This window comes from Achromobacter aegrifaciens (genome assembly GCF_902859735.1).
In the GTDB taxonomy this organism is placed as follows: Bacteria; Pseudomonadota; Gammaproteobacteria; order Burkholderiales; family Burkholderiaceae_B; genus Achromobacter; species Achromobacter aegrifaciens.
This window is the reverse complement of sequence record NZ_CADIJY010000006.1, coordinates 57,672-112,729: the sequence shown is the minus strand read 5'-3', so window position 1 is coordinate 112,729 and position 55,058 is coordinate 57,672. Positions and strand designations below refer to the sequence as shown.

57 protein-coding genes and 4 tRNA genes (2 of these 61 cut by a window edge) are annotated in these 55,058 nt (G+C 65.3%); 41 read left to right on the top strand and 20 right to left on the bottom strand.

The window, feature by feature from the left end:
• Both HV766_RS19040 and HV766_RS19035 read left to right on the top strand, forming a co-directional pair.
• Positions 1–31, top strand: partial view of a c-type cytochrome gene (locus tag HV766_RS19040; RefSeq protein WP_175163219.1) — the 3' portion only. The gene continues 428 nt to the left of window position 1, outside the view; only the last 31 of its 459 coding nucleotides appear in the window; the start codon falls outside the window, past its left edge; its stop codon occupies positions 29–31.
• A 126-nt stretch (positions 32–157) separates the two neighbouring features.
• Entirely contained in the window at positions 158–907 is a 750-nt protein-coding gene (locus HV766_RS19035) for a class I SAM-dependent methyltransferase (RefSeq protein ID WP_175181691.1), read from the top strand.
• A gap of 37 nt (positions 908–944) precedes the next feature.
• Here the strand turns inward: HV766_RS19035 and HV766_RS19030 are convergent, their stop codons facing one another.
• The 3 genes from HV766_RS19030 to HV766_RS19020 all read right to left on the bottom strand — a co-directional run bounded on the left by HV766_RS19030 (position 945) and on the right by HV766_RS19020 (position 3,029).
• On the bottom strand, positions 945–1,637 hold the full coding sequence (locus HV766_RS19030) for a cytochrome b/b6 domain-containing protein (RefSeq protein WP_175181690.1): 693 nt from the start codon (positions 1,635–1,637) through the stop codon (positions 945–947).
• A gap of 84 nt (positions 1,638–1,721) precedes the next feature.
• Positions 1,722–2,003: a hypothetical protein gene (locus HV766_RS19025; protein ID WP_054451105.1), complete on the bottom strand. Its 282-nt coding sequence runs from the start codon at positions 2,001–2,003 to the stop codon at positions 1,722–1,724.
• A gap of 666 nt (positions 2,004–2,669) precedes the next feature.
• Positions 2,670–3,029: a hypothetical protein gene (locus HV766_RS19020; RefSeq protein WP_119450525.1), complete on the bottom strand. Its 360-nt coding sequence runs from the start codon at positions 3,027–3,029 to the stop codon at positions 2,670–2,672.
• A 90-nt stretch (positions 3,030–3,119) separates the two neighbouring features.
• Between HV766_RS19020 and HV766_RS19015 the strand changes: the two genes are divergently transcribed.
• From HV766_RS19015 to HV766_RS18995, 5 genes are all read left to right on the top strand, one after another.
• Complete coding sequence (locus tag HV766_RS19015; protein WP_225590494.1) at positions 3,120–3,635, top strand: GNAT family N-acetyltransferase; 516 nt, start codon at positions 3,120–3,122, stop codon at positions 3,633–3,635.
• A 155-nt stretch (positions 3,636–3,790) separates the two neighbouring features.
• Positions 3,791–4,504, top strand: coding sequence for a DUF3053 family protein (locus HV766_RS19010; RefSeq protein ID WP_054451333.1), 714 nt, complete (start codon positions 3,791–3,793; stop codon positions 4,502–4,504).
• A gap of 54 nt (positions 4,505–4,558) precedes the next feature.
• Positions 4,559–5,650, top strand: a complete 1,092-nt coding sequence (locus HV766_RS19005; protein WP_054451108.1) for an AI-2E family transporter — start codon at positions 4,559–4,561, stop codon at positions 5,648–5,650.
• Between the two features lie 117 nt (positions 5,651–5,767).
• Positions 5,768–5,989 carry a hypothetical protein gene (locus HV766_RS19000; RefSeq protein ID WP_054451109.1) on the top strand — a complete coding sequence of 74 codons (222 nt, stop codon included), beginning with the start codon at positions 5,768–5,770 and terminating at the stop codon, positions 5,987–5,989.
• 243 nt (positions 5,990–6,232) lie between these two features.
• Positions 6,233–7,807: a GGDEF domain-containing protein gene (locus tag HV766_RS18995; RefSeq protein WP_054451110.1), complete on the top strand. Its 1,575-nt coding sequence runs from the start codon at positions 6,233–6,235 to the stop codon at positions 7,805–7,807.
• An 11-nt stretch (positions 7,808–7,818) separates the two neighbouring features.
• Here HV766_RS18995 and HV766_RS18990 read toward each other — a convergent pair whose 3' ends face one another.
• A complete protein-coding gene (locus HV766_RS18990) occupies positions 7,819–8,076 on the bottom strand; it encodes a 6-phosphofructokinase (RefSeq protein ID WP_175163213.1) in 258 nt (85 codons plus the stop codon).
• Positions 8,077–8,230: 154 nt separating this feature from the next.
• On the opposite strand from HV766_RS18990, the gene yddG reads away from it, so the two are divergent.
• Positions 8,231–9,139, top strand: a complete 909-nt coding sequence (gene yddG, locus HV766_RS18985; protein ID WP_054451112.1) for an aromatic amino acid DMT transporter YddG — start codon at positions 8,231–8,233, stop codon at positions 9,137–9,139.
• Positions 9,140–9,168: 29 nt separating this feature from the next.
• Here yddG and HV766_RS18980 read toward each other — a convergent pair whose 3' ends face one another.
• Complete coding sequence (locus tag HV766_RS18980) at positions 9,169–9,360, bottom strand: hypothetical protein (protein ID WP_054451113.1); 192 nt, start codon at positions 9,358–9,360, stop codon at positions 9,169–9,171.
• A 262-nt stretch (positions 9,361–9,622) separates the two neighbouring features.
• On the opposite strand from HV766_RS18980, the gene HV766_RS18975 reads away from it, so the two are divergent.
• The 3 genes from HV766_RS18975 to HV766_RS18965 all read left to right on the top strand — a co-directional run bounded on the left by HV766_RS18975 (position 9,623) and on the right by HV766_RS18965 (position 11,288).
• Positions 9,623–9,871 carry a hypothetical protein gene (locus HV766_RS18975; protein WP_119450523.1) on the top strand — a complete coding sequence of 83 codons (249 nt, stop codon included), beginning with the start codon at positions 9,623–9,625 and terminating at the stop codon, positions 9,869–9,871.
• A gap of 129 nt (positions 9,872–10,000) precedes the next feature.
• Complete coding sequence (locus HV766_RS18970; RefSeq protein WP_054451115.1) at positions 10,001–10,192, top strand: hypothetical protein; 192 nt, start codon at positions 10,001–10,003, stop codon at positions 10,190–10,192.
• 187 nt (positions 10,193–10,379) lie between these two features.
• Positions 10,380–11,288 (top strand): hypothetical protein, encoded by a 909-nt coding sequence (locus HV766_RS18965; protein ID WP_175181689.1) that lies wholly within the window; start codon positions 10,380–10,382, stop codon positions 11,286–11,288.
• Between the two features lie 84 nt (positions 11,289–11,372).
• Here HV766_RS18965 and HV766_RS18960 read toward each other — a convergent pair.
• The 3 genes from HV766_RS18960 to egtD all read right to left on the bottom strand — a co-directional run bounded on the left by HV766_RS18960 (position 11,373) and on the right by egtD (position 13,904).
• A tRNA-Met gene (locus tag HV766_RS18960) sits at positions 11,373–11,449 on the bottom strand.
• Between the two features lie 125 nt (positions 11,450–11,574).
• A complete protein-coding gene (gene egtB, locus HV766_RS18955) occupies positions 11,575–12,891 on the bottom strand; it encodes an ergothioneine biosynthesis protein EgtB (RefSeq protein WP_054451117.1) in 1,317 nt (438 codons plus the stop codon).
• 35 nt (positions 12,892–12,926) lie between these two features.
• On the bottom strand, positions 12,927–13,904 hold the full coding sequence (gene egtD / locus HV766_RS18950; RefSeq protein WP_054451118.1) for an L-histidine N(alpha)-methyltransferase: 978 nt from the start codon (positions 13,902–13,904) through the stop codon (positions 12,927–12,929).
• Positions 13,905–14,324: 420 nt separating this feature from the next.
• Here egtD and HV766_RS18945 point away from each other — a divergent pair, with 420 nt between their 5' ends.
• On the top strand, positions 14,325–14,660 hold the full coding sequence (locus HV766_RS18945) for an ElaB/YgaM/YqjD family protein (RefSeq protein ID WP_054451119.1): 336 nt from the start codon (positions 14,325–14,327) through the stop codon (positions 14,658–14,660).
• A gap of 68 nt (positions 14,661–14,728) precedes the next feature.
• Positions 14,729–16,156: a phospholipase D-like domain-containing protein gene (locus HV766_RS18940; RefSeq protein WP_125473629.1), complete on the top strand. Its 1,428-nt coding sequence runs from the start codon at positions 14,729–14,731 to the stop codon at positions 16,154–16,156.
• 18 nt (positions 16,157–16,174) lie between these two features.
• On the opposite strand, the gene HV766_RS18935 is transcribed toward HV766_RS18940, so the two are convergent.
• The 5 genes from HV766_RS18935 to HV766_RS18915 form a co-directional block, all read right to left on the bottom strand.
• Entirely contained in the window at positions 16,175–17,845 is a 1,671-nt protein-coding gene (locus tag HV766_RS18935; protein WP_175181688.1) for an FMN-binding glutamate synthase family protein, read from the bottom strand.
• An 84-nt stretch (positions 17,846–17,929) separates the two neighbouring features.
• Positions 17,930–19,156: a YeeE/YedE family protein gene (locus HV766_RS18930; RefSeq protein WP_119450519.1), complete on the bottom strand. Its 1,227-nt coding sequence runs from the start codon at positions 19,154–19,156 to the stop codon at positions 17,930–17,932.
• Between the two features lie 144 nt (positions 19,157–19,300).
• The gene (locus HV766_RS18925) at positions 19,301–20,581 is read right to left on the bottom strand and encodes an arsenic transporter (RefSeq protein WP_054451123.1); all 1,281 of its coding nucleotides are present in this window, start codon (positions 20,579–20,581) and stop codon (positions 19,301–19,303) included.
• 12 nt (positions 20,582–20,593) lie between these two features.
• Positions 20,594–21,538 (bottom strand): AEC family transporter, encoded by a 945-nt coding sequence (locus HV766_RS18920; protein ID WP_175181687.1) that lies wholly within the window; start codon positions 21,536–21,538, stop codon positions 20,594–20,596.
• 27 nt (positions 21,539–21,565) lie between these two features.
• Positions 21,566–22,459 (bottom strand): DMT family transporter, encoded by an 894-nt coding sequence (locus HV766_RS18915; protein WP_175163411.1) that lies wholly within the window; start codon positions 22,457–22,459, stop codon positions 21,566–21,568.
• A 113-nt stretch (positions 22,460–22,572) separates the two neighbouring features.
• Here HV766_RS18915 and HV766_RS18910 point away from each other — a divergent pair, with 113 nt between their 5' ends.
• Positions 22,573–23,022, top strand: a complete 450-nt coding sequence (locus HV766_RS18910; protein ID WP_370126826.1) for a GNAT family N-acetyltransferase — start codon at positions 22,573–22,575, stop codon at positions 23,020–23,022.
• 165 nt (positions 23,023–23,187) lie between these two features.
• Here HV766_RS18910 and HV766_RS18905 read toward each other — a convergent pair.
• Positions 23,188–23,272, bottom strand: a tRNA-Leu gene (locus HV766_RS18905).
• 161 nt (positions 23,273–23,433) lie between these two features.
• Here HV766_RS18905 and HV766_RS18900 point away from each other — a divergent pair.
• On the top strand, positions 23,434–24,045 hold the full coding sequence (locus HV766_RS18900; RefSeq protein WP_054451125.1) for a tRNA-uridine aminocarboxypropyltransferase: 612 nt from the start codon (positions 23,434–23,436) through the stop codon (positions 24,043–24,045).
• A 109-nt stretch (positions 24,046–24,154) separates the two neighbouring features.
• Here the strand turns inward: HV766_RS18900 and HV766_RS18895 are convergent.
• Positions 24,155–24,239, bottom strand: a tRNA-Leu gene (locus tag HV766_RS18895).
• A gap of 243 nt (positions 24,240–24,482) precedes the next feature.
• Here HV766_RS18895 and rnr point away from each other — a divergent pair.
• The 12 genes from rnr (at position 24,483) to HV766_RS18835 (ending at position 37,093) form a co-directional block, all read left to right on the top strand.
• Positions 24,483–26,957, top strand: coding sequence for a ribonuclease R (gene rnr, locus HV766_RS18890; protein WP_119450517.1), 2,475 nt, complete (start codon positions 24,483–24,485; stop codon positions 26,955–26,957).
• Positions 26,958–27,087: 130 nt separating this feature from the next.
• A complete protein-coding gene (rlmB, locus tag HV766_RS18885) occupies positions 27,088–27,825 on the top strand; it encodes a 23S rRNA (guanosine(2251)-2'-O)-methyltransferase RlmB (protein ID WP_013392619.1) in 738 nt (245 codons plus the stop codon).
• Between the two features lie 52 nt (positions 27,826–27,877).
• Positions 27,878–29,122, top strand: coding sequence for a cystathionine gamma-synthase family protein (locus HV766_RS18880; RefSeq protein ID WP_054451127.1), 1,245 nt, complete (start codon positions 27,878–27,880; stop codon positions 29,120–29,122).
• Positions 29,123–29,180: 58 nt separating this feature from the next.
• Positions 29,181–29,861, top strand: a complete 681-nt coding sequence (locus tag HV766_RS18875; RefSeq protein ID WP_119450515.1) for a Fe2+-dependent dioxygenase — start codon at positions 29,181–29,183, stop codon at positions 29,859–29,861.
• A gap of 350 nt (positions 29,862–30,211) precedes the next feature.
• The gene (locus HV766_RS18870; RefSeq protein ID WP_003812968.1) at positions 30,212–30,484 is read left to right on the top strand and encodes an HU family DNA-binding protein; all 273 of its coding nucleotides are present in this window, start codon (positions 30,212–30,214) and stop codon (positions 30,482–30,484) included.
• Between the two features lie 155 nt (positions 30,485–30,639).
• Positions 30,640–30,715: transfer RNA gene (locus HV766_RS18865), tRNA-Val, on the top strand.
• 248 nt (positions 30,716–30,963) lie between these two features.
• Positions 30,964–31,770: an energy transducer TonB gene (locus HV766_RS18860; protein WP_054451129.1), complete on the top strand. Its 807-nt coding sequence runs from the start codon at positions 30,964–30,966 to the stop codon at positions 31,768–31,770.
• A 1-nt stretch (position 31,771) separates the two neighbouring features.
• Positions 31,772–32,767 (top strand): MotA/TolQ/ExbB proton channel family protein, encoded by a 996-nt coding sequence (locus HV766_RS18855; protein ID WP_054451130.1) that lies wholly within the window; start codon positions 31,772–31,774, stop codon positions 32,765–32,767.
• The gene (locus HV766_RS18850; protein WP_054451131.1) at positions 32,767–33,249 is read left to right on the top strand and encodes an ExbD/TolR family protein; all 483 of its coding nucleotides are present in this window, start codon (positions 32,767–32,769) and stop codon (positions 33,247–33,249) included. Before HV766_RS18855 ends, HV766_RS18850 begins: the two co-directional genes overlap by 1 nt.
• Positions 33,250–33,314: 65 nt before the next feature.
• Entirely contained in the window at positions 33,315–33,986 is a 672-nt protein-coding gene (locus HV766_RS18845; RefSeq protein WP_006218435.1) for a response regulator transcription factor, read from the top strand.
• A 66-nt stretch (positions 33,987–34,052) separates the two neighbouring features.
• Positions 34,053–35,168 (top strand): sensor histidine kinase, encoded by a 1,116-nt coding sequence (locus tag HV766_RS18840; protein WP_225589140.1) that lies wholly within the window; start codon positions 34,053–34,055, stop codon positions 35,166–35,168.
• Positions 35,165–37,093, top strand: a complete 1,929-nt coding sequence (locus HV766_RS18835) for a potassium transporter Kup (protein ID WP_054451132.1) — start codon at positions 35,165–35,167, stop codon at positions 37,091–37,093. The genes HV766_RS18840 and HV766_RS18835 overlap by 4 nt, the downstream gene beginning before the upstream one ends.
• Before the next feature lie 353 nt (positions 37,094–37,446).
• Here the strand turns inward: HV766_RS18835 and argG are convergent, their stop codons facing one another.
• On the bottom strand, positions 37,447–38,787 hold the full coding sequence (gene argG / locus HV766_RS18830; protein WP_013392627.1) for an argininosuccinate synthase: 1,341 nt from the start codon (positions 38,785–38,787) through the stop codon (positions 37,447–37,449).
• A gap of 82 nt (positions 38,788–38,869) precedes the next feature.
• Positions 38,870–39,796: a LysR family transcriptional regulator gene (locus tag HV766_RS18825; RefSeq protein WP_175181686.1), complete on the bottom strand. Its 927-nt coding sequence runs from the start codon at positions 39,794–39,796 to the stop codon at positions 38,870–38,872.
• Positions 39,797–39,893: 97 nt separating this feature from the next.
• Between HV766_RS18825 and HV766_RS18820 the strand changes: the two genes are divergently transcribed.
• From HV766_RS18820 to HV766_RS18790, 7 genes are all read left to right on the top strand, one after another.
• Positions 39,894–40,760, top strand: coding sequence for an amidohydrolase family protein (locus HV766_RS18820; protein WP_175181685.1), 867 nt, complete (start codon positions 39,894–39,896; stop codon positions 40,758–40,760).
• A 70-nt stretch (positions 40,761–40,830) separates the two neighbouring features.
• Positions 40,831–41,784, top strand: coding sequence for a Bug family tripartite tricarboxylate transporter substrate binding protein (locus HV766_RS18815; protein WP_119450511.1), 954 nt, complete (start codon positions 40,831–40,833; stop codon positions 41,782–41,784).
• A 2-nt stretch (positions 41,785–41,786) separates the two neighbouring features.
• Positions 41,787–42,317 (top strand): carboxymuconolactone decarboxylase family protein, encoded by a 531-nt coding sequence (locus HV766_RS18810; protein WP_054451135.1) that lies wholly within the window; start codon positions 41,787–41,789, stop codon positions 42,315–42,317.
• An 11-nt stretch (positions 42,318–42,328) separates the two neighbouring features.
• Positions 42,329–42,892, top strand: a complete 564-nt coding sequence (locus HV766_RS18805; RefSeq protein ID WP_175162639.1) for a DUF4286 family protein — start codon at positions 42,329–42,331, stop codon at positions 42,890–42,892.
• 317 nt (positions 42,893–43,209) lie between these two features.
• Positions 43,210–43,986: a basic amino acid ABC transporter substrate-binding protein gene (locus HV766_RS18800; protein ID WP_125473604.1), complete on the top strand. Its 777-nt coding sequence runs from the start codon at positions 43,210–43,212 to the stop codon at positions 43,984–43,986.
• 72 nt (positions 43,987–44,058) lie between these two features.
• Positions 44,059–44,811, top strand: a complete 753-nt coding sequence (locus HV766_RS18795) for an amino acid ABC transporter permease (protein WP_125473605.1) — start codon at positions 44,059–44,061, stop codon at positions 44,809–44,811.
• Positions 44,808–45,530, top strand: a complete 723-nt coding sequence (locus HV766_RS18790) for an amino acid ABC transporter ATP-binding protein (protein WP_175181684.1) — start codon at positions 44,808–44,810, stop codon at positions 45,528–45,530. The genes HV766_RS18795 and HV766_RS18790 overlap by 4 nt, the downstream gene beginning before the upstream one ends.
• A gap of 134 nt (positions 45,531–45,664) precedes the next feature.
• On the opposite strand, the gene argF is transcribed toward HV766_RS18790, so the two are convergent.
• Complete coding sequence (argF, locus tag HV766_RS18785) at positions 45,665–46,606, bottom strand: ornithine carbamoyltransferase (RefSeq protein ID WP_054451338.1); 942 nt, start codon at positions 46,604–46,606, stop codon at positions 45,665–45,667.
• 58 nt (positions 46,607–46,664) lie between these two features.
• Positions 46,665–47,846 (bottom strand): aspartate aminotransferase family protein, encoded by a 1,182-nt coding sequence (locus tag HV766_RS18780; protein ID WP_175181683.1) that lies wholly within the window; start codon positions 47,844–47,846, stop codon positions 46,665–46,667.
• A gap of 219 nt (positions 47,847–48,065) precedes the next feature.
• On the opposite strand from HV766_RS18780, the gene HV766_RS18775 reads away from it, so the two are divergent.
• Complete coding sequence (locus HV766_RS18775; RefSeq protein ID WP_013392635.1) at positions 48,066–48,356, top strand: DUF3579 domain-containing protein; 291 nt, start codon at positions 48,066–48,068, stop codon at positions 48,354–48,356.
• 61 nt (positions 48,357–48,417) lie between these two features.
• On the opposite strand, the gene HV766_RS18770 is transcribed toward HV766_RS18775, so the two are convergent.
• Positions 48,418–49,137, bottom strand: coding sequence for a GntR family transcriptional regulator (locus tag HV766_RS18770; RefSeq protein ID WP_054451138.1), 720 nt, complete (start codon positions 49,135–49,137; stop codon positions 48,418–48,420).
• Positions 49,138–49,386: 249 nt separating this feature from the next.
• Between HV766_RS18770 and HV766_RS18765 the strand changes: the two genes are divergently transcribed.
• The 6 genes from HV766_RS18765 to HV766_RS18740 form a co-directional block, all read left to right on the top strand.
• Positions 49,387–50,142 (top strand): aspartate/glutamate racemase family protein, encoded by a 756-nt coding sequence (locus HV766_RS18765; RefSeq protein WP_054451139.1) that lies wholly within the window; start codon positions 49,387–49,389, stop codon positions 50,140–50,142.
• 74 nt (positions 50,143–50,216) lie between these two features.
• Complete coding sequence (locus HV766_RS18760) at positions 50,217–51,794, top strand: ABC transporter substrate-binding protein (RefSeq protein ID WP_119450508.1); 1,578 nt, start codon at positions 50,217–50,219, stop codon at positions 51,792–51,794.
• A gap of 62 nt (positions 51,795–51,856) precedes the next feature.
• Positions 51,857–52,849: an ABC transporter permease gene (locus HV766_RS18755; protein ID WP_054451141.1), complete on the top strand. Its 993-nt coding sequence runs from the start codon at positions 51,857–51,859 to the stop codon at positions 52,847–52,849.
• On the top strand, positions 52,839–53,780 hold the full coding sequence (locus HV766_RS18750; protein WP_175181682.1) for an ABC transporter permease: 942 nt from the start codon (positions 52,839–52,841) through the stop codon (positions 53,778–53,780). The genes HV766_RS18755 and HV766_RS18750 overlap by 11 nt, the downstream gene beginning before the upstream one ends.
• A 24-nt stretch (positions 53,781–53,804) precedes the next feature.
• Entirely contained in the window at positions 53,805–54,998 is a 1,194-nt protein-coding gene (locus HV766_RS18745; RefSeq protein ID WP_054451143.1) for an amidohydrolase family protein, read from the top strand.
• Positions 54,998–55,058: the 5' end (the start) of an amidohydrolase family protein gene (locus HV766_RS18740; RefSeq protein WP_175181681.1), read on the top strand. The gene runs 1,427 nt beyond the window's last position; 61 of the gene's 1,488 nt are visible here — the first part of the coding sequence; it begins with the start codon at positions 54,998–55,000; its stop codon lies beyond the right edge, outside the window. Before HV766_RS18745 ends, HV766_RS18740 begins: the two co-directional genes overlap by 1 nt.

Genomic DNA, 55,058 nt, shown 5'->3' with positions numbered 1-55,058 from the left:
CTGTCACGACTCGTACCGCAAGAAGAAATAAAGCGCCTGCCGTCCGCGGGCGGCATGTGGACAAAGAGGCGCCAGCGTAAACGTTGGCGCTTTTTTTATGGCATTGCCGAGCGTGAGTCCGTGGGGCCGCGCATCGGTCCTGCACAGGGGGGAGGGGATGAGATCTTTTGATGAGCTGGTGGCAGAGGCCGAAACCGCCGATGTCAGCGGGTGGGGCTTCGGCTGGCTGGCGGGGCGCGCTTCCGAGGAGCGTCCGGCGTGGGGCTATGCCAGGCTGCTTGCGCAGCGCCTGGCCAGCGTGCAGTCGGCGCTGGACCTGGATACGGGCGGCGGCGAAGTGCTGTGCGAGGCTCCCCGCTTTCCGCCGGTGATGTGCGCGACCGAGGCCTGGCCGCCCAATGCCAGGAAAGCGCATGAGCGCCTGGCCGCTCGTGGCGTGCGGCTAGTGCAGACGGCGCCGGGCGCGGGCTTGCCGTTTGCCGATGCGTCGTTTGAACTCGTGACGTCCAGGCATCCCGTGAGCCCGGATTGGGCAGAAGTCCGCCGGGTCCTCAGGCCGGGCGGGCATTACTTCGCCCAGCATGTGGGGCCGGCTTCGGCCTTCGAACTGATCGAGCATTTCCTGGGGCCTTTGCCAGCGGCGCGGCGCCAGCGCGATCCGCAGGATGAAGCGGCCGCCGCGGAGGCTGCGGGATTGACCGTGACGGACTTGCGCACGGCCCGCTGCCAGATGGTGTTCCATGACGTGGGCGCCGTGATCTGGATCCTGCGCAAGTGCGTGTGGTGGGTGCCCGATTTTTCGGTGGCGAAGTATCGCGATGCCCTGTTGGCGCTGCATGAGCGGATGCGCGGCGGAGAGCCGTTCGTGGCCCATTCGACGCGGCACTTGATCGAGGCGCGGCGTTGAGCGGGCCGCAGCGCTGCTTTCGCGCCGTGTGAGCCGGTCAGGAAAAAGACATGTCGGCCGCCACTTCCAGCGACCGGATCCACAGCACCAGGCCCGTGACACAGGCGCCCAGCACCAGCGCGCGCAGCCAGACGGCGAAACCGTCCTGCGTCGGGGGCGTGCCGGCGGGCACGTCCTTGGCATCGACCTTGCCGGTGATGATGGCGCGCACCAGGCGCTTGCGGCGCACCAGCGCGTACCAGAGCACAGCTGCAATATGAAGGGCGACCAGGGCCAGGATGACCCACTCGTTCAGCTTGTGCCAGGACGTCATGGCGGCGGAAATGGATTCGCTGACGTGGCCGAACAAGGGGCCCTGCGTCATGATGTCGTCGGTGGTGAACAGGCCGCTGAGCGCCTGGAAGCCGATGACCAGCAGCAGCGCCAGCACCGATAGCGCGCCCAGCGGGTTGTGGCCTGCGGGCGCCGCGGCGCCCTTCAGGTAGCGGGCCACGGCCGCCGGGCCGCGCACGAAGTGCGAGAAGCGGGCGTAGCGCGGGCCGACGAATCCCCACAGCAGGCGAAACAGGATCAGGCCCAGCGCCGTACAGCCGAAGCGCACGTGCCAGTCCATGTACAGGCCGCCCAGCTTCACGCTGACGAACGCGCCGACGATGCAGGCGACGAGCGCCCAATGGAAGAGGCGGGTGGGAAGGTCCCAGATGTGGACCGCGAGACGGTTGTTCTGCATGGTGGGATCGCCAGGGCTGTATTGCCGGGGACTTTATCACGCACAAATTGCCCCGTTGCTGGCGCAACGGGGCGGGGTACCGCTTCAGTGAGTGGCGCTGCGCACCGGTTCGATGCGATGTACGTGCTCATGGCGGAAGCGGATGCGCTGGCCGGGGGCCTTTTGCGCGGGTGCGCCGCAGGGCACGACTTCCGTCGTGTAGGTGGTCGTGCCGTCGATGGGCGCGTTGTAGATGACCGTGGCGCGGATTTCCGGGCCATTTGCGGGCTTCAGGTAAACGATGTCGCCGATATGGATCGGCATGTTGTCCAGCGTGGTATGGGCCGGGCGTCGGATCAGGTCCGAAGTCGTGAAACGAGTATTCATGGTGTTTGTTCTCTTGGTTTCTAGTTATGGGAAAAGCCGCGTCTGGTCGCGTGGCGTGCAGCATTCCTGCCGCGTGCCGCTGCCAGCCGTATCGAATCGGACAGGCGTGTCGTGACACTAACGCATATTTGCCGCCGTCCTTTTGCGCATTCTCATGTTTTGCGCGCACGGCCAGGCGGCGCAATGCTGTCCATCAGTCCGGGACAGCATCGTTTCGGGCTGCGCGATGCGCGAACATGCACAAAGCATGCGTGCGGACGTACGCGGCCCGAGGGTTCGTGCAGGACAGGCAGGCCCTGCTGATTGCGGCGCGGTTATCGGTAATCGTCGCTTGCGCGTGTTGTAAGCGCCGCTGATTGTCTTGTTGCTTCTTGCCAAGCCGGACTGGCGGTTTGGTGAAGGCGTCTTGTTCCAGGCCGCAATCCGGATTTGCGGTTTTCGCAAATGGGACGGGATGCTTGGGCTTGGATGTTTTCGAGGGTCTGCTTCGGCGTCTGGGGAGGGGCTGATGTACAGGCCTCAGTGCCAGCGCCGTCGTTTGTCACCGCGTTTTTTCGTATGGAATTTGGCGAAAACGGCAGAACTCAACCGGTAATATTACAGGCAGTTGATGCTTTTGGCAAGTGTTTTGTGGTAGGGAGGAGACTCCTCCCCCGTCCTTGGCCTTTAATGGGTTGCCGGGCGAGCCTGGCGCTGGGCTTCGATGATGAGGCCTTCCAGGCGCGGCGACATGCGCAGCGCCACTTGCGCGCTGGTCTGGCCGTCCGGCTGGTTTTCGGTTTCCAGGGCGAGTTCGATGCGCTCGTTGTCGAAGGCTTCGGGGGCGGCCTGGATCTCCACATAGCGGGCCAGCAAGGCGTCGACCGCCTTTTGCGCGTCGGCCAGCGCCTCGTCGGACAATTGCCCAGGGCTCAGGTACTGGTTGACCACCCGCGCCAGATCGGTCATGAAGAACAGCAGGGCGGCCGCGCCGCGGCAATCGGGATGGGCAAAGCCCCAGGTATCGGAGGTGGCGTTTTGAGTCATGTCTTGGGGCTGAGCTGTGTTGCAGGGCCGTAATGGCGGAAAACGCCATTTTATGGGATCGGACTACAGGCCCGCATCAGGCATACTGCCATGCCTATGATCAGACTCGCACGACCTTCAGACCTGGCCAGCCTGGCCGATATCGAACGCTCCGCCGCGCGGCGCTTCCTGGGCACGCACATGGCGTGGGCCGCCGGCGACGATACGGCGCCGCACGCCGAGCTGGCGCAGGCGCAGGCGGCCGGATTGCTTTGGATCGTAGAAGGCGAGGGCCAAGCCGCAGGCTTTGCGCTGACCCGGCCCATGGATGGCGATCTCTACCTGGCCGAAATGGCGGTAGCGCTGCCGTGGCAGGGGCGCGGCCTGGGCCGGGCGCTTCTGGCCGCCGTGTGTGCGCATGCCCGCAATGCCGGCTGCTACCGGTTCGTGGTGCTGACCACCGACCGCGAACTATCCTGGAACAGGCCGTTTTATCTGCGGCAAGGTTTCGTCGACGTCGCGACAGGGGAACTCTCGCCCGGGTTGCGGACGCGCCTGAGCCATGAGGCGGCCATGGGTTTTGATCCTGCCCGCCGCTGCGCCATGGCGTATCCCCTGGAGCCATGATGCGGGCGGCGCCCCCTGTGTCAACACGCTTCGATAGCAACAAAATCCGCCCGCTGGCAGCGTCGGAAAGCGCCTTCGGGATAATCTGCCGGAGGGCGGCCGCCCGGTTCGCGGGCGGCGCCGGTTTCGCGAACCCGCATGCAAGGAGGATGGGCATGGCATTGCTGCGAGCTTGCCTGCTGGGCCTGGCGATGGCATCGATGCTGTTTCTGTCGGCCTGCGTCAACAAGGAACCCCAGGAGCGGGCCGCCTTCATCCAGCTGCTGCAAAGCCGGATGAACAGCGCGTCGCTGCTGCCCATCGGCAGCCTGAGCGAACCTGAAAAGGAGGCCATCGGCGGCTATGCCGATGCCTATGAGGTCATCGCCGATTTTCAGGAAATCCTGACGCAGGCAGCGGCGTCCATGCGTGACGCGTCGGAAGCCGAGACCCTGCGTTCCGTGGCCGATATCGTGGAACGGCGGGACCGCCTGGAGGCCGCGCGCAAGACGCTGGCCGAGCAGGCAGCCGAGGTGCAGCGGGCCCAGGCCAAGGCGGATAAGGCGCGTGCGGCGCTGGCGCTCCCGGCCGATCTGGCGCCCGTCTACGACGGTGTTTATGACGAAGCCGTGACGGCGCCCGCGGCCGAGGTGTTGGATGCCGCGGCCGCCATGGACGCGGTGGCGCGCGATGCGCTGGGCGTGGCGGATTTCGTCGCCGCCCATGCGCAGGACATCCTGCTGACGGACGGGCAGGCGCGTGTCGCCACGCCCACGCTGCAGCAGGAGCTGAACCTACGCCTGCAGGGATTGAACGCGCAGTCGGATGCTCTGGAGCACGCGCGCGCCGCCTTGCGCCAGGCTGCCGGGCAGCCGCAGGACGCCCGCTGAACGGCGCTTTGTACAATGCGGGTCTCGCGGCGTCAGCCGAGCCTGGGACGTAATATGAGCGAATCTTCCAGCATGCACTACAGAACCTTTCTGCTCCTGCTGGTGGTGGTCACCATCGCATTCGGCTGGTTGTTGTGGCCTTTCTACGGCGCTGTTTTCTGGGGTGCTGTCCTTGCCATCATCTTTGCGCCGCTGCAGCGCCGGCTGGTGGCGCGCATCGGCGGACGGCGCAACCTGGCCGCGCTGATCACCTTGCTGCTGGTGCTGCTGCTGGTGATCCTGCCGCTCATCGTCATCAGCGGATCGCTGGTGCGCGAAGGGGCGAACCTCTATCAGAGCGTCAAGTCCGGGCAGATCAACTTCGGCGACTATTTCCAGCAGGCCATGGCGGCTTTGCCGCCGTCGGTGCATGATCTGCTGTCGCGCTTCGACCTGGCCGACATACCGAGCCTGCAGGAAAAACTCAGCGCGGGCGCCATGCAGGCCAGCCAGTTCCTGGCGACCCAGGCCTTGAACATAGGGCAGGACACGTTCCAGTTCGTGATCAGCTTCGGCATCATGCTGTACCTGCTGTTCTTCCTGTTGCGCGACGGCCCGCAGCTATCGGCGCGGCTCAAGCGCGCCATGCCGCTGAGCGACACGCACAAGCAGCATCTGCTGCGCAAGTTCACCACCGTGGTGCGCGCCACCGTCAAGGGCAACGTCGCGGTGGCCGCGGCGCAGGGCGCGCTGGGCGGCATCATCTTCTCGATCCTGTCGATCCAGGGTGCGCTGCTGTGGGGCGTGATCATGGGCTTTCTGTCCTTGCTGCCGGCGATCGGCGCGGGGTTGATCTGGGCTCCGGTCGCGATCTACTTCCTGTTGACCGGGGCCACGATCAAAGGCGTCGTGCTGATCCTCTTCGGCGTGCTGGTCATCGGCATGGTGGACAACGTGCTGCGCCCCATTCTGGTCGGCAAGGACACCAAGATGCCGGACTATGTGGTGCTGATATCCACGCTGGGCGGCATGGCTTTGTTCGGCCTGAACGGTTTCGTGATCGGCCCCTTGATTGCCGCGCTGTTCATGGCAAGCTGGGATTTGTTTGCCCCGCCGGTGGAAGGATTCGCGGACGACGCCGCAGACAAGTCGCGCGCCCGAAAGTAGGCGCGGCGGATCGCCCGCCAGTCCGTCCGTTGCAAGACGGGTGTATGGTGTAGCAGGCCGGCTTCCATCGGGGCCGGCCTGTCGTATCAACCTCGACTTTTCGGGAGCGCGTCGGACATGGAATGGAAACTGCATCGATCGGGCTGGATCGAAGAACGCAACTTCGACATCGAATTCGCCGAGACGCCCGACGGCTACCACGCCCGGGTGCGGGTCTTCGGATTCCCGGTGCTGGAAGACACCAAGCATGTGTTTCCCAATGAGGCGCTGGCTGAAAAAGGGGCGCTGACGCTGCTCAAGACCCAGTTCACCGGCACCCCGGATCTGGAAGACCGGTAGACGTACCCGGCGGCGCGCCTCTGTAGTAAATTGGGGACGCGCCAGTTACGCCACATCCGTCTTGACGCGGCGAGGGGATTCCCATGGCGCGGATTGTGCGATTGCGAACTTCTGCAATAATTTCTGACGTTCGTTCGTCCTCTGGCCGTGGGCCGAGCGGAGCGTATCGGGAGGCGCATGGGTCCAGAGGTGTGGTTTCGATCGGCAGGCCGACGTTTGCGGACGTCGCAAGGCGAGGCCCCCGTGGCTGACGCCGAGAGCCTGGCCGTCGCGCGGACGCGTCGGCCGCGCCGCTATTCCATGCGCACGGGCCTGCTCACACTCGTGTTCGCGTGTATCACGCCCGCGCTGGTCATGGCGTCCGTGGCGGTCTACGAAAGCTACGTCATCCAGAAAGAGCGGATCTTCCGCGACACGATATTCCTGGCGCGCAATCTCACCGCGATTCTCGACCGCGAACTCACCGGCGTGGAGGCCGGCCTGCAAATGCTGGCGTCGTCGCCAGATCTCGTCGCCGGCGATCTGGCCGGTTTTCATCGGCGGGCGCGTGAATCCGTGCGTTTCCAGATCATCGACAGCTATGTCCTGACCGACAAGGATGGCCGCCAGTTGATCAATACGTCCGTGCCGTTCGGCAACGCCTTGCCGCCGACCGGCGCGTCCGCCGAGCTGGCCCACGTTTTCCAGACGCGCACGGCGGTGCTGACGGGGCTGTTCACCAGCAGGGTCAATCAAGGCCCCCTGATTGCGCTGGGCGTGCCGGTGCTGCGCAACGGCGAGGTCGCATACAGCTTGAACGTTGGCATCCTGCCTGAACGCATCGGCAATCTGCTGGGCAGGCGCGCCCTGCCGGACGGCTGGGTGGCAGCCGTGCTGGACGACAGCGGCACGATCCTCGCGCGCACACGAGACACCTCGAAATTCGTGGGCCAGAAGGCCGTTCCCGAACTGGCGCGGGCGGTGCAGCAGGAAAGCGAGGGCTCGCTGGAAACCATTACCAAGGAAGGCACGCCCGTCTACACCGCCTTCAGCCGCTCGTCGTTATCCGGCTGGACGGTTGCCGCCGGCGCGCCGATGAGTCTGCTGACCACGGATCTTTACCGCTCCATCGCCTGGATTGCCCTGGGCACCTTGTTGGCCTTCGGCCTGGGCTTGCTGCTGGCCTTGCGGTTGGCCAGCCGCCTGACCTCGTCCGTGCAGAGCCTGGTCGCGCCGGCGCTGGCGCTGGGCAAGGGGCATGCGGTGACGGTGCCGGGCACGCGCGTCAAAGAGGTTGCGGAAGTGGGCGGCGCCCTGGTACAGGCCTCGCGCATGCTGACGCATGCCCAGCACCTGGCGCACTACGATCCGCTGACCGGCCTGTGCAACCGCGTGCTGTTCAACGAATTGGTGCTGCGCGAGCTGGCGGTGGCGCAGCGCAGCGGTGAATCCTTCGCCATCCTGGCGATCGATCTGGACGGCTTCAAGGCGGTCAACGACCTGCATGGCCACGCCGCCGGCGATGCCGTGCTGCAGGAAGCGGCGGAGCGCATGGCTGACGCGATCCGCGTGTCCGACGTGGCGGCGCGGCTTGGGGGCGATGAATTCGCGGTCCTGCTGCTGGGCGCGGACAAGGAAAACGCCGGGCATGTCGCGCAGGCGCTGGTCGAAAACCTGTCCCTGCCGTATCCCGACGTCACTGTCGCCGTGTCAGCCAGCGTGGGCATTGCCGTGTATCCGCAATCCGGCGTCACCGTGCGCGAATTGCTGGAGCGCGCGGACCGGGCGCTGTACAAGGCCAAGGGACAGGGCAAGCGCAGGGTGGAGGCGGACCAGTAGCTCCGCGCGCCTCAGGACTCGGAGAGCGGCGGCGCCAGGGCGGTCAGGACTTCGCCCGATTTCAGCCTGTACCGGTTCCGGTCCAGCGGCAACACCAGCTCCCCCTCGGTGGTGCGGTGTATGTAGCGGGCCGCGTCAGGCCGGGCCGCGTCAGGCCGGGCCGCGGCTGTTCCCGGCATTTCCGCCCGCAAGAACACCTCAATCCGGTAGAGCCGGCCCGATTCCGTGCTGGCCAGCACGTCGCTCAATCTGCGTGTGGATATGGTCATGCGGCGCTTGCTCCTTTTTCTGCATTGTTCCGGCGGGCATTCTGAATACGGGGGGGTGCTGGCTTCATTGCAAGGCGGAGCGCCGCCGCGGGACGTGCGGCTTTTCGCTAAACTGCCCGGCTTGACGCCCCAAGGCGGGCAATCGGAATCGGTAATGCAACTCTCCCTGAGCCGGAACACGGCGACTTCACTGGGCTTGCTGGCGGTGCTGCTATGGGGCACCGTGGTCGGCCTGATCCGCAGCGTCAGCGAAAGCTTTGGGCCGGTCGGCGGCGCCGCGCTCATTTACACGGCGGGTTCGGCGTTCCTGGTGCTGCTGCTGGGCTTTCCGAAGCTGCGGACCTTTCCGCGTTCCTATCTCATCGTCGGCAGCCTGCTGTTCGTTGCCTACGAGATCTGCCTCTCGCTCTCCCTGGGATTCGCCGCCAATCGGGGGCAGGCGATCGAGCTGGGTATCGTCAACTATCTCTGGCCCTGCTTTACCGTGATTCTGGCCATGCTCATCAATGGCCAGCGCGCCAATGCGTGGGTAGTGCCCGGCATACTGCTGTCGCTTGCCGGCATCGTCTGGGTCCTGGGCGGATCCGGCGGGCTATCCTGGGAGCGCACCCTCGCCAACGTGTCCAGCAATCCCCTCAGTTATGGGCTGGCCTTCAGCGGCGCCGTGATCTGGGCCGTCTATTGCAACGTCACGACGCGATTCGCCGATGGCAAGAACGGCGTTGCCTTGTTCTTCATGCTGACCGCGCTTGCCCTGTGGATCAAGTACCTGTCGGGCGCCGAGCCTGCGTTGGCCTTCACGTGGCCCGCCACGCTGGAGCTGCTGGTGACCGGCGGCGCCATGGCAGCGGGCTATGCGCTGTGGAACGTAGGGATACTCAAAGGCAACCTGACCTTGCTGGCCACGGCGTCCTACTTCACCCCGGTGTTTTCAACATTCTTTGCCGCCGTGTGGCTGTCGACCCGCCTGACCGCGTCGTTCTGGCAGGGCGTGGCCATGGTGACCGCCGGGTCGCTGCTGTGCTGGGCCGCAACGCGCGGCAAAGCCGCCCGGGGCGCGTAGCCCCAGGCGCATGCGTTGCAGTGATGGAATTATTCGATCAGCACGGTCTGCGCGACCGCGTATCCGAGCGGAATCAACAAGAGTGAAGCAAACAAGGAACTGGTAATCGCCGCCGAGATTCTCAGCCAGGGTTCGGACCCTGCGCTTTGAACCGTTTGAATCACCAACGCGACGATACCCACAACCATCAAACAGCTGATAACCACTGCTACATAAGTCATGTTGTCTCCGTCCTCGCCTGATTAAAGGGATGCGGCTGCCGCTGAGCGGTCTAGATGTTTGTATTGATTGTGCGCCTGTATTGGCGCAACCGGCCCTAGGGTTTTCCTGACGCAATGCGCGGTTTGTGGTGTTTTTGCTGCGGGGTGTGCAGCATGAATTCATGTGCGGTCGCAGCATTCATGGCCGTGTCGCCAGCGCCGGGTTTGCGCCGGCGCGTCTTGCGCTACGATGGCGGCGTCGAGTCACGTTAAAGGCCGCCCCATGCCGCAACTGCGCCCAGGCACGCGCGCCACGTTGCAAGTCAGGCAATTGATGCCGGGAGAATTCGCCTGGATCATCACCTTGTTTGATCCCGAATCCGGCAATGTGCGCAGCACCAATTATTCGCCCAGGCGTTATGCCAGCCAGGACGAAGCCTCCGCCGCGGGCAAGGCCGCCGTCGTTGAGTTCCTGGGCAGCGGCGGGCAGAAAGCCGCCGAACCGGCCAGGGAAGGCAAGAGCAAATCCTGACCCCGCCGGCTGCGCACGCCTGAAAGCCCTCGCACAGAGGGCTTTTTTGCATTCACGCGCAACGGGCCGGGAATGCGGTTTGCTGATGGGACTGGGCGGCGCGCCTGGCGCCGCTTTCAGGAGCAAGCCATGTCCCAGTCCATGCATCGCGAACCCGGCGGGGGCGACCCGCCCGAACCCGACGATCCCGCCTTTCCCAACAATCCGCCGCCGGACGACCCGCCGCTGGATCCGACGCGGCCGCGCAGAGATCCCGACGTCATCGATCCCGTGCAGCCGCCGCCGAATCCGCGCGCGCCCGGCACGATCGACCTGGCCTGAGCGCTGCGCGCAACGCGCAGGACATCATCCAAGGAGGCTTTATGCGTTCCATCTTGCTGTGGCTGTTGGGCGTGCCCATTCCCATCATCATTCTGCTGGCGCTTTTTTGGCATTGAACCGAGAGGTTTTCCGCCGCGGCGGCACGTATTCGAGCAGCCGCGATGAACCGTGAACAAGGAACAGATCCATGGAAAACGCAACTTCATTGAGCCAGCCCTATCCCGGCGGCGTGCCGCCGAGGGAGTCCGCCATCTCCGCCGTATCCTGGGCCGCGGTGATCGCCGGGGCGGTCATCGCCGCAGCCCTTTCCCTGGCATTGTTCGCAGGCGGCACCGGGCTGGGCTTTCTTTCTGTTTCACCCTGGAGCGGCGAGGGCGCGACTGCGCCTGCAATAGGCATCGGCCTCATCGTGTGGATGCTGGCCACGCAGATCGTTGCCTATGGCATCGGCGGCTACGTCGCGGGGCGGCTGCGCACCAAATGGGTCGACGTGCACTCTGACGAGGTTTACTTCCGCGACACAGCGCACGGCTTTCTGGTGTGGGCGTTGAGCGCGGTCGTCAGCGCCGTGCTGCTGGGCGCTTCCATCGCGGCCTTGGCTTCGGGCGTCGCCAAGGCGGGCGCAGCCGTTGCGGCCGGCGCCGGCACCGCTGCGACGGCCGCCGCTGCCGCGGGCGGGAGCGAGGGAGTGTCGCAGATGCAGGGCTATTTTTCAGACGCCTTGCTGCGCTCCGAACGGCCCGACGCCAGCGCCGACCGCAACGGCGCGAGAGTAGAGGTGGGCCGCATCATGGCGATGAGCGCGGCGCGCGGCTCGATGACGGGCGAGGACCGCGACTATGTCGTGAAGGTCGTGGCTGCGCAGACCGGCATGGAGCCGGCGGCGGCGCAGCGCCGCGTCGAGCAGGCCGTGCAGAACATGAAACAGGCTGCCGACGACGCCCGGCAAAAGGCCAAGGAGGCCGCAGACCAGGCCCGCAAGGCCGCGGCAGCATTCGCGCTGTGGGGCTTCGCCTCGATGCTGATCGGCGCCTTCGTGGCCAGTCTGGCGGCGACCTGGGGCGGGAGGCGGCGCGACGCGGTGCGGTTGCCCTGAAGATAGGGGGCTTCGAATGCGCCGAGATCGGGCGCCACAACGAAAAAGCCCGGAGCCACCAAAGTGGTTCCGGGCTTTGAATCTTGGTGGCGCATCCCTGATTCGAACAGGGGACCTGCGGATTATGATTCCGTCGCTCTAACCGGCTGAGCTAATGCGCCATTTCGATTAATCCCTGGATTTGCGTCACATCTGTGTTGCAATCAGTGATCAACGAAGAACGAAATTCTAGCACGAAATTTTTGATGCGTGCAAGCGATCAGCGATCAAATTTCAAAGAAACGCTTCAGGCGTCTCGCGCCAGCCGGATGCCCGAGAACTGCCAGCGGGCCTCGGGCGGGAAAAAATTGCGGTAGCTGGGGCGGATGTGGTCCCTGGGCGTGGCGCAGGAGCCGCCTCGCAGGACGTACTGGTTGCACATGAACTTGCCGTTGTATTCGCCTACCGCGCCGTTGTCGGGTTTGAAGCCGGGGTAGGCGTCGTAGGCGCTGGAGGTCCATTCCCAGGCGTCGCCGAATAGTTGCACGGGGCCGCCCGTGCCGTTGCGCGCAGGGGCCGGGCGCGTGTCCAGGTGGCCGTTCTCCAGCATGTTGGCGCGCCCGGCCAGCGCGCCTTCGGGCAGTTGGCGGGCGGCATGTTCCCATTCGGCTTCGCGCGGCAGCCGCACGCGCGCCCAGCGGGCGTAGGCATCGGCCTCGAAATAGCTGACGTGCGTGACCGGCGCCTGCAGTTCGAGTTCCTGCATGCCGCGCAGCGTGAAGATGCGCCAATCGTCGCGCTGTCCTTCCCAGTAGAGCGGCGCGCGCCAGCCTTCAGCGCAGACCATGTCCCAGCCCAGCGACAGCCAGAGTTCGGGCCGCTTGTAGCCGCCGTCCCGGATGAAGGCCAGGTACTCATGCTGGGTCACCAACCGGTCGGCCAGGTAGAACGGGGCCAGCAGCACGTCATGGGCCGGACCTTCGTTGTCGAAACCAAAGCCATTGCCGTCATGGCCGATGCGGGTGATGCCGCCGGCATAGCGCGTCCAGCCGGCGGGTGTGGAGGGCGGCAGTGCAGGCGGGCCGGGTGCGACGTAGGCCGGCTTGAGCGGATTGGCCGACAGCATGTGCTTCAGGTCGGTCAGGATCAGCTCCTGGTGCTGCTGCTCATGATTCAGGCCCAGTTCCAACAAGGCGTCGAAGGCAGGATCGTTGCCGCCCAGCCGCGAGATCAGTTCATGCATCGCGCCGTCCACATGCCGGCGGTAGTGCTGCACTTCCGTCAGCGCGGGACGCGACAGCAGGCCGCGGCGCGGACGCGGATGCTTGGCGCCGACGGCGTTGTAGTAGGAGTTGAACAGCATGCGGTACTGCGGATGGAAGACCGCATAGGACGGGTGAAAGCGTGTCAGCAGAAAGGTCTCGAAGAACCAGGTGGTGTGGGCCAGATGCCATTTGACCGGGCTGCAGTCCGGCATGGATTGCACCTGGCAATCCTCGGGACTCAGCGGGGCGGCCAGGGCCGTGCTGGTCGAGCGCACCGCGTCGTAGCGGTCGTGCTGGCCCGCCTGGCCGGCAGCGTAAGGTCCGGTGGCAGGGTGAGTCAGCAGGCACGCAGGTTCCATGGCGATCCTCCAGTGGCGTTGAGGGCAGGCCCGCGTTATGCGCGGGCGCTGAAAATCGAGAACCAGCCGCGGGAATCCGACCAGTGCGCGACGTCGCGGTAGCCGGCGCTTTGCAGCAGGTCGGCGAAGGCTTGGGGAGTGAACTTGTAGGAGTTTTCAGTGTGGATGCGTTCGCCGGCGCCGAACGCGCGCGCGCCGCCTGGCCAGGCTACGCGCACTGCGCGCAACGCTTCCAGATGCATTTCGATGCGCGAGTCGGCGCTGTTGAACAGCGCCACATGGCGCCAGTCGTCCACGTCGAAATCGGCGTCCAGCACGCTGTTCACGTGCCGCAGCAGGTTCAGGTTGAAGGCCGCGGTCAGGTGCAGCGCATCGTCGTAGGCGGGCTCCAGCACTTGTTTGGGCTTGACGCGGTCCACGCCGACCAGCAAGCCGCCACCCGCGCACTGTCCGCGGATTCGCCGAAGCATGGCGTGCGCGTCCGCGGGGCTGAGGTTGCCGATGCTGGAGCCGGGATAGAAGAACAGCCGCTGTTCGGCGGGAATGCTGGCCGGCAGAGCCAACGCGTGCGTGAAGTCCTGGCCGATGGCGGTGATTTGCAGGTCGGGGTAGGACAGCTGCAGGCGGCGCACTGCCGCTTGCAGGTAGTCGGCCGAGATGTCGATGGGCACGTAATGACGCGGACGCAGGCTGGGGAACAGGCGTTCAGCCTTGACGCAATCGCCCGCGCCCAGGTCGATCATCGAGAGCACCGGTCCGACGTGGCGCGCAATATCGGCGCCGTGGCGCTGGAAGATCTCGGACTCGCAGCGCGTCGGGTAGTACTCAGGGAGCTGCGTGATGGCGGTGAAGAGCGCCGAACCCAGCGCGTCATAGAGGAACTTGGGATCGATGTGCGCGTGGCGCGCCACCAAGCCTTCGTGCAGTTCAAGCTGCTCGGCGCTGGGAGGCTGCGACTCTTGCGCGATGAATTTCGGCGCGGCGGGGGCAAACAGTGCGGAAGGCGAAACCATGCGTCCTGTTCCTTTTCTGTCGTCGGGACGGCCCGTCGCCGGGGCGCCTCGGATGGGGCGGCTGGCGGTCGGGAGGCGCGGCGTTGGGAGGCTCAGACCAGGCGGTTCTGGCGCATTGCAAAAGTCTATTGTGGCCGTCAGGGCGGGGCCGGTGTCAAGCGCCAAGCCGCTGAATGCAATGGACTTTTACGAATTTGGAAGAGGCTTGCGAGGAGACCGGCCACCGGGCGTCGCAGCGGATACACGCGATACTTTTGCTTGCGTTGAAATATCGGTTTACGGCTGGTTGCCAAAGCTCGGGCGGGGTCGGGCGATGGCGGTCACAATGGCATCTTGCGTTGCACAGGCACGTGAATGCGGCGTGTTGCATCGCATCAGGCGGCCCGACTCCGCGAGGCCCGACAATTACAAGGAGCGACCATGAACCGAAAGCATCAACGCGCCGAAATGGCCCTGCACCGTGAACGGGTGAGCGACAGCTTCCACGAATTGCTGGCGGGTACGGAAGACCTGCTGCGGTCGACGGCGTCGTATACGGGCTCCGAGATCGAGTCGGCGCGAGCTCGCCTGAAGCGCCAATTGGCCGACGCGCGCGAGTCCGCCGGCGATTGGGAGGGCGCGGCGCGGGAACGCGCGCGCCGCGCAACCGCCTATGCTGACGAGTACGTGCATGAACATGCCTGGAAGTCGGTGGGCGTAGCGGCGCTGGTGGGCGCCTTGCTAGGCTGCCTCCTGGCCTCGGGCGGCCGCCGCTAAGCCCTGACGCCATGAAGCCGCCCGGGGCTGCGCGCCGGTCGGGATTGCGGCGGGATTGGTGGCCGTGGATGGCCCGCGCACGCCGGCTCCTGTTGCCGCTGGTGTGCGCGGTCTTGCTTGCGGCCTGCGCCAGCGTTCCTGACTCGCAGGAGCGCCGCGCGCGCGCATCGCAGGCCAGTCTGTCGGCCGACGCGGCGTCAGACAGCTATCGCCGCGGGCAGGGCATCGCCGCCGATCCGCGGACTCCCAAGAGCGATTTTCTCGCGCGTCACCTTGCTGTCGAGCAGGCAGTCAGCGGCGCGCCGTTGGTGGCCGGCAACCGTGTCCGGCTGCTGGCGGACGGCCCCAGCACCTACCGCGCCATGCTGCAGTCCATCGCGCAGGCCCGCCGGTACGTGCACATGGAAACCTATATCTTCGATGACGATGCCGAGGGTTCGCGCTTTGCCGAAGCCCTGATTGCGGCGCGCAACCGCGGCGCCGAAGTGTCCTTGATGGTCGACGCGGTCGGCACGATCAAGACGCCCGATGCCTTGTTCCAGCGCCTGCGCGATGCGGGCGTACAAGTCGCGATCTTCAATCCGGTCAACCCGGCGAGCGGCCGTGCGGGCTGGTCGCCGAACCAACGCAACCATCGCAAGGTGCTGGTCGTGGACGGCAAGGTCGGCTATCTGGGCGGCATCAACGTGAGCAGCGTCTACGAGTCCTCGCCAGGATCTGGATCAGGTTCGGGTTCGGGCTCGGGGTCGGGGTCGGGAAAGGGCGCCGGCAAAGCCGATTCACCGGCAGCCACAGACGCCAAGGCGGCGCCCTGGCGCGACACGCATCTGCGCATCGAAGGGCCCGCAGTGGCCCAGCTGGAGCAGGTCATCCGCGCGGGTTGGGAATCCCAGTCCAAGGAGCCGATCAAGGGGGGCGATTCACAGGTGGCGCCGCCCGTGGGTGCAACGACGGTGCGGATACTGGCCAATCAGCCGGACCGCAGCGATGGCTACACCGTCTACCTGACGCTGATGTCGGCGTTTGAAAGCGCGCAGGAATACATCCATATCACCATGGCGTACTTCGTGCCGGATCCCGCCTTCATCGAAGTCCTGACGGACGCGGCCCGGCGCGGCGTCGACGTGGCGCTGGTGTTGCCTGGCTTCAGCGACTCGTCGCTGGTGTTCCATGCGGGACGCTCGCACTATACGGACCTGCTGCGGGCCGGCGTGAAAATCTACGAGCGGCGCGATGCGCTCTTGCATGCCAAGACCGCGGTGGTGGACGGCGTGTGGTCCACGGTGGGGTCCAGCAATCTGGATTGGCGCAGCTTTGCGCTGAACTACGAAATCAATGCCGTAGTGCTGGGGCCTGAATTCGCGGCCGAAATGGAGGCGCTGTTCCAGCGCGATCTCGCCGAGTCGGTGCGGATCACGCCCGAGGCCTGGCAGGCCAGGGGCGTGGGTGACCGTTCGATGGAGTTCTTCTCGCGCATGTTCGAGCGCTGGCTGTAGCGCCCGGCGCCAGCCGGATCAGACCTGTGCGGCGGCCGGCGTGGCATGGGCGGCATGTTCTTGCGCCAATGCGGTTGTGATGTCGTGGGTAGGCTGGAACGAACTGGCCTGGGCCATGGCCCAGCCCGCGCGGAACACCTGGTGGCGGAATTCTCCGCGCAGCAGTTCGCCGGGCGCGAGTTCCGGGAACAGGGCCGACAGCAGCCGGATTTCGCTGGAGGAGATGCGGCGCGCGATATGGTGCGGGCGCAGCTGGCCGGGGTGGGTCAGGCCGGCCGCGGCAAGCAGTTCCGCCAGTGCATGCAGCGTGTTGCGGTGGAAGTTCGCCACGCGCTGCGCCTTGTCCGGCACCACCAGCGCGCGCTGGCGCAGCGGGTCTTGGGTCGTGACGCCGGTGGGGCATTTGCCGGTGTGGCAGGCCTGGGCCTGGATGCAGCCGATGGCGAACATGAAGCCGCGCGCGGCGTTGCACCAGTCCGCGCCCATGGCCATGACGCGGGCCATGTCGAAAGCGGTGATGATCTTGCCGGACGCGCCCAGCTTGATGCGGTCGCGCAGGTTCACGCCGATCAGCGTGTTGTGGACCAGGCGCAGAGCCTCGCGCAGCGGCGTGCCGACGTGGTCGACGAACTCCACGGGCGCGGCGCCGGTGCCGCCCTCGGCCCCGTCCACCACGATGAAATCCGGCGTGATGCCGGTTTCCAGCATGGCCTTGACGATGGCGAACCACTCCCAAGGGTGGCCCACGCAGAACTTGAAGCCCACCGGCTTGCCGCCGGACAGTTCGCGCAGGCGCGCCACGAACTTCATCAGGCCGATGGGCGAATCGAAGGCGGAATGGGTGGCCGGCGAATTACAGTCCTGCCAGGCCACGACGCCGCGCGCTTCGGCGATCTCCGGCGTCACCTTGCCCGCGGGCAGGATGCCGCCATGGCCCGGTTTGGCGCCTTGCGACAGCTTGATCTCGATCATCTTGACCTGCGGCGTACAGGCATTCTTGACGAAGGCCTCTTCGGAGAAAGCGCCGTGTTCGTCGCGGCAGCCGAAGTAGCCAGAGCCGATGTTCCAGACCAGGCCGCCGCCCGGCTGGCGGTGATAGCGGCTGATGCCGCCTTCGCCGGTGTCGTGCGCGAAGTTGCCCTGGCGCGCACCTTCGTTCAGGGCCAGGACGGCGTTGGCCGACAAGGCGCCGAAGCTCATGGCCGACACGTTGAACGCGGACATGGAGTAGGGCTGCTTGCATTCGGGGCCGCCCACCGTGACGCGGAAGTCGATGTCGGGGATTTGCGACGGCGACATGGAATGGTTGATCCATTCGTAGCGATCGCCGTAGACGTCTTCCTGGGTGCCGAAGGGACGCTTGTCGATCTCGCGCTTGGCGCGCTGGTAGACGATGGAGCGCTGCGCGCGCGAGAACGGCGCGGCCTGAGTGTCGTCTTCCAGGAAGTACTGGCGGATCTCGGGCCGGATGAATTCGAACAGGAACCGCAGATTGCCCAGGACCGGATAGTTGCGGCGGATGGCGTGGCGTGTCTGTGCCAGGTCATAGACGCCCAGCGCGGCCAGCAGCGTCAGCGGCACAGCCAGCCAAAGCCACCAGGGCGAGCTGGCCGCGGCCAGGGCGGCGGTGATTGCGGCGCCGATCAGGGTCAGTAAAAAAGCCGTGTAGCGGCCGAAAATCCAGCTCATGTCCATCTCCGTATTTCGGGATGGAGCAACCATACACCAGGAGCTGTCCCCCTGTGCCGGCGGACAGTCCTGGAATACTGTTTCTCAGCAGCTGGACGCCGCCGGGGTCTTTTCGACGGCGAGGCCGAAGGCCGGGCGCAGGCGCACGCCCAGGGCGCTGCCGGCGAAGGCGGCCGGCAGCCACAGCCAGGCGTGCAGGCTGCCCGACAGGATGCCGCTGAAATAGGCGCCGATATTGCAGCCGAAGGCCAGGCGCGAACCATAGCCCAGCAGCAGGCCGCCGATGACGGCGCCGGCCAGCGAGCGGGCCGGCACCTTCCAGATGGGGGCGAACTTGCCGGCGGCGCTGGCGGCGGCAAGCGCGCCCAGCATCAGGCCGATGTCCATGACGGTGGTGACGTCCTGGCGCAGCGGCGCGGCCAGCGAGGGCTGCTTGGCCCAGTAGGCCCAGGTGGCCACGTCGCCGCCGAAGGCGTCCAGGGTCTTGGCGCCCCACAGCGCAAAGGCGGAGGTGATGCCCCAGGGGCGGCCAGCCAGCGCCAGCGTGGCGAAGTTCAGCACTACCAGCGCCACGCCGCCCCAGATCAGCGGCCAGGGGCCTTGCAGCAGGGACGCCGGGCGCGCGGTACGCGAGGCGAACGAAATCACATGGCCGTGGCGGCGCTTCTCCAACGCCGTGGCTGCCCACGCGATCAGCGCGAACACGGCCAGGTTGATGGCCAGCGCGGGCGCCAGTCCCCAGGTCTTGATCAGCGAGGTCGGCGCCAGCGCCGGCAGGTTCGACCACCAGCCGAAGTTGGCGGTCGCAATGACCGAGCCGATGATGAAGAACAGCAGCGTGACCACCATGCGCGTGTTGCCGCCGCCGACTGCGAACAGCGTGCCCGAGGCGCAACCGCCGCCCAGCTGCATGCCGATGCCGAACAGGAAGGCGCCCAGCAGGACAGAGACTCCCGGGGGCGACACGAAGCCGCTGACGGGTTGGCCGAACAACGTGCCGGCTGCCAGGAAGGGGAAGAACAGCAGCACGCCCGCGGCCAGCATCAGCATCTGCGCGCGCAGCCCCGCGCCGCGGCGATCGGACACGAATACGCGCCAGGCCTGCGTGAAGCCGAAGGAGGCGTGGTACAGGGTCACGCCCAGCAGCGCGCCGACGACCCACAGCGCGCCCTGGCGCCAACTGACGGTCTCATGCAGGTACAGGGCGCCTGCCAGCACCAGCAGCACGGCGATCCACAGCGGCTTGCGGTTGATCTGGATGGGCGGCAGGGCCGAGGTAGGCAGGGGGAGAGTCGAGGCGTTGGTGCTCATGGGCGAGTCCCGGGATCTTGATACGTAAGAAAGCAAAACGGGCGCGCGCAGGCACCCGTGTGATGCTTGAAAGTCTAAAGCGGTGGACGCTTGGATCAAACCACCAATTAATGCCTTTTATATAACTAAAAGCTATATAGACGCTTATTGCAGGCGCCAAGCCAGGGCGGCCAGCGTCAGCAGCAGCACCGGCAGGGTCAGGACGATGCCTACCTTGAAGTAGTAGCCCCAGGTGATGCGCAGGCCCTTGCGCGCCAGCACGTGCAGCCACAGCAGCGTGGCCAGGCTGCCGATTGGCGTGATCTTGGGGCCCAGGTCGCTGCCGATGATATTGGCGTAGATCATCGCGTCCTTCACCGCGCCGGTGGCGCTGGTGTCCGCAATCGACAACGCGCCCACCAGCACGGTGGGCAGGTTGTTCATGATGGACGACAGGAAGGCGGTGATCAGGCCCGTACCCATCGCCGCGCCCCAGACGCCATACTCGGCGCAGCGGTCCAGCACTTGCGCCAGGTGCGCGGTCAGCCCGGCGTTGCGCAGGCCATACACCACCAGGTACATGCCCAGCGAGAACACCACGATGTGCCAGGGCGCCTCGCGCATGATGCGGCGCGTGCCGACGATGTGCTGTCGTCCCGCGATCAGCAGCAGGCCCAGCGCGCCGACGGCGGCGATGGCGCTGACCGGGATGCCCATGGGTTCCAGGATGAAAAAGCCCGCCAGCAGCAGGGTCAGCACGACCCAGCCGGCGCGGAACGTGGTCAGGTCGCGGATCGCGGAAGCGGGCGCGGGCAGTTGGCTCACGTCGTAGCGCGGCGGAATGCTGCGATGGAAGAACAGCAGCAGTACCGCCAGCGTGGACGCCACGGCCATCAGGTTTACCGGCAGCATCACCGATGCGTACTCGCCGAAGCCGATATTGAAGAAGTCGGCCGACACGATGTTGACCAGATTGGATACGATCAATGCGATGCTGCCCGTGTCCGCGATGAAGCCCGCGGCCATCACGAAGGCCAGCGAAGCGCCGGGGCCGAAGCCCAGCGCCACCAGCATTTCCATGACGATGGGCGTAAGGATCAGCGCCGCGCCGTCGTTGGCGAACAGCGCCGAAACCGCGGCGCCCAGCAGCACGATCAACACGAAAAGCAGCCGGCCGCGGCCGCCGCCCCAGCGCGCCACGTGCAGCGCCGACCATTCGAAAAAGCCGGCCTCATCCAGGATCAGGCTGGTGACGATGATGGCGATGAAGGTGGCGGTGGCGTTCCAGACGATGCGCCAGACGTCCGCGATGTCGGCCAGGTGAACCACGCCCGTGGCCAGGGCAAGCGCCGCGCCCAGCACGGCGCTCCAGCCTATCGACAGGCCCCTGGGCTGCCAGATGACCAGCGTGATGGTGAGTACGAAGATGGCGACGGCGAGCAGCATGATGAAGAACGATCAGGAAATCGGGTGTGCGCTGATCCAGGCGACCAGCAGGCTGACGGTCAGCACCGATGCGACGGTGGAAACCAGGATGGCGCGCGAGGTTACGCGGGCGTCGCGCCCGTACATCTGCGCCAGCATGAAGGGGCCGGTGCCGATGGGCAGCGCGCTCATCAGCACGGCGGTCCAGGCCCATACCGGCGGCATGGCGAAGACGTAGAACGCCAGCACCGCCGTGACGGCGGGCTGCAGCAGCAGCTTGCCGGCGACCAGGCGCATGACGCCGGGTCCCGAACTGGACGTTTCCGTCTGCGCCAGGAACAGGCCGATCGTGACCAGCGCGCAGGGACTGGCGGACGCGCCCAGCAAGGCCACGTAGCGGTCCACGCCTTCCGGCAGCGCCAGGCCGGTGAAGGCCCAGGCCAGGCCCAGCAGCGGAGCCGCCAGCAGGGGGTTGCGCAGCAGCGCGCGGCCGACCTTGAGCAGGGTCAAGGACAGATTGGGCGTCTGTTGGCGGTCGAACTCGATCAAGGCGATGGCAAAGCCGAACAGCACGCTTGCGGTGAGCAGGGTGGTGAAGGTGGCCGGCGCCATGCTGTCAGGGCCGAGCAACGCCAGGCACAGCGGAATGCCCATGTAGCCGGCGTTGGCGTAGGACGCGGCCAGCCCCTGGATGCCACGGTCGGTCAGCGCGCGCTGCGAGCCGCGCGCGCCGATAAACGAGGCGAGGAACGTGACGGCGATGCCGCCCGCGAAGGCGCCCACGAAACCCCAGTGCGCCATATGCGTCAGATCGACCTGCGTCATGGCGCGGAACAGCAGCGCGGGCAGCGACAGATACACGACGTAGCGGTTCAGCGCGTCGGTGGCGCCGGGACCCAGGATGCGCCAGCGGGCGGCGAGCCAGCCAGTCAGGATCAGCGCGAAGACCGGCAGGGCGGAGGTAACGACAGCGTTCATGGACAGGGACCTGGAGGGGCGCTCATTCTACTTGGCAGCGGTATGCGCCGTGCGCGTCACCAGCAGGATGCCGAGCGCTGCCAGGGCCATGCCCGGCCAGGCCAGCGCGGGAATGGCTTCGCCCAGGATGATCAGCGCAATGACGGCGGTGCAGGGCGGCACCAGGAAGAACAGCGCCGACACGCGGGAGGCCTCGCCATAGCGGATCATGGTCAGCAGCAAGGTGATCGCCACCAGCGAATTGCCCACGACCAGATAAGCCAGCGAAGCCAGCAGGGGCCCGGTCCATTCGATATGCATCGGCTCCAGCCAGTACGCCAGCGGCGCGGTGGCGATCAGGCCGACCGCGTACTGCACCATGTTGGACGTGACGGGATGCGTTTGCACGCCATAGCGTTTTTCATACAGCGTGCCGCCGGTGATGCAGAGCAGGGCGCTGATGGCGAACGCCAGGCCCAGCGGCGAGAGCACATCGATCGAAGCCTTGGCGATGATCACCAGCGCGGCGCCTGACACCCCCAGGCCCAGGCCTGCCCAGCGGCGGGCGTCGACTTTCTCGTGCGCGATCGCCGGCGCCAGCAGGCCGATCAGGATAGGTTGCAACGAGGTGATCAGCGCCACGCCGCCCGCCGACATGCCTTGCTTGAGAGACAAGTAGGTGAAACAGAAGTAGCCTGCCTGCAACAGCAGTCCGACCATCGCCAGATGGCCCCAGGCGCTGGCGCCGCGCGGCAGCGGCGGGCGCAGGAACAGCATGAAGGGCGCAAGTATCAGCACCACGCAGGCGTAGCGCAGCGCCAGGAACGTCATGGGGTCGGCATATGCCAGGCCCACTTTGAGCACGACGAAACCGCTGGACCAGAGAAGCAGGAAGAGCGCGGGCGCGGCTTTCAACCAGGCGGGGGGAGCGGCAGGCGGCATGTGGCGGAACATGGACGACATGGGCAAGCCGCGATCGTACCCCCTTTTGGCCATTGTTCATCCCTGCCAAAATGAGGTTTAGGATTCTTTTATTCATTTGCTGCACGCGAGGGATGGACATGTCGACCAACAAACAATCTACGGTGCGTATCGCCCTGGGCACCTGGGACCGCTTGCGCGACGACGCGTATTCGGTGCGCCATGAAGTGTTCGTCGTCGAACAGAAAGTGCCGCCCGAGGTCGAGCTGGACGACGATGACGCGGTGTCGGTGCACGCCGTGGCCTACGGCCCGGACGGCACGCCCATGGGCACGGGCCGGCTTCTGCCCGACGGCCACATTGGCCGCATGGCGGTCCACAAGAAGGCCCGCGGCATGGGCGTCGGCAGCCAGTTGCTGGACGCGCTGATCGAACAGGGCCATGGCGACGGCCATCGCATGCTGGTGCTGCACGCGCAGACGCATGCGGCAGGTTTCTACCAGGCCCATGGCTTCAATGTGGAAGGCGAGGAATTCGTCGAGGCCGGTATTCCGCACGTGGTCATGACCCGCGTGCTGAAGTAGGGCGGGCCGCCCGGCTCAAAGCGTCTGCCTGCGGGCCGGGCAAATCAAATAGGCGGGATAAAGAAAAGGGCCGCAAGAAAAGGGCCACACAAAGAAAAAACCCCGGACGCTTACGCGTTCGGGGTTTTTTTGGCGCATCACGCAGGTACCTCGTGATGTAATAATTGGTGCCCAGGAGAGGACTCGAACCTCCACACCTTGCGGCACATGGACCTGAACCATGCGCGTCTACCAATTCCGCCACCTGGGCGCTGATGCTTTACTTGTCGCTTCGCTTTCGCGTTGTTTCTTGTTCAGCAGCAGAGGAATGAGATTATGCACACTTTTTTTGAAGTGTGCAAGTCGTGTGGCTTTTTTTTCATATTTTTTTTGCTGCCGGGCGCTTTCGAACTTTCGATATAGTGTCGCCCCATGTCCCGTACCCTCTGCACGCGTTGTCTGCGTCCTCTGTCGCACTGTCTGTGCGCGCTGATTCCCTCGCTTTCCTGCCGCACTCGCGTCGTGGTGTTGCAGCATCCGAGCGAGGCGCGCCATGCCTTGAACACCGCAAGGCTGGCGGTGCTGGGGCTGGCGGGCGCGCAACGCGTGGTGGGCGAATATTTTTCGGAAGAGGATTGGGCGCTGCCAGGCCATCTGCCTCGCCTGCTGTTTCCGGGCGAGGGCGCCGAGGTGTTGGCGCCGGGCTACGGGCAGGATCTGGGCGCGCCCATCAGATTGATCGTGCCTGACGGCACCTGGGGCCATGCGCGCAAGCTGCTGCATATCAACCCGGCGCTGGCCGCCTTGCCGCGCGTGATGTTGCCCGCGGGGCTTTCCACGCGCTACCGGGTTCGTCACGCCGACGTGCCGGGCGCGCTGTCCACGATAGAGGCCGTGGCGCATGCCTTGAATGCGATTGAAGCGCCGACGAATTTCGATGCGCTGCTGCGGCCTTTCGAAGCGTTGATCGATGGCCAGATCGAAGGCATGGGCGCGGATCTGTACGCGCGGCATCATTTGAATCGCAAGGTGCCGTGGCGTTGAAACAGGCAGTGGCGGGGCGCAAAGCAAAAGCCCCGGGAATCTTGCGATTTCCGGGGCTTTTTAGCCGTTGCCATCAAGACCGCCTTGCATGGTCTTGATTGAAATTCCGTGGTGCCCAGGAGAGGACTCGAACCTCCACACCTTGCGGCACATGGACCTGAACCATGCGCGTCTACCAATTCCGCCACCTGGGCACTGAGAGATACTGTCAGAAGTATGTGATACGCTGCCGCTCTAGTCGCATCGCTTCAGTTAAAACACATTAACTAAAACATGCGTCCAAAGTGCAGTTGGTTCTACAATAAGGTTTTTAAGCAACTTGCTTTTCAAACCCCGGCTGGGTTTTAAACTTCCCGGCCCTTCTGACCATTTTCTGCTTCAGTGTTCAGCCTTGGGCGAACCACAGAAGCTGCGCATTATATACGGAAATTTTAGCTTTGGCAAAACGATCGAATAACGAATCGAATAACAACAGATCAACACCCTTGCCCGAAGCGCCGCCGGACTTCGATCCTGATGTCCCGTCCCGTGAAGCCATCCTGAAAGCGCTGCGCGCCGCAGGCTCGCCGCTGTCTCCGGTGGAACTGGCCGAACGCATGGGCGTCGAGCGCGCCGCGACGATGGTGGGATTTGAGCGCCGCCTGGGCGCCATGGAGCGCGACGGCCAATTGATGCCCAACCGCAAGGGCGTGTTGCTGCTGGCCACCAAACTGGACTTCGTCGCCGGCAAGGTGCTGGGGCATCGCGACGGCTTCGGCTTCCTGTTGCGTGACGACGGCGGCCCGGACCTGTTCCTGTCGCCGCGCGAAATGCTCAAGGTGCTGCATGGCGACCGTGTGCTGGTCAAACCCACTGGCGAATACCGCGGCAAGCCGGAAGGCACCATCGTCGAAGTCATCGAGCGCCGCACCAACAAGCTGGTGGGGCGCTTCCTGCACGAGCATGGCCTGTCCATCGTCGTGCCCGAGGACCAGCGCATCAAGCATGACATCCTGATTCCGCCCAGCGACACCAACGGCGCCCAGCATGGGCAGGTGGTCGCGGTTGAAATCATGGAGCAGCCCACTCGCCACACGCAGCCGCTGGGCCGTGTGGCCGAGGTGCTGGGCGAGATCGACGATCCCGGCATGGAAATCGAGATCGCGGTGCGCAAGTTCGACGTGCCGGTCGATTTCTCGGAAGCCGCGCTCAAGCAGGCTGCACGCCTGCCGGACGTGGTCAGGAAGACCGATCTCAAGGACCGCGTCGACCTGCGCGACGTGCCGCTCATCACCATCGACGGCGAGGACGCGCGCGACTTCGACGACGCGGTGTACTGTGAGCCCGTGGAGCTGGGCGCGGGCCAGCGCAAGCGCCCGGGCTGGCGCCTGCTGGTGGCCATCGCCGACGTCAGCCACTATGTGCGTCCGGGTGACGCCCTGGACGACGACGCGATCGAACGCGGCACCAGCGTGTACTTTCCGCGCCGGGTCATCCCGATGCTGCCGGAGTCGTTGTCCAACGGCTTGTGTTCGCTGAACCCGGACGTCGACCGCCTGGTGCTGGTTTGCGACATGGTCATTCCGGCCAGCGGCGCCAAGGCTGGTACGGTTACGGCCTACCAGTTCTATAACGCGGTCATGCACTCGCATGCGCGCACCACCTATACGAACATCTGGGCCGCCCTGCAACAGCCCGGCGGTCCTGCCGCGCACGCCATGCGCAGCGTCATGCCCCAGGTCCAGCACCTGTATGAACTCTTTCAGCTGCTGGCGCAAGGGCGCAAGAAGCGCGGCGCCATCGACTTCGACACGGTCGAGACCAAGATCGTCTGCAATGAGCTCGGCCGTATCGAGCAAATCGTGCCGTCGGTGCGCAACGATGCCCACAAGCTGATTGAAGAGTGCATGCTGGCCGCCAATACCTGCGCGGCCGACTTCATGACCCGCAGCAAGCATCCCGGCCTGTACCGCATCCACGAAGGCCCCACGCCCGAACGCCTGCAGTCGCTGCGCGAATTCCTGCGCACCATGGGCCTGTCGCTGGGCGGCGGCGAGACGCCCACGGCCAAGGATTACGGCGACTTCCTGGATTCGGTGCGCGGACGCCCCGACTACCAGCTGTTGCAGACGATGTGCCTGCGCTCCATGCAGCAGGCGGTCTACAGCCCCGACAATATGGGCCACTTTGGCTTGTCCTATCCCGGCTACAGCCACTTCACCTCGCCCATCCGCCGCTATCCCGACCTGCTGACGCATCGTGTCATCAAGGCGTTGCTGGCCGGTCAGCGCTATGTGCCCAGCCTGGAAGACCAGCCTGTGGTGATCGGCCGCACGCAGCGCGAGCACGAACATGCCATCTGGGAAAAGATGGGCCTGGTGCTGTCCGCCAGCGAGCGCCGCGCCGACGAGGCGTCGCGCGACGTCGAAGCCTGGCTCAAGTGCTGGTTCGTCAAGGAGCGCGTGGGCGAGGACTTCAGCGGCACCGTTACCGGCGTCGCCAGCTTCGGCATCTTCGTCACGCTGGACACCCTGCACGTCGAAGGGCTGGTGCATGTTTCCGAACTGGGCGGCGAGTATTTCCAGTTCAACGACGCCCTGCACGAGTTGCGCGGCGAACGCACGGGCATGCGCTACCGCCTGACCGACAAGGTGCAGGTGCAGGTGTCGCGCGTGGACCTCGAAGCCCGCCGCATCGAGTTCCGCCTGGTGCAGGGCACGAGCTTCGACGCCTTGCGCAAGGCGTCGGCCCGCAGCCCGGACGAGCCCTCGCGCCGTGTCAAGAAGGCCGCGTCGCCCAAGCCCGCCGCCCTGAAGGGCCAGACCGCCAAGGAGCGCCGCGCCGAGGCCAAGAAGGCCAGCAAGCCGCCGCGGGCGCCCAAGGCATCCAAGCGCGCAGCGCCGGCCAAGAAGGCCGCGCACAAGCGCCACTGACACTTCCTTATGGCGAGGCCGTCGTATGGCGGCTGCGCCATAAGGGGTAACATTGCATCTATGGCCGGCTTGGTCCGGTGGCCCGCCCCGCTCTGGGGCGGGTATTCGTTTATCTAAAGGTATTGCATTTATGGCGTCGACCCAAGTCCTGGCCGGGTTTCACGCGGTTGTTGCGCGGCTGCGCCACGCGCCCGACTCGATCAAGGAAATCTATGTAGAGGCGTCGCGCCGCGACAAGCGGATGCAGACGTTCATCGAGCAGGCCGAAAAAGCGGGCTGCCGCCTGCATCCGGTCCCCATGGAGCGCCTGGACGGCCTGTCCCGCGGCACCCGCCATCAGGGCGTGGTGGCGCTGGCCGAAGAGCGCCAACTGGCGGTGGACGTGGATGAGGTGCTCGATGTCATCGAAGGCCCGCCGCTGCTGTTGATCCTGGATGGCGTGACCGATCCCCACAACCTGGGCGCCTGCCTGCGTACCGCGGATGCCGCCGGCGTGCACGCCGTCATCGCACCGCGCGACCGGGCCGTCGGCTTGAACGCAACCGTGCAGCGAGTGGCTTGCGGCGCGGCCGATACCGTGCCCTATCTGATGGTGACCAACTTGGCGCGCACCATGCGCAGCCTGAAGGACCGTGGCGTGTGGCTGGTGGGCACCGACGACCAGGCCACCGACAGCATGCATCAGATCGATGCGCGCCAGCCCATGGCCTGGGTCATGGGGGCGGAAGGCGAGGGCATGCGCCGCCTGACGCGGGAAACCTGCGATCAACTGGTGAACATCCCCATGCTGGGTTCGGTGGAAAGCCTGAACGTCAGCGTGGCCAGCGCCGTCTGCCTCTATGAAACCGTGCGCCAGCGCCGTTCCTGATTCATCCGTCTTGCCTATCTTGTAGACCATATCCTCTTCGCGTCAGCCCATCATGCACCAGAACGGCTTTACCACCACGATCCTCCATTCCGACCGCAAGCAATCCGTCGAGCACGGAGCGGTGCACAAGCCCATGCATCCGTCCTCGGAGTTCGCCTACGAAGACGCCCGTGAGCTGGCCGCGGTCTTTCAGGGCAAGGCCGGCTTTACCTACGCCCGCCAAGGCACGCCCACCACCACCGCGCTGGAGGCCAAGGTCAACCAGATGGAAGGCGGCAAGGGCACGGTCAGCTTCGCGACCGGCATGGCGGCGCTGGCCGCCATCTTCACCACGCTGCTGCGCCGAGGCGACCATCTGGTGTCCAGCCAGTTCGTGTTTGGCAACACCAACAGCCTGCTAGGCACGCTGCTGGAACTGGGGGTGGAAATCACCTTCGTGGACGCGACGGATTCGGCGCAGGTGCGTGCGGCGATCCAGCCCAACACCCGCATGGTTTTCACCGAGACCATCGCCAATCCGGGCACGCAGGTTGCTGACCTGGCCGTGATTGGAGAAATCTGCCGCGAGAAGGGCCTGGTCTACGTGGTCGACAATACGCTGACCTCGCCCTGGATGTTCCGGCCTGTCTCGGTCGGGGCGTCCCTGGTGATGAACTCGCTGTCCAAGTACATCGGCGGCCATGGCAATGCGTTGGGCGGCGCCGTCACGGACACGGGGCTGTATGACTGGTCGAATTACGCGAACATCTACGAGGCCTATCGCAAGGGACCGTCCACCAGTTGGGGGCTCACGCAGGTCAAGAAGAAGGGCCTGCGCGACATGGGCGGCACCCTGGCTGCCGAGCCTGCGCACCGCATCGCGGTAGGCGCCGAGACCCTGGCCCTGCGCATGGCCAAGCACTGCGCCAACGCGTTGGCGCTGGCGCGCTTCCTTGAGGATCATCCGGGCGTGGCCAAGGTGCATTACCCCGGGCTGGCCAGCCACCCGCAGCATGCGCGCGCGGCGGCGTTGTTCGGCTCGCGCTTCGGCGGCCTGTTGGGCGTCGAACTGGCGGACGGGGTGGACTGCTTTGATTTCCTGAACCGCCTGCGCATCGTGCTGATGGCGACTCACCTGGGCGATACGCGCAGCCTGGCGCTGCCTGCCGCCCACACCATCTATTACGAGATGGGCGCCGAGCGCCGCAAGCAGATGGGCATCGCGGACAGTCTCATCCGCGTGTCCGTGGGCATCGAAGACGAGGCCGATCTGCTGTTTGATTTCGATCAGGCGCTCAACGGCTGCCTGCAGGGATAATGCGGCACGCGCGCGACCGGTGGCCGGGCGCGCCTGCAACGCAATCGGGATAGCGCCCATGCTCATACAGATCGCAGAAGTTTTCACGCCAGAAGAGGCGGCCGAGATCCGGCGCCGCCTGGACGCCGCCGATTGGGTCGACGGCAAGGTCACCGCCGGCTATCAGTCGGCCGAGGTCAAGCGCAATCGCCAACTGCCGGAGCAGCATCCCCTGGCGCAGGAGCTGGGCAACCTGATCCTGCAGCGCCTGGCGGCCAACAACCTGTTCATGTCGGCCGCGCTGCCGCGCAAGATCTTTCCGCCCTTGTTCAATCGCTATGAGGGCGGGGAGGCATTCGGCTATCACGTGGACAATGCGGTGCGCGGCATCGCCGGCACGGCTGAGCGCGTGCGCACGGACCTCTCGGCCACGCTGTTCTTTTCCGAGCCCGATTCCTACGATGGCGGTGAGCTGGTCATCGACGACACCTATGGTCCGCGCGCAGTGAAGCTGCCCGCAGGGCATATGGTGCTGTACCCGGGCACCAGCCTGCATAAGGTCAATCCGGTGACGCGGGGCGCGCGCGTATCGTCGTTTTTCTGGATGCAGAGCCTGGTGCGCGAAGACAGCCAGCGCGCACTGCTGCTGGACATGGATGTGGCCATACAACGCTTGAATCAGGATGCCGCGGGTCATCCCTCCATCGTGCAACTCACCGGCATTTATCACAATTTGCTGCGTCGATGGGCCGATGTCTGACGCAAGTTAACGATCGCGTTCGAGGGTGTCGCGCAAACCCCGAAATGCGTGTTTCTGTTTATTGCGAAACGGTCTAAAAGCTAGTATTGACGCGGGTTGTGGTGAGGTTTTCGCTTGACAGCCGCGCCACGCCAAGGCCTAATACACGTCTGCGTCGCTGGTGATTTGAAGGCAATTTGCCATTGAATCCAGGCGGCGCAGCAGTTTAAAAGTTGTGCTTCGCAGCGCAAGAAAAAAGTTTATCCACTGTCTGTTCGTCGTTTGTCGGTTTTGCGTCTTCTGCGGCGTCCATCATGACGGCCATGAACTGCACTCCGGCAGACTCCATACCTTGTGAGGGGTACACCTGAATGAACAAAACCGAACTCATCGATCACATCGCCAGCAAGGCCGACATCTCCAAGGCCGCCGCTGGTCGCTCGCTCGACGCCCTGATCGGTGCCGTCAAGACCACCCTGAAGAAGGGCGGTACGGTTACGTTGGTTGGCTTTGGCACGTTCGCTGTGTCGGCTCGCGCCGCGCGCACCGGCCGTAATCCGCGCACTGGCGAAACCATCAAGATCAAGAAGGCCAAGGTGCCGAAGTTCCGTCCGGGCAAGGCCCTGAAGGACGCCGTCAACTAATGGACGGCGGGCGGGTCGCAGGCATTCAGGCCTGGCGATTTGCCCACAACTGCGCGGTCCGGTATACTCCGGCCCGCGTATTGCTTTTGAGTGCCCCGGTTGGCAGTTGCTTGTACGGATTTTTCGCGAATTTCGTCTTGAGGCTGCATCAAAATGGGTGCTTAGCTCAGTTGGTAGAGCGGCGCCCTTACAAGGCGTAGGTCACAGGTTCGACCCCTGTAGCACCCACCAAAAGCTACGATATGCGCTCCACACAAAACCCGCACACGTCATGGTGGCGGGTTTTTTGTTTTGCGCGCGCCGCATCGCTCGTGCCGGTTGATCTCGCTCAGAAATGTAGGACGGAATCAGATGAAATAGGACGTGCGAATCATTCGCATTTAAGATATTATTGTGGGCTTGTACCGGTCAGCCGGCGTCGCCATCGCGTGTGCGTCTTTCCTGGCTGGCCGGATAAGTCAATGCACCCTGGCTGATTCATGCCTAGTTTTCAACGCGGTTGGAATTCTTCTTCGCGCTCTTCATTCGGTATACGCGCAGGCGCTGGCCTGACGGTCCTGGCGCTGCATGCGGCAGTGGTAGGCGCCATCTTCATGGCACCCGAGAATCGTCCTGAACTCGAAGAACCCGAAGCCATCATGGTGAGCGTGGTGGATGCGCCCATTCCCCAGATCGCCAAGGCCGAGCCCACTCCCGAGGAGCCGCAGCCGGTGACGGAAACTCCGCCCGAGCCGCCGCAGCCCGAGGTCGAGCCCGAACCGGAGCCTGAACTCAAGCCCGAGCCGGAACCTGAACCCGAACCGGAGCCGGTGGTTGAAAAGCCGCCGATGCCGGCGCCCAAACCCAAGCCCAAGCCGCCACCCAAGCCTAAACCCAAACCCGAGCCCAAGCAGGACGTCAAGGTCGAGCCCAAGCCGGAAGCGCCAAAGGCGCCGCCCAGTGGCGCGCCCGAAGGCACGCAGGCGCCGCAAGGGCCGCAGCAAGGGCCGCCGCCGGATCAGCCGGTGCTGGTATCCAGCATCGAATTCCAGGGGGCGCGCCCCATGCCCAATTACCCGATGGCATCGCGCCGCATGCGGGAAGAGGGGCGCGTGGTGGTGCTGGTCGAGATCAACACCCAGGGGCTGGTCGAGCGGGCAACCATCGATGCGTCCTCGGGCTTTCCGCGCCTGGACGAATCGGCGCTGGCAGCCGCCCGCAAGGGTCGTTTCAAACCGTATACCCGTAACGGCGTGGCCTATCCCGCCAAAGCCAAAATTCCGTTCGATTTCGTAATGAGGAACTGAGATGTCCAACGCACTGCATAGCGCCACCCTGGTGGCGCAGGCGACCACCAGCCCGGCAGCGCCGGCTGCCGCCGCCGCTGCGCCTGCCGCGGCTGCGGCCGCGCCCGCAGCTCAACAAGCCGCCTCGGCGGTCGGTGCCACGGCTCAGCAAGCCGCCGGCGCTGTCCAGCAATCGGCCGACGCGCTGCACGGCGCCGCCGCCGCGCTGCCCTCGGCGCTGCCTGCCGCGCCGGCCCCCGCCGCGGTCCCCGACATGGGCTTCATGCACTTCATCGCGCAAAGCGACTTCGTCGGCAAGGGCCTGTTCATCATCCTGATCCTGATGTCGCTTGTGACCTGGTACCTGATCCTGGTCAAGGTCGCGAGCAACGTCAGCATGCGCAAGCGCTCCGCGGACTTCCTGAACAAGTTCTGGAACGCCAGCTCGCTCGAACAGGTCGAAAACGAAATCGTCACGCATGGCGCGCGCGATCCGTTCTCGCACCTGGCCAGTCACGCCATGCATGCGCAGGCGCATCACAACAAGTTCGGCGCGACCAAGCTTGAAGAGTCGGGCAGCAACTCCGATTTCGTCACGCGCACCATGCGCAAGGTCATCGACGAAGAAACCGCGAAGCTGGAAAACGGCCTGACCGTGCTGGCTTCGGTGGGTTCGACGGCGCCGTTCGTGGGCCTGTTCGGCACGGTGTGGGGCGTGTACCATGCTCTGGTCGGCATCGGCCTGTCCGACGGCGTGACCATCAACCGCATCGCCGGTCCGGTGGGCGAAGCGCTGATCATGACGGGCCTGGGCCTGGCGGTCGCCATTCCCGCGGTGCTGGCCTACAACACCTTTGTGCGCAACAACCGCGTGTTCCTGTCGCGCCTGGATGCCTTTGCGCATGACTTGTTCGCGTTCCTGACCACCGGCCAGCAGGTCGCTCTGTCCGACGGCAAGGTGCGCGCCCTGCGCCGCCAGAACGGCAACGGCGCTGCGGCTCAACGCGGGAGCGAATAATGGCCTTTGGCAGCTTCGAGGGCAAGGGATCCGGAAGCCATACGGTTTCCGAGATCAATATGGTGCCCCTGATCGACGTGATGCTGGTGCTGCTGGTGATCTTCATCATCACCGCGCCGCTGCTGGCGCATTCGATCAAGATCAACATGCCCCAGGTGGCCGCCGAGCAGATCGAGGAAGAACCCAAGACCGTCGACCTGGCGATCGATGCCAGCGGGGCGCTGTTCTGGGACGAGAAGCCGGTCAATATCGATGACCTGCCCAACCGCTTCAAGTCGATCGCCGGCACCAAGCCGCAACCCGAGATCCGCATCCGCGCGGACCAGAACACGCGTTACGAGACCCTGGCCAAGGTCATGGCTTCGGCCCGCCGTTCGGGCATGACGCGCATCGGGTTCGTGACCACGCCTCCGTCCGGCGGCGTCGCCGGCTCCGCAGCGCCCGCTGCGGCCGGGGCCGCCCCGGCTCCGTCCGCACCTTGAACGCTTCCCGGCCCCGGGGCGCATTTCGCGCCCCGTTCCGGCCGGGATCGCGCTAGAATCGCCGCATGCGAGTTCTGGTAATCGAAGACGACACCACCCTGGGCCACGCGCTCCAGGAATTTCTGGCCGACCAAGGCTATGCGGTCGACTGGCTGACCGAGGGCGACCGGGTTCTGGGCGCCTTGGCGGGTCAGCCTTACGACCTCATGCTGCTCGACCTCAACCTTCCGGGCATGAGCGGGCTGGACGTGCTGCGGCAATTGCGCCAGGACGGCAACCAGGTTCCCGTGTTGATCCTCACCGCCCGCGATGGCATCGAGGACCGCGTCGCCGGCCTGGACGCCGGGGCGGACGACTACGTCACCAAACCTTTCGAACTGCCCGAACTGGCGGCGCGCGTGCGCGCCTTCGGCCGGCGCCGCGCCGGCCAGGCGCAGCCCCTGATTGAAGTCGGCCCGCTGGTGTTCGACACCGTTGGCCGCGAAGTCCGCGCCAATGGCCAGCGCCTGTCGCTGTCGGTGCGCGAGCTTTCCGTGCTGGAAATGCTGATGGCCCGTGTCGGTCGCGTCGTGACCAAGCGCCAGATCGTGAACTCGCTGTCGGCCTGGGATGCCGATTTCAGCGAAAACGCCGTCGAAGTCTACGTGTACCGCCTGCGCAAGCGCCTGGAAGGCACTGGTGCCAGCATTCAAACGGTGCGCGGCTTTGGCTACATGCTGGATGTGGAAACGGCCTGACGGGCCGGCTGCGGCCGCGTCGCACCGGCCGCGCGCATCCATACGCCTAGGCGAGGGCATTGCGTCATGATGCAGGAACGCACTCCTACCGCTACTCCGGTTTCCCGCCCCTTGCTTCCCTCCCGTTCGCTGGCGCGGCATCTGGTCATCCGCCTGATGCCGCCGATCCTCCTGCTGGTCCTGTTGGACTTGGCGGCCACCTGGGTCATCACGCACAAGATCGACATGTCGCTCTGGATGCTGGAAGATTTCTTCTGGCTGATGGTGGTGGGGCAGGTCGCGTTGATCGCGCTGTTCACCTGGGTGGTGATGCAGGGCGTGCGTTCGGGGCTGCGGTCGGTCAACCACCTGTCCGAAGAAATCCGGCAACGCTCCATCGACGACATGCAGCCGCTGGAAGTGGCCGGCGTGCCGGTCGAAATCGAGCCACTGGTCACGCACACCAATGATCTGCTGCTGCGCCTGGATGCCTCGCTGGCGGCGCAGCGCCGCTTCATCGGCCATGCGGCGCACCAGCTGCGCACGCCTTTGTCGGGGTTGCGCCTGGAGTCGGAATTGATGCTGGCGCGCCCCTTGCCCGACGACGTGCGCGCGCGGGCCGAACGCATCAAGGCGGTGAGCGACCGCATGATCCGCCTGGGGCAGCAGTTGCTGGTTCTGGCGCGCGCCGATCCTAACGCCCGTCCGCAGGACAGCTTCGTGCGCATCGACCTTTGCGAATGGGTGCGGGCGAACGGCGCGGAATGGTTTCCGCGGGTGCGCGAGGCGCACTACGAGCTGGATCTGGTCGCGCCGGACGCGCCCATCTGGATCGACGCCGATCCCTTGCTGCTGGCCGAACTGCTGGGCAATCTCATCGACAACGCGCTGCGCTATGGCAACAAGACCGGCCGCATCACGCTGATCGTCGGCGCCAATCCGCCTTCGCTGACCGTGGAGGACGATGGGCCGGGCATTTCTCCCGATGAGCGCGAACGGGTGTTCGAGGCCTTCTACCGTTCTCCCACCGCGACCGCGGGCGGGTCGGGCCTGGGACTTGCCATCGTGCGGGAAATCGCGCACGCGCATGGCGCCTGGTGGAAACTCACCAGCCGTCCGGACTTTTCAGGAACACGGCTGTCCGTCGTGTTTCCCGGCCCCCGCAAGGGCGCCCAACTTACTCGTCAAGAACCTACATCATGAGCCAAGGTTCGGCCAGCGTTCCTTCGTCGTCCAACGGGCAAACACTCGGCGGGCACGCGCCATCGTCGCGGGCCGCCCTCATCATGGGGGCGCTGGGCGTGGTGTACGGCGATATCGGCACTAGTCCCTTGTATACGCTGCGTGCCTGTCTGACGGGACTGAGCGTGCACACCGACCTGGAGCCTGCCCACCTGCTGGGCGTGCTGTCCATCCTGTTCTGGATGCTGATGGTGGTGGTGTCGTTCAAGTACGTGACGCTGGTGCTGCGCGCCGACAACCGCGGCGAGGGCGGCACGCTGGCCTTGCTGGAACTGGCGGTGCGCGGGCGTGAAGGCAAGCTGCGCTGGGTGCTGATCGTGCTGGGAATTTTCGGCGCGGCGCTGTTCTACGGCGACAGCATGATCACGCCAGCCATTTCAGTGCTGTCGGCGCTCGAAGGGATAGGCATCGTGTCGCATCAGCTGGATGCCTGGGTCGTGCCGCTGTCGCTGGTGGTGCTGATTGCGCTGTTCGCGATCCAGTCGCACGGCACGGGCGCCATGGGCAAGCTGTTCGGTCCGGTGATGCTGTTGTGGTTCGGCACGCTGGCGGCGCTGGGCGGCTGGCAGATCTGGCAGACGCCGGAAGTGCTGCGGGCCTTGAATCCGATGTGGGGTTTGCGTTTCATCGTCGAGTTTCCGTGGATCAGTTTCGTGCTGCTGGGGGCGGTGGTGCTGGCCTTGACCGGCGCCGAGGCGCTGTATGCCGACATGGGCCACTTCGGCCGTCCGGCGATCCGCCGCGCCTGGTTCAGCATGGTGCTGCCGGCCCTGACGCTGTGCTATTTCGGCCAGGGCGCGCTGTTGTTGCGCGATCCGACCGCGATCCGCAATCCGTTCTTCATGATGGCGCCGGAGTGGGGGCTGGCCCCGCTGGTGGCGTTGGCCACCATTGCGACCATCGTGGCGTCGCAGGCGGTGATTTCGGGCGCTTATTCGGTCACGCGCCAGGCGGTGCAGCTGGGCTTCTGGCCGCGCATGCAGATCCTGCATACGTCGGCCATCGAGAAGGGCCAGATCTATCTGCCGCAGGTCAATGCGCTGCTGCTGTGCGCGGTGCTGATCCTGGTCCTGCTGTTCCGCAATTCGGACAACCTGGCTGCCGCTTATGGCTTCGCGGTCACGGGGACGATGTTCACGACGTCGGTGCTGGCTTTCGCGGTGTTGCCGCGCGGTTCGACCGGCATCAAGCGTGTGCTGTGGATGGTGGCGCTGGGCCTGTTGCTGTTGTTCGATGTGCTGCTGTTCTCGGCCAACGTGTTCAAGATCCACGAGGGCGGCTGGCTGCCGCTGCTGGTGGCGATAGTGGTGTTCACGCTGATGATGACGTGGCGCCGCGGCCGCCGGCTGCTGTCGGAGATGCAGCAGCGGGACCGCCAGCCGCTCAAGGAATTCATGGCGCAGCTCGAAGAGTACCCGCCGTCGCGCGTGCCGGGCACGGCCATCTTCATGACGATGAACTCGGGCAATGTGCCGCCGGCGCTGCTGCACAACCTGAAGCACAACAAGGTGCTGCATGACCATGTGCTGTTCCTGACCATTCTGGTGGCGGACGTGCCCTATGTTTCGCCCGAGGAGCGCTTCTCCGTGACCAAGCTGTCGGCGTCCAGTTGGCAGGCGACGATCAACTACGGCTTCAAGGAAGATCCGGATGTGCCGGAGGCGCTGCGGCTGGTGGCCGAGGCGTATCCGGAGATCGATCTGGAGCCGATGCGGACTTCCTACTTCCTGTCGCGGCAGACGGTGGTGGCGGCGAAGAAGCCGGCGCTGTGGCGCTGGCGGCGGGCGGTGTTTTCGTTCATGGCGCGGAACTCTACTCGGAGTACCAAGTTCTTCAAGATTCCGGCTAATCGGGTGGTGGAGATGGGGATGCAGGTGGAGCTTTAGGCTCTTGCTTGCTCCTTGGTGGTGATTTGCATTCTGTTGGCGCCTGGGGCGGCGTCGGCTGAATGTGTCCCGTTGCTGGGGAGGGCGGTGTGCTTGGCGTTCTCGCCTAGGGTGGGGTGTGGTGGACGATCTTGCGGGGCTCGCCCCCGGCCGGCCGCGCAGGCGGCCTTTGGGGGCTTACGCGGTGTCTTGCGGTAGGTGATGACGCTGCGCGCTGGTCGTGACTGTCTTTAGTGGGCTCGCTCTCATCGAGGTTGGCGCCCGATTCATCGAGGTTGGCGCCCGATCGCTCTTCGCCAAACAAAAAGCCCTTCGGCGTGCCGAAGGGCTTTCTGGTTTTTGGCGTTGAAGAATTACTTCTTCTTGCCTTCGTCGCTCAGCTGCGGCAGCGAGCTGCCGGAGGAGGCGAGCAGGCCGGTCTTCACGTAGGTGAAGAGCTTGCCGCGGGTGTCGACGATGTCGAGGTTGCGCATGGTGAGCTGGCCAATGCGGTCCGCGGGCGTGAACGGGGCGTTTTCGACCTTTTCCATGGACAGGCGCTCGGGGGCGTAGGTCAGGTTGGGCGATTCCGTGTTCAGCAGCGAGTAGTCGTTGCCGCGGCGCAGTTCGATGGTGACTTCGCCGGTGACGGCGCGGGCGACCCAGCGTTGGGCGGCTTCGCGCAGCATGATGGCTTGCGGGTCGAACCAACGGCCCTGGTACAGCAGGCGGCCGAGCTTGCGGCCGCTTTCGCGGTACTGCTCGATGGTGTCTTCGTTGTGGATGCCGGTGACCAGGCGCTCGTAGGCGATGAACAGCAGGGCCAGGCCCGGGGCTTCGTAGATGCCGCGGCTCTTGGCTTCGATGATGCGGTTTTCGATCTGGTCGCTCATGCCCAGGCCGTGGCGGCCGCCGATGCGGTTGGCTTCGAGCATCAGTTCGACGGGGTCGCTGTATTCCACGCCATTCAGGGCGACCGGGTGGCCTTCCTCGAAGCGGACGGTGACTTCCTCGGCCTTGACGGCGACGTCGTCGCGCCAGAAGGCGACGCCCATGATGGGCTTGACGATGCGGATGCCGGAGTTCAGGTGCTCCAGGTCCTTGGCTTCGTGGGTGGCGCCCAGCAGGTTGGAGTCGGTGGAGTAGGCCTTTTCAGCCGACATCTTGTAGTCGAAGCCGGCCTGGCGCATGTACTCGGACATTTCCGAACGGCCGCCGAGCTCATCGATGAAGCGCTGGTCCAGCCAGGGCTTGTAGATCTTCAGGTCCGGGTTGGTCAGCAGGCCGTAGCGGTAGAAGCGCTCGATGTCGTTGCCCTTGAAGGTACTGCCGTCGCCCCAGATGTTGACGTCGTCTTCCTTCATGGCGGCCACCAGCATCGTGCCGGTCACTGCGCGGCCGATGGGGGTGGTGTTGAAGTAGGTGATGCCGGCGGTCGAGATGTGGAACGCGCCCGATTGCAGGGCGGCGATGCCTTCGGCCACCATCTGCGCGCGGCAGTCGATCAGGCGGGCCTTTTCAGCGCCGTAGGCCATGGCCTTGCGCGGGATCTCGTCGTAGTCGGACTCGTCGGGCTGGCCCAGGTTCGCGGTGTAGGCGTAGGGGATGGCGCCGTTGTTGCGCATCCAGAGGAGCGCTGCGCTGGTGTCGAGGCCGCCGGAGAAGGCGATGCCGACCTTCTGGCCGGTGGGAAGGTTCGGGAGGATAGTGGTCATTGTTTGAAGTGAGACGCCAACAGGACTTGGACAGCAGACTTTGACAGCTGCTAGCCGCCAAACAAGAGAAACGGACGCTATTTTAACTCTTTTGCCGCGGTCGGGCCGCCGGGGCGAACAGGGCCGGCAGCTCCAGCTGGCGGATCAGGAGCGCGGTGGCGGCGGCCAGCCGGGTGGCGGGGCGGTGGCGGGCGCTGGCCAGCACCAGATCATTGGTGATGGTCGGGTCGACGATGTCGCACAACGACAGCTCATGTTCCGCCGCCGGGCCGCGTGCGGCCGAGCGCGGCAGGATGGCGTAGGCGTCGCCCTGGGCGGCCAGTTCGACGATGGTCTGGACGGCGTCCACCTCGACGGCGATGGTCAGACGTACGCCCTGGGCGCGGCACACGCTTTCGACCAGGGTGCGGATGGCGTTGGGCAGGCTGGGCACCACCAGCGGGTAGTCGCCCAGTTGGGCCACGGTGACGCGCGGGGGCAGCGCGGGCTGGTGGCCGGCCGCGGCCACCAGCACCAGGTCCTCGCGGAACAGCGATTCGTAGGCCAACTGGGGCGAGGGCGCGGGGTCGTAGAGCAGGGCCAGGTCGACGCGGCCGGCCAGCAGCCATTCGCGCACCTGGGCGCTGAGGCCTTCAGCAACGGCGATGGAGGCCTCGGGGAAGCTGCGGCGGAAGGCCTGCACCAGCGGGGGCGTGAGCACGCGCGCGATGCGGGGCGGCAGGCCGACCACGACCTTGCCCGTGGGCGTCTCGCGCAGGGTCTGCAGGTCCTCCTTGGCGCGTTCGGCCAGGGTCAGCAGGGCGCGGGCATGCTCCAGGAAGCGCAGGCCGGCTTCGGTGGGTTCGGCGCCGCGGCCGTTGCGGTAGAGCAGATGCTGGCCGAGCTCCAGTTCCAGCAGGCGGACCTGGCGGCTGAGCGTGGGTTGCGCCACGTCCAGCATTTCGGCCGCGCGCGAGAAGCTGCGCCTCTCGGCCACGCGCAGGAAGTATTCGATCTGCTTGAGGTCCATCGGATATTTGGAAAATCTATATCTGAAATCAAAGATATAGCATTGTTGGGCGGCGGGCAATCCGGGACCATGGCGTTTTCAACGCAGGAACCCGCCCGTGCCCGATTGCCGTCCTCCGCTAGCCGCGCCCTCCCGTCCCCGCCACGCCTTGCCGCCGGGCGCCTGCGATGCGCATTGCCACGTGTTCGGGCCGGCCGACGTGTTTCCGTACGCCGAGGGGCGCTCGTACACGCCGCCGGATGCGCCTTACCAGGCCATGGCGGCGCTGCACAGTCGCCTGGGTGTGGAGCGCGCGGTGGTGGTGCAGGCCAACTGCCATGGCTCGGACCACCGCGCCTTGCTGGACGCGCTGGCCCAAAGCGGCGGCCGCTATCGCGGCGTGGCGCTGCTGGGAGCGGATGCGACCGAGGCCGGCGTCAGGCAATTGCATGAGGGCGGCGTGCGCGCGGCCCGTTTCAACTTCGTGCCGCATTTGGGCGGCGCGCCGGATCCGGCGGTCTTCGACCGGGTCGTGGCGCTGATCGCGCCGTTGGGCTGGCATCTGTGCCTGCACCTGGACGGCGCGATGCTGCCGGGGCTGCTGCCGCGCCTGGCCGCGCTGCCGCTGCCCTTCGTGGTCGACCACATGGGGCGGTTGAAGGCGGGCGATGGCTTGGCGTCGCCTGCGATGCAGGCGCTGCTGGGGTTGGCGCAGGTGCCGCAGGCCTGGGTCAAGGTGTCGGGCATCGACCGCATCGCATCGGGCAAGCGGCCGTTCGCGGAGGGCCTGCCCTTTGTGCGCGCGCTGGCCGAGGCGTTGCCCGACCGCTGCCTGTGGGGCACGGACTGGCCGCATCCGAACGTGTCGGGCGATATGCCCGACGACGGCGAGCTGGTCGACCTGTTTTTTGAAGCTTGTCCCGATGCGGCCTTGCGCCAGCGCATCCTGGTGGACAACCCGGCGCGGCTGTACGGATTCGAGTAGGCGCGGCAAACGCCACCGCCATCAGGCGGCGCGCGAACGACAAGAAAATTCCATTCAATCAGGAGACACCATGTTCAAGAAAATACTGTCCGCCGGCCTGCTGAGCCTGGCCGCCCTGGGATCCGCCCATGCCGATGGGCCGGTGCGCCTCATCATTGCCTTCCCGCCTGGCGGGCCGGTGGATCTGGTCGGCCGGGTGCTGGCCGAGCAATTGGGCAAGGAGCTCAAGCAGCAGGTCATCGTGGAGAACAAGGCCGGCGCCAACGGCAACATCGCCGCGGCCTACGTGGCCAAGGCGCCCGCCGACGGCTCGGTGCTATTCCTGACCAGCGTGGGCGCGGTCGCGATCAGCCCGGCGCTGTACAAGGACCTGCCGTATGACCCCGTGCGCGATTTCGCGCCGGTGTCCAAGGTGGTCAACAACGCCACGGTGTTCGTGGTCAATCCGTCCAATCCGGCGGTCGACGCGGCGGACTTCGTCAAGAAGTCGCAGGCCGCCTCGCAATCGGTCGCGATCGGCTCGTCGGGCATCGGCAGCATTCCCCACCTGACCCTGGAAATGTTCGCCGATTCCAGCAAGGCGAACGTGATGCACGTGCCATACAAGGGCGCGGCGCCGGTCATCAATGACGTGATGGGCAACCAGGTGTCCGGCTTCTTCGGCGACGTGCCGGGCCTGATCGGCCATATCCAGGGCGGCAAGTTGAAGCCCCTGGGCATCGCCGCGCCGACCCGCCATCCGCTGCTGCCCGAGGTCAAGACCCTGGCCGAGCAGGGCATCGCCGGCGTGGAGTCCAACAACTGGTACGGCATCGTCGCGCCGGCCGCCACGCCGCCGGCCACGATCGACAAGCTCAACCAGGCCGTGCGCGCCGCGCTGAACACGGAGAGCGTGCGCGCCCGCCTGGAGAAGTTCGGCGCCCAGGCCGCGCCCGGCAGCCCGCAGGAACTGGCTGCCCTGATCGCGTCCGACCGCGAAAAGTGGACCTCGCTGATCCAGCGCAAGAACATCCGTCCGGAGTGAAGATGAACGCATGCAGAGTAGGGCTGGTGACGCCGGGCAGCCGCCCGGAACTGGCCGCGATCGAGGCGCGGATATCGGCTGCGCGGGGGCGCATCTCGCCGCTGTACCAGGTGCTGTTGAACAGTCCGGCCGTGGTCCAGGGCTGGGAAGCCATGCTGACCGCGATCCGCCTGAACACGGCGGTGCCGCCGCGTCTGCGCGAGCTGATCATCCTGCGCGTGGCGACCTTGAACAACGCACCGTATGAGTTCGAGGCGCATGTGCCGCACGCGCTGGCTGCCGGCATGCCGCAGGCGCTGGTGGACGCGTTGCGCGGCGGTCCGGCGCCGTCGGAACTGCAAGGCCTGGAAGCCGGCGAGGCCGAAGTGCTGGCGCTGACGGACGCCATGACGCGCGACATCGAGGTGCCGGACGCCGTGTTCGCGCCGCTGCGCGCGCGCTACGATGACACGCAGTTGGTGGAACTGGCGGCGACCGTGGGCGCGTACAACATGGTGTCGCGCTTCCTGGTGGCCTTGCGCGTAGGACATTAAAGGAGACTGGAGTGCAGGAAACCGTATTGCTGGTGTCGCTGGGCGAGCGCTTCGACGAACCGCGCGCACGCGAACTTGAACAGACCTTGACCCAGGGATTGGAAGGCCTGCGCGCCGCCGCGTACGCCGCCGTGGAAGAGGACGAAACCTACGTCTATCTGCGCGGATCGGCGGCGGCTCTGCCCGAAGCGCAGGCGCGCCTGGCCGAGAGCTTCCCGGGCGCGCACAGCCGCGTGCTGCACCTGACGCTGGACCTGGCAGGCGCTTCGGCGGGGCAGGACGCGCCGTGGCATTACATCGTCGAAACCGACGTGCTGCCCGAGGCCGACGCCGACCTGAATGCCTGGTACGACCAGGAGCACCTGCCGGGCCTGGCATCGGTGCCTGGCACGGTGCGCGCCATGCGCTATGAGTGCCGCGACGAGTCGCCGCGCTATCTGGCCTGCTACGACCTGCACACGCGCGAAACCTTTGGCAGCCCGCCCTGGCTGGCGGTGCGCGCCAGCGACTGGAGCGGCCGTGTGCGTCCGTCGTTCCGCAATACGCGCCGGACCATGTTCAAACGGATTCTGTAGGCCGGATGCAGAATGGCTGGGCAGGCACTGCCCGGCCCGCGTAACGAGAGCGCCGAGCCGGTTGTCGATTCGGTGCAAAATCTGTTTGGTAAATCTATTTTTTTTCTATAAAAATCAATAATTTATAAGTTGACGCATAGAAACGAGCGCCGGAACATGCCGAGTTTCGCGCAGCCGGGAGTATCCCGGCGGTTCGTGCAAATGCGAGTCCCGCAACGAAGCAGGGTCTGAGCGCGGCGAAGTCCGCGCGTCCTTTGCTTGTCGGCCGTCAAGAGCAGGTTGGTGTTCGTCACCGCCTTCATCCCAGGGAGAAAACCATGTCGTTCAAGAATTTTTTCGCGCTCGCGAGCTGTGCCCTAGCAGTGACGTTGTCCGTTACCAATGTCACTGCTGCCGATCAGACTTACGTCGTCGGTGCAGGGGGCACCTACCGGCCCTTTGAGTTCGAAACGCCGAGCAAGGAACTGGTCGGCTTCGACATCGATATCATCAAGGCCATCGCCTACGCATCCGGCTTCAAGATCAAGCTGGTCAGCACGCCATGGGAAGGCATCTTCGCCACCCTGGGCCAGGGCGACCGCGACATCATCATCTCCGGCATTACCATCACTGAAAAGCGCGCCAAGATGGTCGACTTTTCGCTGCCCTATTTCCCGGCGGAGCAAGTCATCATCACTGGCGCCGACAATAAGGTTGCCGCACTGGCTGACCTGAAGACCTTGCAAGTCGGCGTGGTCAACTCAACAGCAGGCGACATCGTCATCTCTGAAGAGATCGGCAAGTCCAATACGGCCATTCACCGTTTCGACAATACGCCGCTGATGCTGGAAGAGCTGTATCGAGGCGGTATCGATGCCGCGATCGGCGATGTCGGCGTGATCAAGTTCTACATCAAGAGCCATCCTGAAAAGCAATTCAAGGTGGTCAACGACGCCAAGTTCACGCGCCAGTACTTCGGTATCGCCGTCAAGAAGGGCAACAGCGAACTGCAAGGCAAGATCAATACCGGTTTGAAGAAGATAGTTGCCGACGGCACCTACGCCAAGATCTACAAGGAATGGTTCGACCTCAACGTGCCGGCGCTGCCGCTGTAAGCCACGTACGGACCTTTTCATGCCCACGGTCTCGCCGCGGACCGTGAGCGAATTCATATCCGGATTCCATTCATGAATTCTCTCTTTCAATGGGAAATCATCGGCGAGTATCTGCCCTTGTTTGTCGAGGGCACGTGGATGACCATCAAGGTCGCGCTGATCTGTGTGATCACGGGGACGTGCTGGGGCCTGGCTTTGGGCGTAGGCCGCCTGGCGCAAGCGCGCCACGGTTTCTGGAAATACTTCCTGCGTCATATGGTGCAGTGGCCCGTACGCATCTACGTCAGTTTCGTGCGTGGCACGCCGCTGTTCGTGCAGATTCTGCTGATTCACTTCGCGCTGATGCCGCTGCTTATCAATCCCAGCGACGGTTTGATCCTGAGCGGCGATATCGCGCGTGAAGTTCGCTCGCAATACGGCGCGTTCACATCGGCGGTGCTGGCGATCACGCTCAATTCAGGCGCTTATGTGTCGGAGATTTTTCGCGCCGGCATCCAGTCGATCGATCGTGGCCAAAGTGAAGCGTCGCGCTCACTCGGCATGAGCTACATGAAGACGTTGCGCAAGGTGGTGCTGCCGCAGGCTTTCCGCCGCATGTTGCCGCCGCTGGGCAATAACGCCATTGCCATAGTCAAGGATTCCTCGTTGGCGTCGGCGATCGGCCTGGCGGAACTGGCGTATGCGGCACGCACGGTGTCCGGCGCCTATGCCCGCTACTGGGAACCGTATCTGACGATTTCGCTGATCTACTGGGGTATTACGCTGCTGTTGTCGGCGCTCGTCCGGCATCTTGAAACCCGCTATGGCAAAGGGGATGCACGGTGATACACGTCAGAAACCTGCAAAAGCAATTTGGCCAGGCTCATATCCTGCGTGGTATCGACTGCGATATCAAAGAGAGTGAAGTGGTCTGTATGATCGGTCCGTCCGGTTCCGGCAAGAGCACGTTTCTGCGGTGCCTCAACGGCCTGGAAGAAGCGAACGATGGCGAGATTATCGTCGACGGCGTCAAGGTCAATGACTCCAAGGTCGATCTGAACGCGCTGCGTTCCACCATGGGCATGGTGTTTCAGCGATTCAATCTGTTCCCGCACATGTCAGTGCTGGAAAACCTGATCATGGCGCCGGTTGAAGTCAAGAGAGCATCCCGTCGAGAAGCCGTGCTGTTGGCCGAAAGGCTGCTGCAGAAAGTCGGTCTGCTGGAAAAGATCGACGCTTTTCCAAATCAGTTGTCGGGCGGTCAGCAGCAGCGTGTGGCCATTGCGCGCGCGTTGGCGATGGAGCCGAAAGTCATGCTGTTTGATGAGCCGACCTCGGCGCTCGATCCCGAACTCGTCGGTGAGGTGCTGACAGTGATGAAGGCGTTGGCGCAAGAGGGCATGACCATGGTTGTGGTGACGCATGAGATGGGCTTTGCGCAGGAAGTGTCAGATCGAGTGTTGTTCATCGATCAGGGCGTAATCATGGAAGAGGGGCCGCCGCAGCAAGTGCTGGGTGAGCCGCGCCATGAACGTACTCGGGACTTCTTGCGCAAGGTTCTTTAATTGTCCAGGCGCCAATTGTTGCCGTTGTCCCGATGGTGGATGGGGGGCCTCTTCCCATCTGCCAGCCTGCCTTGAACGCAAGAAAGGCCTGCGCATCCGTCGGTGCGCAGGCCTTTCTTGCATGCGGTGGCCTTTTACTTGATCTGGCCCAGCAGCAGGAATTCCATCAGCGCCTTCTGCACGTGCAGGCGGTTTTCGGCTTCGTCCCAGACCACGCTTTGCGGGCCGTCGATGACTTCGCCGGTGACTTCCTCGCCGCGGTGAGCGGGCAGGCAGTGCATGAACACGGCCTGGGGATCGGCGGCGGCCATCATTTCGGCGTCCACGCACCAGTCGGCGAAAGCGGCGCGGCGCTCTTCGTTTTCGGCTTCATAGCCCATGCTGGTCCAGACGTCGGTGGTGACCAGGTGCGCGCCCTTGCAGGCTTCCATGGGATCCTTGAACTGGCGCAGCACCGTGGCGGGCGGCGTGCCGATGCGCGAGGCTTCGAGCTCGTACCCGGCCGGGGTGGACACGTGCAGCGTGAAGCCCAGCATTTCCGCGGCTTGCAGCCAGGTGTAGGCCATGTTGTTGGCGTCGCCCACCCAGGCCACCGTCTTGCCGGCGATAGGGCCGCGGTGCTCGATGTAGGTGAAGATGTCCGCCAGGATCTGGCAGGGATGGAATTCGTTGGTCAGGCCGTTGATCACCGGCACGCGCGAGTGCGAGGCGAAGCGCTCGATGCGGGTCTGCTCGAACGTGCGGATCATGACGATGTCGACCATGCGCGAGATGACGCGCGCGGTGTCTTCGATGGGCTCGGAGCGGCCCAGCTGCGAATCGTTGGAGGTCAGGTTGATGACCGAACCTCCCATCTGGTACATGCCGGCCTCGAACGACACGCGGGTGCGCGTGCTGGCCTTTTCAAACACCATTGCCAGCGTGCGGTCATGCAGCGGCATGTGGGGTTCGTAGCGTTTGAACTTGTCCTTGATCAGGCGCGCGCGGTCCAGCACGTAGGCGATCTCGGCGGACGAGAAGTCCTTGAACTGCAGGAAGTGCCGCAGCGGGCCGTTTTGAGTCGTGGGAGGTGTCATGGTGATGTCGCAGGTCATGGGGCCCGGCCAGGCTCATGGCCCGGGCGGGACGTTGATTTTATGGTGTTTCGGCCAGGAATTCCTGGATGAGCGGAACCAGGATGGCGACGATGCGGTCGGCTTCGTCGCGGTTGAGGATCAGTGGCGGCAGCATGCGGATCACGCGGTCGCGCGTGACGTTGATGAGCAGGCCGGCCTGCATGGCGCGCAGGGCCAGCACGCCGCAGGGGCGCGCCAGCTCGATGCCCAGCATCAGGCCGCGGCCGCGGATGTCGGTGACGCCCGCGACGCCGGCCAGCGCATCGGCCAGGGCGGCTTTCAGGTAATTGCCTACATCGTGGGCGTTGGCGAGCAGGTTTTCGGATTCCAGCGCATCCAGCACGGCCAGCCCGGCCGCACAGACCAGCGGGCCGCCGCCGAAGGTGGTGCCATGACTGCCTGGCGTGAATACGCCCGCGGCCGGGCCGGCGGCCAGCATGGCGCCGATGGGCACGCCGCCCGCCAGGCCCTTGGCCAGCGTCATGACGTCGGGGACGATATCGGCCCACTGGTGGGCGAACCATTTGCCGGTGCGGCCGATGCCGGACTGGACTTCGTCGATCATCAGCAGCCAGCCGCGCTCGGTGCACAGCCGGCGCACTTCCTGCAGATAGGCGATGTCGGAGGGGCGGATCCCGCCTTCGCCCTGCAGCACTTCCAGCAGCACCGCGGCCACGCGCGGCTCGGCGTCGCCGGCGGCGCGCACCGCGTCCACGCTGTTGTAGGGCACCTGGATGAAGCCCGAGGGCAGGGGCTCGAAGCCCTTGCGCGCCTTTTCGCTGCCCGTGGCCGCCAGCGTGGCCAGCGTGCGGCCATGCCAGGACGAATCCATCGTGATGATGTGGGCGTGCTTGTTGCCGCGCTGGTACGCGTAATAACGCGCCAGCTTGATCGCGGCTTCGTTGGCCTCGGAGCCGCTGTTGTTGAATGCGACCTCCTGCATGCCCGACAGTTGCGTCAGACGAGCGGCCAACGCAGTCTGCTGCGGCACTTCGTAGATGTTCGAGGTATGGATGACGCGGGCGGCCTGCTCGCTGATGGCGGCCACCAGTTTCGGATGGGCGTGGCCCAGGCAGGACACCCCGATGCCGGCCAGCGCGTCCAGGTACTTGCGGCCTTCGGCGTCCCACAGCCAGACGCCCTGGCCGTGCGTGAACGATACCGGCAGCCGGGCGTAGATATTGGCCAGAGGCGAAGTCATCGCGGATCCTCCCGTGGATGAAGCGGATTGCGCCGGGACTCTGCCGGAGTCCCCGTGGGATGCCGCCGGGTTTGGCAACGCCGGCAGCTCGTTTTCCCAGGCGAATCGCTTTTTGAAAGAGGGCAAAGGATCAATCATATACAATTCGCGGCGCAGGGCGCATGTTTGATCACGCCGAAGATCCGGCTTTCGTGAAGGGCGCGCTGTAGTGAAGAACTCATGGCAACTCGCGTCAGACAATTCGTAATTCATGGCGTTACCGAAAGCGGTAGCCGCTTTCGCCCCAGCGATTGGGCGGAACGGCTCGCCGGCGTAATGGCACAATTCCGGCCCGCCGGCTGTGCCGGTAACCACCTCACCTATTCGCCCTATGTGCTGCCCGTCGTGATCGACGGCGTGCGCGGGATCGTGGTCGATCTGCGTTTGCGCGATCTGGAACCGCTGGCGTACAAGTTCGTGGTGGATTTCGCTCGCGACAATAACCTCAAGACGGAAGAGCGCGAAATCTAGCCTCCCCAACCAAAAAAGCGCCCTCACCGGGCGCTTTTTCGTTGGGGGACGCCGCACGCCCCTAGGTGCCGTAGCGGTCCAGGATCTTGCGGATATCGCGCACGCCCTGGCCGTCCGCGGTCAGCAGCGCGCGCGCGGTCACCGATTCCAGGTGGTGCTCCAGCAGATGCAGCACGTGCTTCTCGTCGCGCGCGCGCAGGCCCGCCACGATCTCCATGTGCTCGCTGACCGCGCATTCGCTCGAGTGCGGCCGGCCGTAAAGCGCCAGGATCAGCGAGCAGCGCGACACGATCTCGTTCACGTAGCGCGCATACACCGCATTGCCCGACAGCTCCGCCATCAGGATATGGAACTCGCCTGACAGCCGGATGGACTCGTTGGCGCTGTTGCGCTTGCGGGCTTCCTCCTCCTGTGCCACGTGCTGTTCCAACCTGGCCAGTCCAGCCTCGGTGATGTGCTGCAACAGCCGGCGCGCCACGTCGCGTTCCAGGCAGCGGCGCGCCTCGAAGATGTCGTGCGCTTCTTCCAGGCTGGGGCGGGCCACCGCGGCGCCGCGGTTCGGCCGCAAATCCACCAATCCTTCGCTGAACAGGCGCGTCAGGACGCTGCGGACGATGGTCCGGCTGACGCCGAAACGTTCGCCGATGATGTCCTCGGGCAGCTTGTCGCCGGGCAGCAGAGCCTGCTCGATGATGGCTCTGCGCAAATTTTTGTATACGATTTCGTTGCGGCTGATGTCTTTCTTGGCAGACTCGTCGGCCGCCGGCGCGAGGGACTTCATCTTCTTGTTGGCTCCTATGCCTGCGCGCTTTTCTGGGTGTTGGAATGGTCCGGCAGGCGCTGCCGGCGCGCATTTTTCTCTGTGCTGGAAAGCATACTACACCCGGGGCTAAGGGTTAGCGATAGCTTGTCTGCGAGATTGTGCGGAGTACATTGGCGACATAAATCGTATACAAATTTTTATACAAAACGGATCCTATTGTTCTTTAATGGTTCGATTGTTTGTATACAAATTCACAAAGGCTGATCCATGTCCGCTGTACCGCAGGCCGCCGCAACCGAGCCGTCCCTTTCCGCGCCTTACCGCCTGCTGGTGGTCAATGGCAACACCACGTCCGAACTGACGACCAGCCTGGCCAGCCAGGCCGAGGCCTTTTACGGGGACATGGTCCGCATCCATGCGGTCACCGCCGGGTTCGGCCCCGCCTACATCGCCAGCCGCGCGGAGGCGGCCGTTGCCGCCCATGCCGTGCTGGACGTCGTGGAGCGCGCGACAGGCGAGGCGCCTGACGGCGGATTCGACGCCTGCCTGCTGGCCTGCTTTGGCGAACCCGGCATCGGCGCGGTGCGCGAACGCCTGGACGTGCCCGTGGTGGGCATGGCCGAGGCCTCCATCCTGAGCGCCATGCAGCGCGGCGACCGCTACGCCATCGTGACGGTGGGCCAGCGCTGGCCCGGCATGCTGCGCGAACAGATCCGCCAGTTGGGGCTGGAGTCCCGCTGCGCCGGCATCCTGGCCCTGCCGGGCAATGCCCTGGACTACGTGTCGCGTTCGGCCGAGTCGGCCTTGCACGTCAGCCGTGCGCTGGACGCCGCAGTGGCGCAGGGGGCGGACGTGGTGATCGTGGCGGGCGCCGCGCTGGCCGGCTACCTGCCCAGCCTGCCGCGCCTGCCGGCCGTGCCCATCATCGATTCCTATCGCGCCGCCCTGGCCCAGGTGCTGGCGCTGGCGTCCCTGGAGCGCGCGCAGCGGTTGTCGCTGATCCGTCCGGGCGCGCATTCCTAGTCTTTTCGCCTTACCCACCGCGCCGGGCCCGACCCCGGCGAGTTCAGACCGATACACAAGGGAGAGTTGCAGCCATGAAGACTTTGCTCAAGTGGACCGCGGGCGCCGTGATCGCGCTGTCGGCCATCACGGGGGCCAGCGCCGCCAACACGCTGAAGTGGGGCGCGGCGCGGGACCTGGATTCGCTGGATCCGTATTCCTACGGCAGCACCTTCAACCTGGCGTTCCTGAACCATGTGTATGAAGCGCTGATCCGCTATGACGACAAGTTCAACATCACGCCCGCGCTGGCGGAGTCCTGGGAGACGCCGTCGCCCACGGTGCTGCGCTTTCATTTGCGCAAGGGGGTGAAGTTCCACAACGGCGCGCCGTTCTCGGCGGACGACGTGGTGGCGTCGATGACGCGGGTCTCGGACGAGGCCTCGCCGCTGAAGGGCAACCTGCCGGCCTTCAAGGCGGTGCGCAAGGTCGACGACTATACGGTCGACATCGAAATGACGCATCCGTATCCGCTGATGCTCAACGACCTGACCAATATCTTCATCTTCAACCGCCAATGGCTGGTGGACAACAACAGCCTGAAGCCCACCGACGCCGCCAAGAAGATCGAAGGCTATGCCACGCATAACGCCAACGGCACCGGCCCCTTCAAGGTGGAGTCGTACCGCCCGGACACGCGCACCGTGCTGGTGGTCAACCCCGCCTGGTGGGACAAGCCGCGCCACAACCTGGACCGCATCGAATTCACGCCCATTGCGTCCGCGCCCACGCGGGTCGCGGCGCTGCTGTCGGGCGATATCAACTTCACCGAGAACGCGCCGCTGCAGGACCTGGACCGGCTGCGCGCGGCGTCCAACGTCAAGGTGCTGGCCTCGACCGAGCTGCGCACCTTGTACTTTGGCTTCAATCTGGGCGACAAGCTGGTCGGCTCCAACATCACTGACAAGAATCCGCTGAAGGACCTGAAGGTGCGCCAGGCGCTGTACATGGCGCTGTCGCCGGAGCTGATCCAGAAGCGCGTGATGCGCGGCCTGTCGCGCACCACGGGCGCACTGGTGGCGCCGTCCATCCCGGGCTACGAGCCCAAGCAGGAAGAGCGCCTGCCGTTCGACGCCGCGCGCGCCAAGAAGCTGCTGGCCGAGGCCGGCTACCCGGACGGCTTCACGGTGTCGTTGCTCTGTTCGAACGACATGTTCGTCAACGAGGAGGAAATCTGCCAGGCCGCCGCCTCCATGTGGGCGCGCATCGGCGTGAAGGCCTCGCTGGCCAGCGGGCCGCGTTCCCTGCAGAACCCCAAGCGTTCGCGCGGCGAGTTCGACATCACCATCCACGGCTGGGCCAACGAGCCGCAGATCGACGCGCTGTCCATCCTTTTGCAGGTGATGCATAGCCGCAGCGGCCCGGCCGGCGTCTTCAACTGGGGCCAGTGGGGCGATCCGGCGCTGGACGCCAGGATCGACGCGGCCGCGGCCGAGATGGACCGTCCCAAGCGGGTGCAGATGATGGCCGACGTGCTGCAGACGCTGCATGACGACGCGCGCTTCCTGCCGCTGCACCAGCAGCCGATGGCCTGGGCCGTGGGCAAGAACGTGGGCGAGGTGCTGCAGATGCCGGACAACAAGGCGCGCCTGTGGACCGTGCGCATGCAGTAACGCCGCGGACCGCCGCCCGCCGGCGGTCCTGCGTATGACTAGGGTCTGAAGGGGAGCCGCACATGCTGGCATTCATAGTTAGACGGGTCTTCAACGCGGTCGGCGTCATGCTGGCGGTGGCGCTGATGGCCTTCGTGATTTTCCGGTTCGTCGGCGACCCCGTCGACATGATGCTCAACGAGCAGGCCTCGCAGACGCAGCGCGATGAATTGCGCGAACGCCTGGGTCTGAACGCCTCGGTGGGCATGCAGTTCGTGCACTTCGTGACCAACGCGGCGCAGGGCGAGTTCGGCATTTCCTACCGCAACCAGCAGGACGTATTTGCGCTGGTGGCCGAACGCTTCCCCGCCACGTTCGAACTGGTCCTGATGGCGACCCTGCTGTCGCTGGTCATCGGCGTGCCGCTGGGCGTGCTGACCGCCATCTACCGCAAGTCGCGCCTGGCGCAGGCGCTGCAGTTCGTTTCCATCCTGGGCATATCGCTGCCCAGCTTCGTGGTCGGGATCATGCTGATCCTGATCTTCTCGGTGCAGCTGGGCTGGCTGCCGGGCTTTGGGCGCGGCGACACGGTGAAGATCGGCTGGTGGACCACCGGCCTGCTCACGCCCTCGGGCCGCGCCGCGCTGGTGCTGCCGTCCATCACGTTGGCGCTGTTCCAGATCACGCTCATCATGCGCCTGGTGCGGGCCGAGATGCTGGAGACGCTGCGCACCGAGTTCATCAAGTTCGCCCGCGCGCGCGGCCTGCCGGATCGCATCGTGCATTTCCGGCTGGCCCTGCGCAACTGCCTGATGCCGGTGATCACCGTGACCGGCATGCAGATCGGCAACCTGATCGCCTTCGCGCTGATTACCGAAACGGTCTTCCAGTGGCCCGGCATGGGGCTGCTGTTCATCCAATCGGTCATGTTCGTGGACATCCCCGTCATGGCCGCCTATCTGGTGATCGTGTCCTTCATTTTCGTGGCGCTGAACACGCTGGTGGACATGATGTACGGCGTGGTCGACCCGCGCCTGCGCAGCCAGCACGTCAAGGGAGGCGCCAATGCTCACTAAGCCATTTTCCGCAACGGGGCAGGGCCGGCTTGCCCGTTTCCTGCAGAGCGACCTCTGGTGGAGTTTGAGGCGGGACTATGTGGCCATGGGCGCGGGCATCGTGCTGCTGGCGGTGTTGCTGCTGGCCGTGTTCGCGCCCTGGATCGCGCCGCAGAATCCCTACGACCTGGCGCAGCTGGACCTGTTGAACGCGGAGCTGCCGCCTGTGTGGGAGGCCGGCTCGGACCCGCAGTTCCTGCTGGGCACGGACACGCAGGGCCGCGATGTCTGGTCCGCCATCCTGTACGGCTCGCGCATGTCGCTGGTGATCGGGTTGGCCACGGTGGTGCTGTCGCTGGCCATCGGCCTGCTGGTGGGGCTGGCGGCGGGCTATTTCGGCGGCTGGGTCGACAACGCGCTGATGCGCCTGGGCGACACGCTGCTGAGCATCCCGACGATCCTGGTCGCGATCCTGGTGACGGCGGTATTCCGCCAGCTGTTGCCGCCCGGCATGCGTGAAACGTTGTCGGCCGTGATCCTGATCCTGGCCATCTCCATGACCAACTGGGTGCAATACGCGCGCACGGTGCGGGCTTCGGCCCTGGTGGAGCGCGGCAAGGAATACGTGCAGGCGGCGCGCCTGATCCGCGTGAGTTCGCTGCGCATCATGCTGACGCACATCCTGCCCAACACGCTGACGCCGGTCATGGTGACGGCCACCCTGAACCTGGGCCTGGCGATCCTGATCGAGGCCACGCTCAGCTTCCTGGGCGTGGGCATGCCGCCCACCGAACCGTCGCTGGGCACGCTGATCCGCCTGGGCAACCAGTTCCTGTTTTCGGGGCAGTGGTGGGTGGTGGTGTTTCCCGCGCTGTACCTGAGCCTGATCGTGCTGGTGGTGAACCTGCTGGGCGACTGGCTGCGCGACGCCCTGAACCCCCGCCTGCGCTGAACGCAAACCGACAAGAGTAGAACCATGGAAAACGCAACGCTGTATACCCAAGTCCGCCCGGCCGGCGGCGAGATGACCTCGGTGTTGGTGCGCGACGGCCGCATCCAGGCGCTGGGCGGGCCGGCGCCCGCCGGCGTGCCGGTGGTGGACGGGGGCGGCGCGCTGATGCTGCCGGGCCTGATCGACGCCCACGCGCACCTGGACAAGACCATGTACGGCATGCCCTGGTACCGCAACGAGGTCGGCCCGCGCCTGATCGACAAGATCGAGAACGAGCGCGCCGAGAAGAAGCGCCTGGGCATCGATCCGTACCGGCAGTCGGCGCGCCAGCTGGTGATGTCGATCGGCGACGGCACCAGCCATATCCGCAGCCATGTGGACGTGGATACGGACATTGGACTGGGCGCGATCGAAGGCGTGATGCGCGCGCGCGAACAGTATCGCGACCAGATCGACGTGGAGATCGTCGCGTTCCCGCAGAGCGGGCTGCTGATCCGCCCGGGCACGCTGGAACTGATGGACGAGGCCTTGCGCATGGGCGCGGAAGTGGTGGGCGGGCTGGACCCGGCCGGCATGGACCGCGATCCCAAGGGCCATCTGGACGCCATCTTCGGGCTTGCGCAGCGGCATGGAAAGCCCATCGACATCCATCTGCACGAAGCGGGCGAACTCGGCGCGTTCTCGATGCAGATGACCATAGACCGGGTGCTGGCGCTGGGCATGCAGGGCAAGGTCACGCTGTCGCATTCCTTCTGTCTGGGCATGCCCGACACGCAGGCGGTGCAGGCCCTGACGGAAGGTTTGCTGAAGGCCGGCGTGCACATCATGACCACGGGCTCGGCCTCGCGGCCGGTGCCCAATGTGGCGAAGCTGCACGCGGCCGGCGTCACGGTCTGCACGGGCAACGACGGCATGCGCGATACCTGGGGTCCCTACGGCAAGCCCGACATGCTGGAACGGACCATGCTGGTGGGCCTGCGCAACAACTTCCGTCGCGACGACGAGCTGGATCTGGCGCTGCACGTGGCGACCTACGGCAATGCGCAGGTCATGGGCCTGTCCGACTACGGTTTGGCGCCAGGCTGCCACGCCGACTTCGTGCTGGTGGACGCCGAGACGGTGGCCGAAGCGATCGTATCGCGCCCGCAACGCAAGCTGGTCGTCAAGGGCGGGCGCGTGGTCGCGCGCAACGGCCGGGCGCTGGCGGAGGCGCCGTGATGAGCGCGCCGCAAGGCCCCATCCTGCTGACCGCCCGCTGGGTGGTGGGCCACGAGAACG

Bases quoted from the DNA above. Each gene is read 5' to 3' on its own strand.
- HV766_RS19035 (WP_175181691.1), top strand. From the start codon at position 158: ATGAGATCTTTTGATGAGCTGGTGGCAGAGGCCGAAACCGCCGATGTC.
- HV766_RS19030 (WP_175181690.1), bottom strand. From the start codon at position 1,637: ATGCAGAACAACCGTCTCGCGGTCCACATCTGGGACCTTCCCACCCGC.
- HV766_RS19025 (WP_054451105.1), bottom strand. From the start codon at position 2,003: ATGAATACTCGTTTCACGACTTCGGACCTGATCCGACGCCCGGCCCAT.
- HV766_RS19020 (WP_119450525.1), bottom strand. From the start codon at position 3,029: ATGACTCAAAACGCCACCTCCGATACCTGGGGCTTTGCCCATCCCGAT.
- HV766_RS19015 (WP_225590494.1), top strand. From the start codon at position 3,120: ATGCCTATGATCAGACTCGCACGACCTTCAGACCTGGCCAGCCTGGCC.
- HV766_RS19010 (WP_054451333.1), top strand. From the start codon at position 3,791: ATGGCATTGCTGCGAGCTTGCCTGCTGGGCCTGGCGATGGCATCGATG.
- HV766_RS19005 (WP_054451108.1), top strand. From the start codon at position 4,559: ATGAGCGAATCTTCCAGCATGCACTACAGAACCTTTCTGCTCCTGCTG.
- HV766_RS19000 (WP_054451109.1), top strand. From the start codon at position 5,768: ATGGAATGGAAACTGCATCGATCGGGCTGGATCGAAGAACGCAACTTC.
- HV766_RS18990 (WP_175163213.1), bottom strand. From the start codon at position 8,076: ATGACCATATCCACACGCAGATTGAGCGACGTGCTGGCCAGCACGGAA.
- yddG (WP_054451112.1), top strand. From the start codon at position 8,231: ATGCAACTCTCCCTGAGCCGGAACACGGCGACTTCACTGGGCTTGCTG.
- HV766_RS18980 (WP_054451113.1), bottom strand. From the start codon at position 9,360: ATGACTTATGTAGCAGTGGTTATCAGCTGTTTGATGGTTGTGGGTATC.
- HV766_RS18975 (WP_119450523.1), top strand. From the start codon at position 9,623: ATGCCGCAACTGCGCCCAGGCACGCGCGCCACGTTGCAAGTCAGGCAA.
- HV766_RS18970 (WP_054451115.1), top strand. From the start codon at position 10,001: ATGTCCCAGTCCATGCATCGCGAACCCGGCGGGGGCGACCCGCCCGAA.
- HV766_RS18965 (WP_175181689.1), top strand. From the start codon at position 10,380: ATGGAAAACGCAACTTCATTGAGCCAGCCCTATCCCGGCGGCGTGCCG.
- egtB (WP_054451117.1), bottom strand. From the start codon at position 12,891: ATGGAACCTGCGTGCCTGCTGACTCACCCTGCCACCGGACCTTACGCT.
- egtD (WP_054451118.1), bottom strand. From the start codon at position 13,904: ATGGTTTCGCCTTCCGCACTGTTTGCCCCCGCCGCGCCGAAATTCATC.
- HV766_RS18945 (WP_054451119.1), top strand. From the start codon at position 14,325: ATGAACCGAAAGCATCAACGCGCCGAAATGGCCCTGCACCGTGAACGG.
- HV766_RS18940 (WP_125473629.1), top strand. From the start codon at position 14,729: ATGGCCCGCGCACGCCGGCTCCTGTTGCCGCTGGTGTGCGCGGTCTTG.
- HV766_RS18935 (WP_175181688.1), bottom strand. From the start codon at position 17,845: ATGAGCTGGATTTTCGGCCGCTACACGGCTTTTTTACTGACCCTGATC.
- HV766_RS18930 (WP_119450519.1), bottom strand. From the start codon at position 19,156: ATGAGCACCAACGCCTCGACTCTCCCCCTGCCTACCTCGGCCCTGCCG.
- HV766_RS18925 (WP_054451123.1), bottom strand. From the start codon at position 20,581: ATGCTGCTCGCCGTCGCCATCTTCGTACTCACCATCACGCTGGTCATC.
- HV766_RS18920 (WP_175181687.1), bottom strand. From the start codon at position 21,538: ATGAACGCTGTCGTTACCTCCGCCCTGCCGGTCTTCGCGCTGATCCTG.
- HV766_RS18915 (WP_175163411.1), bottom strand. From the start codon at position 22,459: ATGCCGCCTGCCGCTCCCCCCGCCTGGTTGAAAGCCGCGCCCGCGCTC.
- HV766_RS18910 (WP_370126826.1), top strand. From the start codon at position 22,573: ATGGACATGTCGACCAACAAACAATCTACGGTGCGTATCGCCCTGGGC.
- HV766_RS18900 (WP_054451125.1), top strand. From the start codon at position 23,434: ATGTCCCGTACCCTCTGCACGCGTTGTCTGCGTCCTCTGTCGCACTGT.
- rlmB (WP_013392619.1), top strand. From the start codon at position 27,088: ATGGCGTCGACCCAAGTCCTGGCCGGGTTTCACGCGGTTGTTGCGCGG.
- HV766_RS18880 (WP_054451127.1), top strand. From the start codon at position 27,878: ATGCACCAGAACGGCTTTACCACCACGATCCTCCATTCCGACCGCAAG.
- HV766_RS18875 (WP_119450515.1), top strand. From the start codon at position 29,181: ATGCTCATACAGATCGCAGAAGTTTTCACGCCAGAAGAGGCGGCCGAG.
- HV766_RS18870 (WP_003812968.1), top strand. From the start codon at position 30,212: ATGAACAAAACCGAACTCATCGATCACATCGCCAGCAAGGCCGACATC.
- HV766_RS18860 (WP_054451129.1), top strand. From the start codon at position 30,964: ATGCCTAGTTTTCAACGCGGTTGGAATTCTTCTTCGCGCTCTTCATTC.
- HV766_RS18855 (WP_054451130.1), top strand. From the start codon at position 31,772: ATGTCCAACGCACTGCATAGCGCCACCCTGGTGGCGCAGGCGACCACC.
- HV766_RS18850 (WP_054451131.1), top strand. From the start codon at position 32,767: ATGGCCTTTGGCAGCTTCGAGGGCAAGGGATCCGGAAGCCATACGGTT.
- HV766_RS18845 (WP_006218435.1), top strand. From the start codon at position 33,315: ATGCGAGTTCTGGTAATCGAAGACGACACCACCCTGGGCCACGCGCTC.
- HV766_RS18840 (WP_225589140.1), top strand. From the start codon at position 34,053: ATGATGCAGGAACGCACTCCTACCGCTACTCCGGTTTCCCGCCCCTTG.
- HV766_RS18835 (WP_054451132.1), top strand. From the start codon at position 35,165: ATGAGCCAAGGTTCGGCCAGCGTTCCTTCGTCGTCCAACGGGCAAACA.
- argG (WP_013392627.1), bottom strand. From the start codon at position 38,787: ATGACCACTATCCTCCCGAACCTTCCCACCGGCCAGAAGGTCGGCATC.
- HV766_RS18825 (WP_175181686.1), bottom strand. From the start codon at position 39,796: ATGGACCTCAAGCAGATCGAATACTTCCTGCGCGTGGCCGAGAGGCGC.
- HV766_RS18815 (WP_119450511.1), top strand. From the start codon at position 40,831: ATGTTCAAGAAAATACTGTCCGCCGGCCTGCTGAGCCTGGCCGCCCTG.
- HV766_RS18810 (WP_054451135.1), top strand. From the start codon at position 41,787: ATGAACGCATGCAGAGTAGGGCTGGTGACGCCGGGCAGCCGCCCGGAA.
- HV766_RS18800 (WP_125473604.1), top strand. From the start codon at position 43,210: ATGTCGTTCAAGAATTTTTTCGCGCTCGCGAGCTGTGCCCTAGCAGTG.
- HV766_RS18795 (WP_125473605.1), top strand. From the start codon at position 44,059: ATGAATTCTCTCTTTCAATGGGAAATCATCGGCGAGTATCTGCCCTTG.
- argF (WP_054451338.1), bottom strand. From the start codon at position 46,606: ATGACACCTCCCACGACTCAAAACGGCCCGCTGCGGCACTTCCTGCAG.
- HV766_RS18780 (WP_175181683.1), bottom strand. From the start codon at position 47,846: ATGACTTCGCCTCTGGCCAATATCTACGCCCGGCTGCCGGTATCGTTC.
- HV766_RS18775 (WP_013392635.1), top strand. From the start codon at position 48,066: ATGGCAACTCGCGTCAGACAATTCGTAATTCATGGCGTTACCGAAAGC.
- HV766_RS18770 (WP_054451138.1), bottom strand. From the start codon at position 49,137: ATGAAGTCCCTCGCGCCGGCGGCCGACGAGTCTGCCAAGAAAGACATC.
- HV766_RS18765 (WP_054451139.1), top strand. From the start codon at position 49,387: ATGTCCGCTGTACCGCAGGCCGCCGCAACCGAGCCGTCCCTTTCCGCG.
- HV766_RS18760 (WP_119450508.1), top strand. From the start codon at position 50,217: ATGAAGACTTTGCTCAAGTGGACCGCGGGCGCCGTGATCGCGCTGTCG.
- HV766_RS18755 (WP_054451141.1), top strand. From the start codon at position 51,857: ATGCTGGCATTCATAGTTAGACGGGTCTTCAACGCGGTCGGCGTCATG.
- HV766_RS18750 (WP_175181682.1), top strand. From the start codon at position 52,839: ATGCTCACTAAGCCATTTTCCGCAACGGGGCAGGGCCGGCTTGCCCGT.
- HV766_RS18745 (WP_054451143.1), top strand. From the start codon at position 53,805: ATGGAAAACGCAACGCTGTATACCCAAGTCCGCCCGGCCGGCGGCGAG.